Origin of the sequence: Streptomyces sp. ICBB 8177 (assembly GCF_003144095.1) — a bacterium.
In the GTDB taxonomy this organism is placed as follows: Bacteria; Actinomycetota; Actinomycetes; order Streptomycetales; family Streptomycetaceae; genus Streptantibioticus_D.
In genome coordinates, this window is sequence record NZ_NSKH01000023.1 from 57,229 (window position 1) to 114,899 (window position 57,671).

49 protein-coding genes and 1 pseudogene (2 of these 50 only partly in view) are annotated in these 57,671 nt (G+C 72.6%); 29 read left to right on the top strand and 21 right to left on the bottom strand.

The genetic code is table 11. From position 1 onward, the window contains the following. The 7 genes and pseudogenes from CK485_RS20750 to CK485_RS20780 form a co-directional block, all read left to right on the top strand. Positions 1–759 carry the 3' portion of an LLM class F420-dependent oxidoreductase gene (locus CK485_RS20750; RefSeq protein ID WP_109453386.1) on the top strand. The gene continues 165 nt to the left of window position 1, outside the view, so only the last 759 of its 924 coding nucleotides appear in the window; its start codon lies off the left edge, out of view; its stop codon occupies positions 757–759. Positions 760–865: 106 nt separating this feature from the next. Continuing rightward, positions 866–1,819, top strand: coding sequence for a homocysteine S-methyltransferase (gene mmuM, locus CK485_RS20755; RefSeq protein WP_109453387.1), 954 nt, complete (start codon positions 866–868; stop codon positions 1,817–1,819). Between the two features lie 43 nt (positions 1,820–1,862). After that, positions 1,863–2,210 (top strand): annotated as a pseudogene (locus CK485_RS20760) (3' terminal RNA ribose 2'-O-methyltransferase Hen1); the annotation flags it as partial. Between the two features lie 184 nt (positions 2,211–2,394). Next, positions 2,395–3,633, top strand: coding sequence for an arginine deiminase (locus tag CK485_RS20765; protein WP_109453388.1), 1,239 nt, complete (start codon positions 2,395–2,397; stop codon positions 3,631–3,633). 176 nt (positions 3,634–3,809) lie between these two features. Then, positions 3,810–4,814 carry an ornithine carbamoyltransferase gene (gene argF, locus CK485_RS20770; RefSeq protein ID WP_109453389.1) on the top strand — a complete coding sequence of 335 codons (1,005 nt, stop codon included), beginning with the start codon at positions 3,810–3,812 and terminating at the stop codon, positions 4,812–4,814. A gap of 135 nt (positions 4,815–4,949) precedes the next feature. Beyond that, positions 4,950–5,777, top strand: coding sequence for an enoyl-CoA hydratase family protein (locus tag CK485_RS20775; RefSeq protein WP_109453390.1), 828 nt, complete (start codon positions 4,950–4,952; stop codon positions 5,775–5,777). A 2-nt stretch (positions 5,778–5,779) separates the two neighbouring features. Then, positions 5,780–8,059: a bifunctional salicylyl-CoA 5-hydroxylase/oxidoreductase gene (locus CK485_RS20780; RefSeq protein ID WP_241968504.1), complete on the top strand. Its 2,280-nt coding sequence runs from the start codon at positions 5,780–5,782 to the stop codon at positions 8,057–8,059. A 7-nt stretch (positions 8,060–8,066) separates the two neighbouring features. Here CK485_RS20780 and CK485_RS20785 read toward each other — a convergent pair whose 3' ends face one another. The 3 genes from CK485_RS20785 to CK485_RS20795 form a co-directional block, all read right to left on the bottom strand. Further along, positions 8,067–8,618 (bottom strand): Uma2 family endonuclease, encoded by a 552-nt coding sequence (locus CK485_RS20785; protein ID WP_241968584.1) that lies wholly within the window; start codon positions 8,616–8,618, stop codon positions 8,067–8,069. 121 nt (positions 8,619–8,739) lie between these two features. Beyond that, positions 8,740–9,603 carry a PaaX family transcriptional regulator C-terminal domain-containing protein gene (locus tag CK485_RS20790; RefSeq protein ID WP_241968505.1) on the bottom strand — a complete coding sequence of 288 codons (864 nt, stop codon included), beginning with the start codon at positions 9,601–9,603 and terminating at the stop codon, positions 8,740–8,742. 47 nt (positions 9,604–9,650) lie between these two features. Beyond that, on the bottom strand, positions 9,651–11,330 hold the full coding sequence (locus tag CK485_RS20795) for an AMP-binding protein (protein WP_109453393.1): 1,680 nt from the start codon (positions 11,328–11,330) through the stop codon (positions 9,651–9,653). A gap of 251 nt (positions 11,331–11,581) precedes the next feature. Here CK485_RS20795 and CK485_RS20800 point away from each other — a divergent pair, with 251 nt between their 5' ends. Continuing rightward, positions 11,582–12,703 (top strand): acyl-CoA dehydrogenase, encoded by a 1,122-nt coding sequence (locus tag CK485_RS20800; RefSeq protein ID WP_199239457.1) that lies wholly within the window; start codon positions 11,582–11,584, stop codon positions 12,701–12,703. After that, positions 12,700–13,098: a RidA family protein gene (locus CK485_RS20805; RefSeq protein WP_109453394.1), complete on the top strand. Its 399-nt coding sequence runs from the start codon at positions 12,700–12,702 to the stop codon at positions 13,096–13,098. Before CK485_RS20800 ends, CK485_RS20805 begins: the two co-directional genes overlap by 4 nt. A gap of 78 nt (positions 13,099–13,176) precedes the next feature. On the opposite strand, the gene CK485_RS20810 is transcribed toward CK485_RS20805, so the two are convergent. Further along, positions 13,177–14,706, bottom strand: a complete 1,530-nt coding sequence (locus CK485_RS20810) for a UDP-N-acetylglucosamine 1-carboxyvinyltransferase (RefSeq protein ID WP_109453395.1) — start codon at positions 14,704–14,706, stop codon at positions 13,177–13,179. Between the two features lie 307 nt (positions 14,707–15,013). Here CK485_RS20810 and acnA point away from each other — a divergent pair, with 307 nt between their 5' ends. The 11 genes from acnA (at position 15,014) to CK485_RS20865 (ending at position 31,976) form a co-directional block, all read left to right on the top strand. After that, positions 15,014–17,734: an aconitate hydratase AcnA gene (gene acnA / locus CK485_RS20815; protein ID WP_109453396.1), complete on the top strand. Its 2,721-nt coding sequence runs from the start codon at positions 15,014–15,016 to the stop codon at positions 17,732–17,734. Between the two features lie 264 nt (positions 17,735–17,998). After that, entirely contained in the window at positions 17,999–19,402 is a 1,404-nt protein-coding gene (ngcE, locus tag CK485_RS20820) for an N-acetylglucosamine/diacetylchitobiose ABC transporter substrate-binding protein (protein ID WP_109453397.1), read from the top strand. An 83-nt stretch (positions 19,403–19,485) separates the two neighbouring features. Further along, positions 19,486–20,418, top strand: coding sequence for a sugar ABC transporter permease (locus tag CK485_RS20825; RefSeq protein ID WP_109453398.1), 933 nt, complete (start codon positions 19,486–19,488; stop codon positions 20,416–20,418). Positions 20,419–20,432: 14 nt separating this feature from the next. Then, positions 20,433–21,365, top strand: coding sequence for a carbohydrate ABC transporter permease (locus tag CK485_RS20830; RefSeq protein WP_109453399.1), 933 nt, complete (start codon positions 20,433–20,435; stop codon positions 21,363–21,365). Between the two features lie 265 nt (positions 21,366–21,630). After that, positions 21,631–22,833, top strand: a complete 1,203-nt coding sequence (locus CK485_RS20835; protein ID WP_109454297.1) for an ROK family transcriptional regulator — start codon at positions 21,631–21,633, stop codon at positions 22,831–22,833. A gap of 119 nt (positions 22,834–22,952) precedes the next feature. Then, positions 22,953–24,053 (top strand): substrate-binding domain-containing protein, encoded by a 1,101-nt coding sequence (locus CK485_RS20840; RefSeq protein WP_109453400.1) that lies wholly within the window; start codon positions 22,953–22,955, stop codon positions 24,051–24,053. Between the two features lie 227 nt (positions 24,054–24,280). After that, positions 24,281–25,069, top strand: a complete 789-nt coding sequence (locus CK485_RS20845; RefSeq protein WP_109453401.1) for an ATP-binding cassette domain-containing protein — start codon at positions 24,281–24,283, stop codon at positions 25,067–25,069. 86 nt (positions 25,070–25,155) lie between these two features. Beyond that, positions 25,156–26,376: a sugar ABC transporter permease gene (locus CK485_RS20850; protein ID WP_241968585.1), complete on the top strand. Its 1,221-nt coding sequence runs from the start codon at positions 25,156–25,158 to the stop codon at positions 26,374–26,376. Positions 26,377–26,597: 221 nt separating this feature from the next. Further along, the gene (gene dxs, locus CK485_RS20855; protein ID WP_109453403.1) at positions 26,598–28,523 is read left to right on the top strand and encodes a 1-deoxy-D-xylulose-5-phosphate synthase; all 1,926 of its coding nucleotides are present in this window, start codon (positions 26,598–26,600) and stop codon (positions 28,521–28,523) included. Between the two features lie 202 nt (positions 28,524–28,725). Next, positions 28,726–30,312 (top strand): amino acid permease, encoded by a 1,587-nt coding sequence (locus CK485_RS20860; protein ID WP_109453404.1) that lies wholly within the window; start codon positions 28,726–28,728, stop codon positions 30,310–30,312. Positions 30,313–30,431: 119 nt separating this feature from the next. Beyond that, positions 30,432–31,976, top strand: coding sequence for a glycosyltransferase family 39 protein (locus CK485_RS20865; RefSeq protein WP_109453405.1), 1,545 nt, complete (start codon positions 30,432–30,434; stop codon positions 31,974–31,976). Between the two features lie 16 nt (positions 31,977–31,992). On the opposite strand, the gene CK485_RS20870 is transcribed toward CK485_RS20865, so the two are convergent. Continuing rightward, a complete protein-coding gene (locus CK485_RS20870; protein ID WP_109453406.1) occupies positions 31,993–32,442 on the bottom strand; it encodes an NTP pyrophosphohydrolase in 450 nt (149 codons plus the stop codon). On the opposite strand from CK485_RS20870, the gene CK485_RS20875 reads away from it, so the two are divergent. Together CK485_RS20875 and CK485_RS29775 are read left to right on the top strand one after the other, a co-directional pair. Next, positions 32,441–33,352, top strand: coding sequence for a thioredoxin domain-containing protein (locus tag CK485_RS20875; protein WP_241968506.1), 912 nt, complete (start codon positions 32,441–32,443; stop codon positions 33,350–33,352). The two genes, CK485_RS20870 and CK485_RS20875, sit on opposite strands and share 2 nt — an antisense overlap. Before the next feature lie 288 nt (positions 33,353–33,640). Then, on the top strand, positions 33,641–34,954 hold the full coding sequence (locus tag CK485_RS29775) for an SPFH domain-containing protein (protein ID WP_241968507.1): 1,314 nt from the start codon (positions 33,641–33,643) through the stop codon (positions 34,952–34,954). A gap of 68 nt (positions 34,955–35,022) precedes the next feature. Here CK485_RS29775 and CK485_RS20885 read toward each other — a convergent pair whose 3' ends face one another. The 5 genes from CK485_RS20885 to CK485_RS20905 all read right to left on the bottom strand — a co-directional run bounded on the left by CK485_RS20885 (position 35,023) and on the right by CK485_RS20905 (position 41,612). Then, complete coding sequence (locus CK485_RS20885; protein WP_109453408.1) at positions 35,023–37,149, bottom strand: 3-hydroxyacyl-CoA dehydrogenase NAD-binding domain-containing protein; 2,127 nt, start codon at positions 37,147–37,149, stop codon at positions 35,023–35,025. Then, positions 37,146–38,366: an acetyl-CoA C-acyltransferase gene (locus tag CK485_RS20890; protein ID WP_109453409.1), complete on the bottom strand. Its 1,221-nt coding sequence runs from the start codon at positions 38,364–38,366 to the stop codon at positions 37,146–37,148. The genes CK485_RS20885 and CK485_RS20890 overlap by 4 nt, the downstream gene beginning before the upstream one ends. 207 nt (positions 38,367–38,573) lie before the next feature. Beyond that, positions 38,574–39,821: an HRDC domain-containing protein gene (locus tag CK485_RS20895; RefSeq protein ID WP_109453410.1), complete on the bottom strand. Its 1,248-nt coding sequence runs from the start codon at positions 39,819–39,821 to the stop codon at positions 38,574–38,576. Positions 39,822–39,957: 136 nt separating this feature from the next. Then, positions 39,958–40,620, bottom strand: coding sequence for a response regulator transcription factor (locus CK485_RS20900; RefSeq protein ID WP_109453411.1), 663 nt, complete (start codon positions 40,618–40,620; stop codon positions 39,958–39,960). A gap of 368 nt (positions 40,621–40,988) precedes the next feature. Beyond that, complete coding sequence (locus tag CK485_RS20905) at positions 40,989–41,612, bottom strand: DUF3000 domain-containing protein (protein ID WP_109453412.1); 624 nt, start codon at positions 41,610–41,612, stop codon at positions 40,989–40,991. 90 nt (positions 41,613–41,702) lie between these two features. Here CK485_RS20905 and hemE point away from each other — a divergent pair, with 90 nt between their 5' ends. Genes hemE through hemQ form a run of 3 tightly spaced genes read left to right on the top strand, consistent with a single transcriptional unit; the run spans position 41,703 to position 45,062 of the window. Continuing rightward, the gene (hemE, locus tag CK485_RS20910; RefSeq protein WP_109453413.1) at positions 41,703–42,776 is read left to right on the top strand and encodes a uroporphyrinogen decarboxylase; all 1,074 of its coding nucleotides are present in this window, start codon (positions 41,703–41,705) and stop codon (positions 42,774–42,776) included. A 23-nt stretch (positions 42,777–42,799) separates the two neighbouring features. Continuing rightward, positions 42,800–44,284, top strand: coding sequence for a protoporphyrinogen oxidase (gene hemG, locus CK485_RS20915; protein WP_109454299.1), 1,485 nt, complete (start codon positions 42,800–42,802; stop codon positions 44,282–44,284). A 55-nt stretch (positions 44,285–44,339) separates the two neighbouring features. Beyond that, a complete protein-coding gene (gene hemQ, locus CK485_RS20920; protein WP_109453414.1) occupies positions 44,340–45,062 on the top strand; it encodes a hydrogen peroxide-dependent heme synthase in 723 nt (240 codons plus the stop codon). A 99-nt stretch (positions 45,063–45,161) separates the two neighbouring features. Here hemQ and CK485_RS20925 read toward each other — a convergent pair whose 3' ends face one another. Then, the gene (locus CK485_RS20925) at positions 45,162–45,962 is read right to left on the bottom strand and encodes a TIGR04222 domain-containing membrane protein (RefSeq protein WP_109453415.1); all 801 of its coding nucleotides are present in this window, start codon (positions 45,960–45,962) and stop codon (positions 45,162–45,164) included. An 86-nt stretch (positions 45,963–46,048) separates the two neighbouring features. Beyond that, entirely contained in the window at positions 46,049–46,810 is a 762-nt protein-coding gene (locus CK485_RS20930; protein WP_109453416.1) for a DUF4142 domain-containing protein, read from the bottom strand. Between the two features lie 241 nt (positions 46,811–47,051). On the opposite strand from CK485_RS20930, the gene CK485_RS20935 reads away from it, so the two are divergent. Continuing rightward, positions 47,052–47,642 carry an AAA family ATPase gene (locus CK485_RS20935; protein ID WP_241968508.1) on the top strand — a complete coding sequence of 197 codons (591 nt, stop codon included), beginning with the start codon at positions 47,052–47,054 and terminating at the stop codon, positions 47,640–47,642. Here CK485_RS20935 and CK485_RS20940 read toward each other — a convergent pair. The 6 genes from CK485_RS20940 to CK485_RS20965 all read right to left on the bottom strand — a co-directional run bounded on the left by CK485_RS20940 (position 47,590) and on the right by CK485_RS20965 (position 52,837). Beyond that, complete coding sequence (locus CK485_RS20940; protein ID WP_241968586.1) at positions 47,590–48,300, bottom strand: aminoacyl-tRNA hydrolase; 711 nt, start codon at positions 48,298–48,300, stop codon at positions 47,590–47,592. The genes CK485_RS20935 and CK485_RS20940 overlap by 53 nt on opposite strands. A 157-nt stretch (positions 48,301–48,457) precedes the next feature. Beyond that, positions 48,458–48,913 carry a hypothetical protein gene (locus tag CK485_RS20945; RefSeq protein WP_199239459.1) on the bottom strand — a complete coding sequence of 152 codons (456 nt, stop codon included), beginning with the start codon at positions 48,911–48,913 and terminating at the stop codon, positions 48,458–48,460. A 202-nt stretch (positions 48,914–49,115) separates the two neighbouring features. Continuing rightward, positions 49,116–49,523 carry a peptide-methionine (R)-S-oxide reductase MsrB gene (msrB, locus tag CK485_RS20950; protein WP_109453417.1) on the bottom strand — a complete coding sequence of 136 codons (408 nt, stop codon included), beginning with the start codon at positions 49,521–49,523 and terminating at the stop codon, positions 49,116–49,118. 10 nt (positions 49,524–49,533) lie between these two features. Beyond that, a complete protein-coding gene (murC, locus tag CK485_RS20955) occupies positions 49,534–50,931 on the bottom strand; it encodes a UDP-N-acetylmuramate--L-alanine ligase (RefSeq protein WP_109453418.1) in 1,398 nt (465 codons plus the stop codon). A 74-nt stretch (positions 50,932–51,005) separates the two neighbouring features. Further along, positions 51,006–51,638, bottom strand: a complete 633-nt coding sequence (locus tag CK485_RS20960) for a response regulator transcription factor (RefSeq protein WP_109453419.1) — start codon at positions 51,636–51,638, stop codon at positions 51,006–51,008. Then, complete coding sequence (locus CK485_RS20965; protein WP_342673494.1) at positions 51,635–52,837, bottom strand: sensor histidine kinase; 1,203 nt, start codon at positions 52,835–52,837, stop codon at positions 51,635–51,637. The genes CK485_RS20960 and CK485_RS20965 overlap by 4 nt, the downstream gene beginning before the upstream one ends. A 171-nt stretch (positions 52,838–53,008) precedes the next feature. Between CK485_RS20965 and CK485_RS20970 the strand changes: the two genes are divergently transcribed. Together CK485_RS20970 and CK485_RS20975 are read left to right on the top strand one after the other, a co-directional pair. Continuing rightward, entirely contained in the window at positions 53,009–54,067 is a 1,059-nt protein-coding gene (locus CK485_RS20970; RefSeq protein ID WP_109453420.1) for an ABC transporter permease, read from the top strand. Between the two features lie 62 nt (positions 54,068–54,129). Next, positions 54,130–54,825: an ABC transporter ATP-binding protein gene (locus tag CK485_RS20975; RefSeq protein ID WP_109453421.1), complete on the top strand. Its 696-nt coding sequence runs from the start codon at positions 54,130–54,132 to the stop codon at positions 54,823–54,825. Between the two features lie 3 nt (positions 54,826–54,828). On the opposite strand, the gene CK485_RS20980 is transcribed toward CK485_RS20975, so the two are convergent. Further along, a complete protein-coding gene (locus CK485_RS20980) occupies positions 54,829–55,296 on the bottom strand; it encodes an indole-3-glycerol phosphate synthase (RefSeq protein ID WP_109453422.1) in 468 nt (155 codons plus the stop codon). A 223-nt stretch (positions 55,297–55,519) separates the two neighbouring features. Continuing rightward, positions 55,520–56,308 carry a pyrimidine reductase family protein gene (locus CK485_RS20985; RefSeq protein ID WP_109453423.1) on the bottom strand — a complete coding sequence of 263 codons (789 nt, stop codon included), beginning with the start codon at positions 56,306–56,308 and terminating at the stop codon, positions 55,520–55,522. On the opposite strand from CK485_RS20985, the gene zapE reads away from it, so the two are divergent. Then, positions 56,307–57,449: a cell division protein ZapE gene (gene zapE, locus CK485_RS20990; RefSeq protein WP_199239460.1), complete on the top strand. Its 1,143-nt coding sequence runs from the start codon at positions 56,307–56,309 to the stop codon at positions 57,447–57,449. The genes CK485_RS20985 and zapE overlap by 2 nt on opposite strands. Positions 57,450–57,502: 53 nt before the next feature. Here zapE and treZ read toward each other — a convergent pair whose 3' ends face one another. Continuing rightward, a protein-coding gene (gene treZ / locus CK485_RS20995; RefSeq protein WP_109453425.1) for a malto-oligosyltrehalose trehalohydrolase crosses the window boundary here: on the bottom strand, positions 57,503–57,671 show its end. It continues 1,577 nt past the right edge of the window; the window shows 169 of its 1,746 coding nt (coding positions 1,578–1,746); its start codon lies off the right edge, out of view; its stop codon occupies positions 57,503–57,505.

A 57,671-nucleotide genomic window follows, 5' to 3' on the forward strand; every position in this document is an offset into this window, starting at 1 on the left:
ATCACGCTGGCCGGGCTCGCCCGGGAGACCCGGCGCATCCGGCTGGGCACCCTGATGACCGCGGGCACCTTCCGGCTGCCCGGCGTGCTGGCCATCGAGGTCGCCCAGGTCGACCAGATGTCCGGCGGCCGGGTGGAGCTCGGGCTGGGTGCCGGGTGGTACGAGGAGGAGCACGCCGCGTACGGCATCCCGTTCCCCAAGGAGCGGTTCGCGCGGCTCGAGGAGCAGTTGGAGATCGTCACCGGGCTGTGGTCCACGCCGGCCGGGCAGACCTACGACCACCACGGCACGTTCTACCAGCTGACCGGCTCGCCCGCGCTGCCCAAGCCCGCGCAGCCCAAGGTCCCGGTGCTCATCGGCGGCCACGGCGCCAGGCGCACCCCGCGGCTCGCGGCCCGGTACGCGGACGAGTTCAACATCCCGTTCGCGTCCGTCGAGGACACCGAGCGGCAGTTCGGGCGGGTACGGGAGGCCGCCGAGGCGATCGGGCGCGCGCCGGACGAGCTGGTGTACTCCAACGCCATGGTCGCCTGCGTCGGCAAGGACGAGGCCGAGATCGCCCGTCGCGCCGCCGCCATCGGCCGCGAGCCCGACGAACTGCGGGCCAACGGGCTGAGCGGCACGCCCGCCGAGGTCGTCGACAAGATCGGCCGTTACGCGGAGGCCGGCTCCTCCCGGATGTACTTGCAGATCCTCGACCTGCACGACCTCGACCACCTGGAGCTGATCTCCTCCGCCGTGCTGCCGCAGCTCGGCTGACCGCCCGACCGCGGCACGGCCGCCCCCCTGTTCGTCCGACCGCGCCGCGGCCAACCGCCCCATCCGTACGACCACTCCGCCCCGACCGTCCGAAGGAGCCCCCGAGGTGTCCGCCCCGGCCACCGGCCTCGCCGCCGCGCTCGCCCGCGGGCCGGTCGTGCTCGACGGCGGGCTGTCCAACCAGCTCGCCGACGCGGGACACGACCTGTCCGACGCGCTGTGGTCCGCCCGGCTGCTCGCCGACGATCCCGCCGCGATCGAGGCCGCGCACGCCGCGTACGTCGCGGCGGGCGCCCGGGTGCTCATCACCGCCAGTTACCAGGCGACGTACGAGGGGTTCGCGCGGCGCGGCGTGGACCGCGCGGGCGCCTCCCGGCTGCTGCGCCGCAGCGTGGAGCTGGCACGAGAGGCGGCGGGTGGGCGGGACGAGGTGTGGGTCGCCGCCTCCGTCGGACCGTACGGCGCGATGCTCGCCGACGGCAGCGAGTACCGCGGCCGCTACGGCGTCGGCGTCGCGGAGCTGGCGCGCTTCCACCGCCCCCGGATCGAGACGCTCGCCGAGGCGGCGCCCGACGTGCTCGCGCTGGAGACCGTGCCGGACGCCGACGAGGCGGAGGCACTGCTGCGTGCCGTCGAGGGGGTCGGCGTGCCGGTGTGGCTGTCGTACAGCGTCGCGGGGGAGCGCACCCGGGCGGGCCAGCCACTGGAGCACGCCTTCGCCCTGGCCGCCGACGCCCCCGAGGTGATCGCGGTCGGCGTCAACTGCTCCACGGCGGCCGACGCCGAACGGGCGATCCCGATCGCGCGCGAGGTCACGGGCAAGCCCGTCGTGGTCTACCCCAACAGCGGCGAACGGTGGGACGCCGGGGCCCGCGCCTGGCGCGGCGAGGCGACCTACCACCCGGCGCGGACGGTCGCCCGCTGGCACGCGGCCGGGGCACGGCTGATCGGTGGCTGCTGCCGGGTCGGCCCCGCCGCGATCCGCGAGATCGCCGCCGCCCTCGGACCCCTCGCGCGGCCCGCTCGCGACGACCGCCCGGGGTCGGGCCACGCTCCGTGAAACCCGGTGGTCGGCGCGGTCGGCCACGGCAATACCCGGACGTGTGTCCCTGACGATCACCACCACCGGCACCCCGGCGGCACCCGCCAGTGACCTGGGCTTCCTTCCGCACGAACACCCGGACATGGCGCAGGAGTCAGCACGTCGTATGCCACCGCCCACGTCTTCCACCCGCAGGCGTCCGAGCGGTCGTGCACGGCCGCGTTGCTGCCGGAGGTGGACCCGGTCCCCCTGGTGCGGCGCGGCAAGGGCAGGGGGCGCGGCGGTGCGCCCGACAGCGCCCTCGCGCAGCACGTCAACGACCGCCCGTACGCGGCCAGTTCGCTGCTCGCGTCGCGCTGGGCGCGATCTTCGCGAGCGCGCTCAAGGGGGTTCCCAGGCGCGGCCCGAGCGTGCGGCGGCCCCGATGCCGTTGCCGGTCGAGGCGTACGTGCGCGGGCCGCGCGCGGCGCGGCCCTGCCTTGGCCGCCGCACCCCCGCCTCGCCCCTGCCCGTCGCTCCGCCGTCCGGCCGTGGCCGGAACCCGGCGGCGCGTGGCAGGGTACGACGGTGCCCGGCCGTGGCAAGGTCAAAGCATGGGCTTCCACGTGGACTCCGAGGCCGGGCGGCTGCGCCGCGTCATCCTGCACCGCCCGGACCTGGAGCTGAAACGACTCACCCCGTCGAACAAGGACGCGTTGCTCTTCGACGACGTGCTGTGGGTCCGCAGAGCACGGGCGGAGCACGACGCCTTCGCCGACATACTGCGCGACCGGGGCATCGAGGTGCACCTGTTCGGGGACCTGCTGCGCGAGGCGCTCCAGGTCCCCGAAGCGCTGCGGCTGGTGCTGGACCGGGTCTTCGACGAGAAGGAGTTCGGCCCGCTGGCCACCGACCACCTGCGCGCCGCCTGCGCCGGGCTGCCGCCCGCCGATCTGGCCGAGGCGCTGGTCGGCGGGCTGACCAAGCGGGAGTTCCTGGCCAGGTTCGCCGAACCCACCTCGGTGCGCTTCCACGTCATGGACATGGACGACTTCCTGCTCATGCCGCTGCCCAACCACCTGTTCACCCGCGACACCTCGGCCTGGGTCTACGACGGCGTGAGCATCAACGCGATGCGCTGGCCCGCCCGCTGGCGCGAGACGGTGCACTTCGAGGCGATCTACCGCTACCACCCGATGTTCGCGGGCGGTCTGTTCCACGTGTGGTCCGAGGGGCAGGCGGCCTACCCGTCCACCATCGAGGGCGGCGACGTGCTGGTGATCGGCAACGGCGCGGTGCTGATCGGGATGAGCGAGCGCACCACCCCGCAGGCCGTCGAGATGCTGGCGCGCGGGTTGTTCAACGCGGGCTCGGCGCGCACGATCGTGGCGCTGGACATGCCGAAGAAGCGGGCCTTCATGCACCTGGACACCGTGATGACGATGGTGGACGGCGACACCTTCACCAAGTACGCGGGCCTGGGCATGCTGCGCTCGTACACCATCGAACCGGGCGCGGAGGAAGGGGAGTTGAAGGTCACCGACCACGCCCCCGAGCACATGCACCGCGCCATCGCGGCCTCCCTGGGCCTGGACGGCATCCGGGTGCTCACCCCCACCCAGGACGTGCACGCGGCGGAACGCGAGCAGTGGGACGACGGCTGCAACGTGCTGGCCGTCGAGCCGGGCGTCGTCGTGGCCTACGAGCGCAACGTGACGACCAACACCCACCTGCGCAAGCAGGGCATCGAGGTGATCACCATCCCCGGCAGTGAACTCGGCCGGGGCCGCGGCGGCCCACGCTGCATGAGCTGCCCGGTCGAACGGGACGCGGTGGGGGCGGGGCGGGGGTGAGGCGGCCCACCGGGGAGTGAGCGGCCCACCGGGAGTGAGCGGCCCGGCTGGGGTGAGCGGCCCACCGCCGCCGTGCTCACGGCTCCCGGGGGCGGCGCCTCCGGGGTGCTGCATAAGGATGCCTATTGTCGTATAGACTTCCAGGGTCCTCGACCGTCGCGACCTAGGAGCCTGCCATGGCCATCGACCTCACGGGCCGCCACTTCCTCAAGGAGCTGGACTTCACCGCGGAGGAGTTCCGCCACCTGGTGGAGCTGGCCGGGTCCCTGAAGGCCGCCAAACGCGCCGGGACCGAGGAGCGCCGGCTGACCGGCCGCAACATCGCGCTGCTCTTCGAGAAGACCTCCACCAGGACCCGCTGCTCCTTCGAGGTGGCCGCCGCCGACCAGGGCGCGTCCACGACCTACCTCGACCCCTCCGGTTCCCAGATGGGGCACAAGGAGTCGGTGAAGGACACCGCCCGCGTCCTCGGCCGCCTCTTCGACGCCGTGGAGTACCGGGGCAACGGCCAGGAGATCGTCGAGGAGCTGGCCGCGTACGCCGGGGTGCCGGTCTACAACGGCCTGACCGACGAATGGCACCCCACCCAGATGCTCGCCGACGTCCTCACCATGACCGAGCACTCCGCCAAGCCGCTGGAGGCGATCTCCTACGCCTACCTCGGCGACGCCCGGTACAACATGGGCAACTCGCTGCTGGTCACCGGCGCCCTGCTGGGCATGGACGTGCGCATCGTGGCGCCCCGCGCGCTGTGGCCGTCGGACGCGGTGACCGCCGAGGCGCGGCGGCTGGCCGGGAGCAGCGGGGCGCGGATCAACGTCACCGAGGACGTGGCCGAGGGCGTGCGCGGCGCGGACTTCGTGCACACCGACATCTGGGTGTCGATGGGGGAGCCGCAGGAGGTCTGGGCCGAACGCATCGCCCTGCTGACCCCGTACGCGGTGACCGCCGAGGTGCTCGAGGCGACCGGCAACCCCGGCGTGCGGTTCATGCACTGCCTGCCGGCCTTCCACGACCTGGGCACGACGGTCGGCCGCCAGGTCCACGAGCGCTTCGGGCTCGACTCGCTCGAGGTCACCGACGAGGTCTTCGAGTCGGAGCGCTCGATCGTCTTCGACCAGGCGGAGAACCGCATGCACACGATCAAGGCGGTCCTGGTGGCGACGCTCGCCGGTCGGTGAGCGCTCGCGGCCGGGCGAGGGGCACCGTCCGGCGCGGCGAACCCGGATGTGTCGCCCTCGTGACGCCGGTCACGATGCGGTGATAACTTCGCAGGGCGGGCGACCGCCTCTCCGTCCTGCGAAGGAGGCCATGCCATGAGTCCGATGCGAGGCTCCGCGAGCACCACCGAGGAGTGGCGCCATCTGCGGCTGTCGCACGCGGACGGGGTCACCACGGTCACCCTCGACCGCCCGGACAAGCTCAACGCCCTCACCTTCGGCGCCTACGCCGACCTGCGCGACCTGCTCCCCGAGCTGGCCCGCGACGGCCGCACCCGGGCCCTGGTCCTCGGCGGCGAGGGCCGCGGCTTCTGCTCCGGCGGCGACGTCGACGAGATCATCGGCGCCACGCTGGACATGGGCGCCGGTGAGCTGCTGGAGTTCACCCGCATGACCGGGCAGGTGGTGCGCGCGCTGCGGGAGTGCCCGTTCCCGGTGGTGGCCGCCATCCACGGCATCGCGGCGGGCGCGGGCTCGGTGCTGGCGCTGGCCTGCGACTTCCGGGTGGTCGAGCGCTCCGCGCGGTTCGCGTTCCTGTTCACCCGCGTCGGGCTGTCCGGCGCCGACATGGGCGCCGCCTACCTGCTGCCGAGGGTCGTCGGCCTCGGCCACGCCACCCGGCTGCTCATGCTGGGCGAGCCGGTCGGTTCCGAGGAGGCCCAACGCATCGGCCTGGTCAGCGAGTTGACCGAGGACGGCCGGGCGGGGGAGGCCGCCGCCGCGCTCGCCGGACGGCTGGCGCAGGGCCCCGCACTCGCCTACGCGCAGACCAAGGCCCTGCTCACCGCCGAACTCGACATGCCGCTCGGCGCCGCCATCGAGATGGACGCGGCGACCCAGGCCCTGCTGATGACCAGCGCGGACTACGCCGAGTTCCACGCCGCGTTCACCGGGAAACGGCCGCCGAAGTGGGAGGGGCGGTAGCCGTGCCCGGGCCGCTGCGCGTCGCGGTCGTCGGCGCGGGCCCCGGCGGGCTGTACGCGGCGGCGCTGCTCAAACGGCTCGACCCGGCCCGTGAGATCACCGTGTGGGAACGCAACCCGCCCGACGAGACCTTCGGCTTCGGCGTCGTGCTGTCCGACGAGACCCTCGGCGGCATCGAGCACGCCGACCCGGTGGTGTACGAGGCGCTGCGCGGCGAGTTCGTGCGCTGGGACGCCATCGACGTGGCGCACGCGGGCAGTGTGGTGCGCTCCGGCGGCCACGGCTTCGCGGCGCTGAGCAGGCACCGGCTGCTGGCGATCCTCCAGGACCGCTGCCGGGCCCTGGGCGTGCGGCTGAACTTCCGCCAGGAGGCGCCACCGGTAGGCGAGTTGTCGAAGTCGTACGACCTCGTGATCGCCGCGGACGGGGTGCGCAGCACCACCCGCGACGCGTACGCCGACGTCTTCCGTCCCCACCTGACCACCCACCGCTGCCGCTACATCTGGCTCGCGGCCGACTTCGCGCTCGACTCCTTCCGCTTCGAGACGGCGCGGACCGGGGCGGGCCTGATGCTCGCGCACGGCTACCCCTTCGGGGCGTCGCACAGCACGTTCATCGTGGAGATGCGCGAGGAGGTGTGGCGGCGCGCCGGGCTCGACCTGATGGACGAGGACGCCTCGATCGCCGCCTGCGAGAAGTACTTCGCGCCGCTGCTCGACGGCCACCGGCTGTCCGGCAACCGCTCGCGCTGGACGGCGTTCACCACCGTCGTCAACGACACCTGGCGGGCCGGGAACGTCGTCCTGCTCGGCGACGCCGCCCACACCGCGCACTTCTCCATCGGCTCCGGCACCAAACTCGCCATGGAGGACGCCCTCGCGCTCGCCGCCACCGTGGCCGAACAGCAAGGCGTGGACGCCGCGTTGGCCGCGTACGAGCGGGAGCGCAGGCCGGTCGTCGCCAGCACGCAGCGCGCCGCCGCCGCGAGCCTGGAGTGGTTCGAGGAACTGGAGCAGTACGCGGGGCAGCCCAGGCGGCAGTTCGCCTTCAACCTCCTCACCCGCAGCCGCCGCGTCACCCACGACAACCTGCGCCTGCGCGATGCCGCCTTCACCGCCGCCGTGGAGGCCGACGCCGGTCTCCCGGAGGGCACCCCGCCGATGTTCACCCCCTTCACCCTGCGCGGCCTGACCCTGCGCAACCGCGTCGTGGTCTCCCCGATGGACATGTACTCGTCGGTGGACGGCACACCGGGCGACTTCCACCTCGTCCACCTCGGCGCCCGCGCGCTGGGCGGCGCGGGACTGGTGATGACCGAGATGGTCTGCGTCAGCGAACGCGGCCGGATCACTCCCGGCTGCGCGGGGCTGTACGCGGACGAGCACGAGCAGGCGTGGAAACGCGTCGTGGACTTCGTGCACGGCCGGTCGACCGCCGCGATCGGTCTGCAACTCGGCCACAGCGGACGCAAGGGCTCGACCCGCCTGATGTGGGAGGGCATCGACCAACCGCTGGCGGACGGCAACTGGCCGCTGGCCGCCGCCTCACCGCTGCCCTACCGGCCGGGCGTCAACCAGGTCCCGCACGAACTCGACGCGCCCGGACTCGCCGCGATCCGCGAGGAGTTCGTCCGCGCGGCGGAACGCGGCGCCCGCGCGGGCTTCGACCTGCTCGAACTCCACTGCGCGCACGGCTACCTGCTCAGCGGCTTCCTGTCCCCCCTGACCAACCGCCGCACCGACGCCTACGGCGGCGACCTCGCCGGCCGCCTGCGCTTCCCCCTCGAAGTCTTCGACGCCGTACGGGAGGTGTGGCCCGGGGAGCGCCCGATGACGGTGCGGATCTCGGCCACCGACTGGGCGGAGGGCGGCACCACGGCCGACGACGCGGTGGAGATCGCCCGCGCCTTCAGGGCCCACGGCGCGGACGCCATCGACGTCTCCACCGGCCAGGTCGTCCCCGACGAGCGCCCCGCGTTCGGCCGCTCCTACCAGACCCCGTACGCCGACCGCATCCGCAACCGCCTGGGCGTCCCGGTCATCGCGGTGGGCGCGATCTCCAGCTGGGACGACGTCAACTCCCTGATCCTGGCGGGCAGAGCCGACCTGTGCGCACTGGCCCGCCCCCACCTGTACGACCCGAACTGGACCCTCCACGCGGCAGCCGACCAGGGGTACGAGGGCCCAGGAGCCCCCTGGCCCCTCCCGTACCAGGCGGGCAGCCGCAAGCCGCCGACGGGCCGAACGGACGGACCCAAGCCACGGCTGACGCTGCCGAGTTGAAGGGCAGTTATTGGAAGACGGAGGTGTCCAGCGAGAAGTCGAACGGATCCGGCAGGTCCAGCGGCTTGCCGAAGGCGACGCGAACGTCCTCGATGTAGTCGCCGTCCTGCGGATCGCTGAACAGCGTGACGGTGCCCTTGCCACGGTCGACGAGCAAGTAAAACGGAATGCCGCAGGCGGCGTAGCCACGCCGCTTGGTGCTGCGATCTTCCTGTGCGCGGGTCGAGGTGACCTCGATGGTCATCACGACTCCTTCCGGTCCGGACCAGGACTCGCGCCCCCGCAGCGCCCCTCTCGGCGCCACCGTGGCGTCCGGGATGAACCGGCCGAGTGGCGTGATCAGGCCCTTGTTGCCGGGCGCGTAGAGGTCGGCGGCCGAATTCCTGGCGATCTGCCATTGCAGGTTGCCGATGGCGTCCTCGTGGTCACCGTCAGGCGGCGGAGTCACGATGATCTCCCCCTCGATCAGTTCGGCGCGGTAGCCAGGGGGCACCGTCAGATCGAGGAAGCCAGCCAGCACAGCATCCTCCGCAGGGTGCGGGCGCTCGGCCGAGGGCATCGCCATCACGCATACCTCCTCGATCGTCATCATTCCGCTCCGATGTGGTCAGGATAGGTCCCGGCCGTTGACCGGCGGGCGCACGTCCTGGAAACGATCACCCGGCGCGATGGTCACGCCATCACGCCATCCGATGAACGTCCCGGACGAAGTCCGCTCCCGCCTCGCGCAAGCGGGTGTGCAGGGCGGTGAAGACCCGGGACGCCTCCGCGCCGGGCCAGTCCGCCGGGAGGAGGCGGGGCGGAAGGCCCGGGTCCGCGTAGGGGAGGCGGCGCCAGGAGTCCAGGACGCGCAGGTAGTCGCCGAAGGCCTCGCGCGGTGGGGTGTCCCGGCGGCGCGACCACGCGGCCAGCAGCGGTTCGGCGCAGGACAGGAACGCGCGGTGCTGCCGCGCGATGCCGTCCAGGTCCCACCACCGCCGCACCGCCCCCACCGTCGGCTCGAAGCCCAGGTGCGCGCCGCGGAACAGGTCGACGTAGGGCGAAAGACCGAGGCGGTCCAGCGTGTGCCGGGCCTCCTCGTACAGGTGCGCCGGCGCGATCCACACCCCCGGCGCCGCCGTGCCGAAGCCGAGCCGGGCCAGGCGCGAGCGCAGCAGGTGCCGCTTGTGGCGTTCGGACTCCGGCACGGAGAAGACCACCAGCACCCACGCGTCCTCCGGCTCGGGATGCCCGTAGACGCGCCGGTCGCCGTCGGCCAGCAGTTCCGCCGCGTCGCGGGACAGCGCGTACGCCGCCGACCCCGCGACCTTCTCCGGCACCAGCAGCCCGCGCCGCTTCAGCCGCGAGACCGCCGACCGCACCGACGGCGCGCCCGCCCCCGCCGCGTCCATCAGCCGGATCAGCGAGGCGACCGCGATCCGCCCGCCCCCGCCGTCCCGCTCGCGGCCGTACGCGCCGAAGTAGGTCAGGATCAGCGACCCCGGGGTGTGCGCGGCCTCGGCGATACCCGCGCCCGCGACCCCGGTGTCTTCCCGTGCGTTCACGGCGTCTGCGTTCACGGCGTCCACGCGCTCACTCTAGGCAGTCCGCCTCACCCGCCCGCGCCCGGCTCCCGCAGGCGGAAGCGCTGCACCTTCCCCGTCGGGGTGCGCGGCAGCGCGTCGGTGAACACGATCTCGCGCGGGCACTTGTACGGCACGATCTCGCCCTTGGTGAACTCCCGCAGCGCCGCCGCCGTCGCCTCGCCGCCCGGCACGCCGTCGCGCAGGACCACGAACGCCCGGGCGATCTGGCCGCGTTCGGCGTCCGGCACGCCGACCACCGCCGCCTCCCGCACGTCCGGGTGGCGCAGCAGCGCCTCTTCCACCTCCGGGGCCGCGATGTTGTACCCGGCGGAGATGATCATGTCGTCGGCCCGGGCGACGTAGGTGAAGTAGCCGTCCGCGTCGCGCACATACGTGTCGCCGGTGAGGTTCCAGCCGTCGCGCACGTAGTCGCGCTGGCGCTCGTCGGCCAGGTAGCGGCAGCCGGTCGGGCCGCGCACCGCCAGCAGCCCCGGCTCGCCGTCCGGCACCGGCTCCATGGTCGCGCCGTCGACGACCCGCGCCTCGTAGCCGGGGACGGCGACGCCGGTCGTGCCCGGGCGTATCGCGTCGTCGGCCGCCGAGATGAAGATGTGCAGCATCTCGGTGGCGCCGATGCCGTTGACGATGCTCAGCCCGGTCCGCTGGCGCCAGGCGTGCCAGGTGGCGGCGGGCAGGTTCTCCCCGGCCGACACGCAGCGCCGCAGCGAGGCGACGTCGTACGCGCCCGGCTCGGCCTCCAGCTTCGCCAGCATCGCCCGGTACGCGGTCGGTGCGGTGAACACCACGCTCACCCGGTGTCGCCCGATCGCCGCCAGGAGTTGCTCGGGGTGGGCGTCCTCCAGCAGCAGCGAGGAGGCGCCGGCGCGCAGCGGGAAGACCACGAGCCCGCCCAGGCCGAAGGTGAAGCCCAGCGGCGGGGTCCCGGCGAAGACGTCGTCGGCCCGCGGGCGCAGCACCCGCGCCGAGAAGGTGTCGGCGATCACCAGCAGATCGCGGTGGAAGTGCGTGCAGCCCTTCGGCCGGCCGGTCGTGCCCGAGGTGAAGGCGATCAGCGCGACGTCGTCCGCCGAGGTCTCCACCGCCTCGTAGCGGTCCGGCCGCCCGGCCGCGAGGCTGAGCAGGTCCGTCGCCGACTCGCCCCCGTACGCGGTCACCCGCAGCCCGGGCACCCGCGCCTTCACCAGGTCGTCGAGCGCCCGCACGTCGCACAGCGCGTGCCGCACCCGCGCGATGTCGCAGATCACCGCCAGTTCGTGCGGACGCTGCGCCGCCAGCACGGTCACCGCGACCGCGCCCGCCTTCAGCACCGCGAACCAGCAGGCCACCAGCCACGGCGTGGTCGGCCCGCGCAGCAGCACCCGGTTGCCCGGCACCACCCCGAGGTCGTCGGTGAGCACGTGCGCGATGCGGTCGGAGGCGGCCCGCAGTTCGTCGTACGACCACACCTCGCCGCCCGGCATCCGCAGGCACGGGCGGTCGGGCCCGAGCCGCCGCGCGGTGGCGTCCAGCAGCTCGACGGCGCAGTTGAGCCGGTCCGGGTAGCGCAGCCCGGCCGCTTCCAGGGGCAGGTCGGGCCACTGGTCGCGGGGCGGCAGGTGGTCGCGGGGAAAGGTGTCCAGGTGCGCGGAGGGCAGCAGCGGCGGACAGCGAGGCGGACTGTGCGGCGGGTCAGGCAACAGGTCCATGGCGGGTGCGCCCCTTTGCGCCGGGCCGAGAGGGTGGCGGTGAGCGGTTTTTCCGGCCGTGCGAATGCGAAATCAGCGTAACGTGATGGTGACGACAGTCAACAGGCCGCGATACGGAGGATGGCGCGCGGACGCCCGGGGAAGTAAGGCAACCGGGCCCCAGGGCCGACCGACCGCCCTCGGCCGGGAACCTCCCCAGCGGCCGGGAAGCCCCCGGGCGGCCGGGGAACCGCCAAGCGAAGGAGACCGCAGTGCCGGGATTCGCGCTCGATCCGGAGCAGCAGATGTGGTGCGAACGCGTGCGCGGTCAGGCCGCGCACCGGCTGCGCCCGATCGCGGAGAAGGGCGAGCCGGGCCGGGTCAATCGGCCGCTGCTGGCCGAGCTCGGCCGCCTCGGCCTGCTGGACCGCCTCTTCCCGCACCAGGGCAGGCCGTCCGCCACCGAACTGTGCCTGCTGCGCGAGTCGCTGGCCCGCGAGTGCACCGAGGCCGAGACCGCGCTCGCGTTGCAGGGTCTGGGCGGCCATCCGCTGCTGCGCTCGCCGAAGCTCGCCGCTCGCTGGCTGCCCGGGATCACGACGGGCGGCGTCGTGGCCGCGTTCGCGCTCACCGAGCCGGACGCCGGATCGGACGCGGCGGCGCTCTCCCTGCGGGCCGAACCCGCCCCGGACGGCGACGGCTGGCGGCTGACCGGCACCAAGTGCTGGATCTCCAACGCTCCCGAGGCCGACCTCTACACCGTCTTCGCCCGCACCACCCCGGGCGCGGGCTCGCGCGGCGTCACCGCCTTCGCCGTCCCCGCCGACCGCCCGGGCCTGACCGGCGAGCGCCTGGAGATGCTCTCCCCGCACCCCATCGGCCGCCTCGACTTCGACGCCGTGCCGGTCGGCCGCGAGGACGTGCTGGGGGAGGTCGACCACGGCTTCCGCGTCGCGATGAGCACGCTCAACCTCTTCCGCCCCAGCGTCGGCGCGTTCGCCGTCGGGATGGCGCAGGCCGCGCTGGAGGCGGCCGTCGCCCACGCGGGCAGCCGCAGCGCCTTCGGCGGACCGCTCAAGGACCTCCAGTCGGTCGGCCACACGCTCGCCGAGATGGCCACCCGCACCGAGGCGGCCCGGCTTCTGGTGCTGGCCGCGGCGCGGGCGTACGACACCGGCGCGCCGGACATCGCCAAGCGCTCCGCCATGGCCAAGCTGTTCGCCACCGAGACCGCGCAGTACGTCGTCGACGCCGCCGTCCAACTGCACGGCGCCCGCGCGCTGGAACGCGGTCACCTGCTGGAACACCTCTACCGCGAGGTGCGCGCACCGCGCGTCTACGAGGGCGCGACCGAGGTCCAGCGCAGCATCATCGCGAAGGAGTTGTACCGGTGAGCCTGGAACGCCTCAACCCGCCCGCGCTGTCCCCGGCGACCGGCTTCAGCCACGCGGTCACCGCGACGGGAGGCCGCCTGGTCTTCCTCGCCGGCCAGACCGCGCTGGACAGCGCGGGCCGCGTCGTCGGCACCACGCTCCCCGAGCAGTTCGAACGCGCCCTGCGCAACCTCCTGGACGCCCTGACCGCGGCAGGCGGCACCCCCGCCGACCTGGCCCGCGTCACCGTCTACGCGAAGGACGTAGCCGCCTACCGAGCCGGTGCCCGCGAACTCGGCGCCGTCTGGCGGAAGTTGGCAGGCCGCGACTACCCGGCGATGGCGGTGGTGGGAGTGGTGCGGTTGTGGGACGAGGAGGCACTGGTCGAACTGGACGGGATCGCGGTGGTGGAGTGAACCGGACACGCGGCAGGGGAGCGGTGCGGGCAGGCTCCCGCGCCGACTCCCCTGACATGATGAGGATCTGTCGGCGCCTCAGATGTCCCGGAACGTCTCGATCTGGGCTCCGATCGAGTTGAGGCGTTCCGCCAGCTCCTCGTAACCGCGGTTGATGACGTAGACGTTGCGCAGGACCGACGTGCCCTCGGCGGCCAGCATGGCCAGCAGGACGACGACCGCGGGGCGCAGGGCCGGCGGGCACATCATCTCCGCGGAGCGCCAGCGGGTCGGGCCCTCGACCAGCACCCGGTGCGGGTCGAGCAGCTTGACGCCCGCGCCGAGGCGGGTCAGTTCGGTCAGGTAGATCGCGCGGTTGTCGTAGACCCAGTCGTGGATCAGCGTCGAGCCCTGCGCGGTCGCCGCGATGGCCGCGAAGAACGGCACGTTGTCGATGTTCAGGCCGGGGAACGGCATCGGGTGGATCTTGTCCAGCGGCGCGCGCAGTTTCGACGGGCGCACCGTCAGGTCGATCAGCCGGGTGCGGCCGTTGTCGGCCGGGTACTCCGCGCTGCGCTCGTGGTCGAGGCCCATCTCCTCCAGCACCGCGAGCTCGATCTCCAGGAACTCGATCGGCACCCGGCGCACCGTCAGCTCCGAGGAGGTCACCACCGCGGCGGCGATCAGGCTCATCGCCTCCACCGGGTCCTCGGACGGCGAGTAGTCCACGTCGCAGTCGATGCTCGCCAGGCCGTGCACGGTCAGCGTCGTGGTGCCGATGCCGTCGACCCGCACGCCCAACTGCTCAAGGAAGAAGCACAGGTCCTGCACCATGTAGTTGGAGCTGGCGTTGCGGATCACGCTCACCCCGGGGTGGCGGGCGGCGGCCAGCAGCGCGTTCTCGGTCACCGTGTCGCCGCGCTCGGTCAGCACGATCGGGCGGCGCGGGGCGAAGGAGCGGTCGACCTCGGCGTGGTACGAGCCGGTGGTGGCGGTGACTTCGAGCCCGAAGTGGCGCAGCGCCGCCATGTGCGGGTGCACGGTGCGGGTGCCCAGGTCGCAGCCGCCCGCGTAGGGGATGCGGAAGCGGTTGGTGCGGTGCATCAACGGGCCGAGGAACATGATGACGCTGCGGGTGCGGCGCGCCGCCTCGGTGTCCATCGCGTCCAGGTCCAGCTGGGCGGGCGGCACGATCTCCAGGTCGTTGCCGTCGTTGATCCAACGGGTGCGCACGCCGATGGAGTTGAGGACCTCCAGGATGCGGAAGACCTCTTCGATGCGGGCGACCCGGCGCAGCGTGGTGCGCCCGGCGTTGAGCAGCGACGCGCACAGCAGGGCCACGCAGGCGTTCTTGCTCGTCTTGACGTCGATCGAACCGGACAGGCTGCGGCCGCCGACGACGCGCAGGTGCATGGGGCCGGCGTAGCCGAGGGAGACGATCTCGCTGTCGAGGGCTTCCCCGATGCGGGCGATCATCTCAAGGCTGATGTTCTGGTTGCCCCGCTCGATGCGGTTGACGGCACTCTGGCTGGTCCCCAGAGCCTCTGCGAGCTGCGACTGCGTCCAACCACGGTGTTGCCGGGCGTCACGGATGAGCTTGCCGATGCGTACGAGGTAGTCGTCTGCCATGGCGACAGGCTATCTCAGATATGAGATGTGTCCGACTTGGGGCGCGTTCAGTACGGCCATTCCGGTGAGAGGGGTGCGCCTCACGCCGGCCCCGCCGCATCGGCGTGAGGCAGCCCACCGGGGACGAGGCATGACCGACCGGCGGTGATGTACTAGAGTTATCTCGACATCGAGATATCTACTCAGGGGCGTACCGCTGTCGCGCCAGTAAGGTGACCCTAACTTAGGTACACCTTAGCGGATCGGCGGGGACCTGCGGCGGCAGGATTGCTGTGGTACGCGCTGGATCATGCATAAGGAGACTGTCGTGTCGGCGAACAGCTTCGACGCCCGCAGCACGCTGCGCGTGGGCGACGAGTCGTACGAGATCTTCCGGCTGGACAAGGTCAAGGGCTCCGCCCGCCTGCCGTACAGCCTGAAGGTGCTGCTGGAGAACCTGCTGCGCACCGAGGACGGCGCCAACATCACCGCCGACCACATCCGCGCGCTGGGCGAGTGGGACTCGCAGGCCCAGCCCAGCCAGGAGATCCAGTTCACCCCCGCCCGTGTGATCATGCAGGACTTCACCGGCGTGCCCTGCGTGGTGGACCTCGCCACCATGCGGGAGGCGGTCAAGGAGCTGGGCGGCGACCCGGCGAAGATCAACCCGCTGGCCCCGGCCGAGCTGGTCATCGACCACTCCGTCATCGCCGACCGCTTCGGCACCCCGGACTCCTTCGCGCAGAACGTGGAGCTGGAGTACGGCCGCAACAAGGAGCGCTACCAGTTCCTGCGCTGGGGCCAGACCGCGTTCGACGAGTTCAAGGTCGTCCCGCCCGGCACCGGCATCGTCCACCAGGTCAACATCGAGCACCTGGCCCGCACGGTCATGGTCCGCGGCGGCCAGGCCTACCCGGACACCCTGGTCGGCACCGACTCGCACACCACCATGGTCAACGGCCTCGGCGTGCTCGGCTGGGGCGTCGGCGGCATCGAGGCCGAGGCCGCGATGCTCGGCCAGCCGGTCTCGATGCTCATCCCGCGCGTCGTCGGCTTCAAGCTCACCGGCAACCTGCCGACCGGCACCACCGCCACCGACCTGGTCCTGACCATCACCGAGATGCTGCGCAAGCACGGTGTGGTCGGCAAGTTCGTGGAGTTCTACGGCGAGGGCGTCTCGTCCGTCCCGCTCGCGAACCGCGCCACCATCGGCAACATGTCGCCGGAGTTCGGCTCGACCGCCGCGATCTTCCCGATCGACGTCGAGACCATCAACTACCTCAAGCTCACCGGCCGCCCCGAGCAGCAGGTCGCGCTCGTCGAGGCGTACGCCAAGGAGCAGGGCCTGTGGCTCGACCCGGCCGCCGAGCCGGACTTCTCCGAGAAGCTGGAGCTCGACCTGTCCACGGTCGTCCCCTCCATCGCCGGCCCCAAGCGCCCGCAGGACCGCATTGTCCTGGCCGAGGCCGCCCAGCAGTTCGCCCAGGACGTGAAGGCGTACGTCTCGGACTCCGACCTCGACGAGGCGGGCAAGGAGTCCTTCCCGGCCTCCGACGCCCCGGCGGTCTCCAACGGCGTGCCGACGAAGCCGACCCAGGTCACCGCCCCCGACGGCTCGGCGTACGAGATCGACCACGGCGCCGTCACCGTCGCCGCGATCACCTCGTGCACCAACACCTCCAACCCGTACGTCATGGTCGCCGCCGCGCTGGTGGCCAAGAAGGCGGTGGAGAAGGGCCTGACCCGCAAGCCGTGGGTGAAGACCACGCTGGCCCCGGGCTCCAAGGTCGTCATGGACTACTACGACCGCGCCGGCCTCACCCCGTACCTGGACAAGCTGGGCTTCAACCTGGTGGGCTACGGCTGCACCACCTGCATCGGCAACTCCGGCCCGCTGCCGGAGGAGGTCTCCAAGGCGGTCAACGACGCCGACTTGGCGGTCACTTCGGTGCTCTCCGGCAACCGCAACTTCGAGGGCCGGATCAACCCCGACGTCAAGATGAACTACCTGGCCTCCCCGCCGCTGGTCGTCGCGTACGCCATCGCGGGCTCCATGAAGGTGGACATCACCAAGGACGCGCTGGGCACCGACACCGAGGGCAACCCGGTGCACCTGGCCGACATCTGGCCGTCCGAGCAGGAGGTCAACGAGGTCGTCGCCTCCGCGATCGGCCAGGACATGTTCGCCACCTCCTACAGCGACGTGTTCGCCGGCGACGCCCAGTGGCAGTCGCTGCCGATCCCGACCGGCAACACCTTCGAGTGGGACCCGCAGTCCACCTACGTGCGCAAGCCCCCGTACTTCGAGGGCATGTCGATGGACCCGTCCCCGGTCGAGGACATCGCCGGCGCCCGGGTGCTGGCCAAGCTCGGCGACTCGGTCACCACCGACCACATCTCCCCGGCCGGTGCCATCAAGGCCGACACCCCGGCCGGCAAGTACCTCACCGAGCACGGTGTGGAGCGCCGCGACTTCAACTCCTACGGCTCGCGGCGCGGCAACCACGAGGTGATGATCCGCGGCACCTTCGCCAACATCCGCCTGCGCAACCAGGTCGCGCCGGGCACCGAGGGCGGCTACACCCGCGACTTCACCGTCGAGGGCGGCCCGGTCTCGTTCATCTACGACGCGTCGCAGAACTACCAGGCGGCCGGTGTCCCGCTGGTCATCCTGGCCGGCAAGGAGTACGGCTCCGGCTCGTCCCGCGACTGGGCGGCCAAGGGCACCGCGCTGCTGGGCGTCAAGGCCGTCATCGCCGAGTCCTACGAGCGCATCCACCGCTCGAACCTCATCGGCATGGGCGTGCTGCCGCTGCAGTTCCCCGAGGGCGCCTCGGCGCAGTCGCTGGGCCTGACCGGCGAGGAGACCTTCTCCATCACCGGTGTCACCCAGCTCAACGACGGCACCACCCCGCGCACCGTGAAGGTGTCCACCGACACCGGTGTCGAGTTCGACGCGGTGGTGCGCATCGACACGCCGGGTGAGGCGGACTACTACCGCAACGGCGGCATCATGCAGTACGTCCTGCGGTCGCTGATCCGCAAGTAACGCGTCCACCAGCAGGAAAAAGAGCGGAAAGGCCGCATCCCGCGTAGTGCGGGGTGCGGCCTTTTCCGTATCTTCTGACCGAAGGAGGTCACAACCCGGGAAAGCTTCCCGTGCGAGGCCGCATTCGATCTTGCCCTGTACATGAAGAGTGGACTATACCTGTCCGCGTTCAACGGCCGTCGTTCCACCAGCTTCAGCCAACAGCGGTAACCGGCGCCGGATCCGGTGCACCGCCTGAGTCCTGGAGAAAGCGAGGACTTGAGCATGGGATCGACCAGTGAGCCCAACCGGCTCAGCCGCCGTGACCTCATCCAGCGCGCCGCAGCGCTGGGCATCGTCGCGGTGCCGGCCGCGGGTCTGCTGAGCGGCTGCGCTTCGAGCGGCGGCGGCACCAAGCAGGAGAACGGCACCAAGACCGCCACCAACCCGTTCGGCGTCGTGGACACGGCACCGCTGGACGTGGTGATCTTCAACGGCGGATTCGGCGACGACTACGCCAAGCGCTTCGAGGCGATGTACCGCACCGAGCACCCCAAGGCCAAGGTCTCCCACACGGCCACCCAGAACATCACCGGTCTGGTGCAGCCCCGCCTCAACGCGGGCGACCCGCCGGACATCATCGACGACTCCGGCAACCAGCAGATCAAGCTGGACGTGCTGGAGAAGGCCGGCCAGCTGACCGACCTCACCCCACTGCTCCAGGCGCCCTCGGTGGACGACCCGAGCAAGAAGGTGAGCGACATCCTGATGCCGGGCACCGTCGACCTCGGCACGGTCAACGGCAAGTTCGTCACCCTCCAGTACGTCTACACGGTCTTCGGCCTGTGGTACTCCGGCAAGCTGTTCAAGCAGCACGGCTGGAGCGAGCCGAAGACGTGGGACGACTTCATCTCGCTGGGCGCCGAGATCAAGAAGGCCGGCATCGCGCCCTTCGCCCACCAGGGCAAGTACCCGTACTACATCGACGTGGCCATAACGGACCTGGCCATCAAGAACGGCGGCACCGACTTCCTGACCCGGCTCGACAAGATGGACCCGACGATCTGGGACGAGGACCCGGCGCGCAACGCCATCGAGGCGATCTACGAGATCGTGCAGAAGGACTACCTGCTGCCGGGCACCAACGGCATGACGCACATCGAGTCGCAGACCGCCTGGAACCAGTACAAGGCCGCGTTCATCCCGTGCGGCGCCTGGCTGGAGAACGAGCAACTGAAGGCGACGCCGTCGGACTTCGAGATGACGTTCATGCCGATGCCGTCGTTGTCGGGCGACAAGATGCCCTTCCAGGCCATCCGCGGCGGCGCCAACGAGCCGTACATCGTGCCCCGGCAGGCGAAGAACGCGGCCGGCGGCATGGAGTTCATGCGGCTGATGCTCAGCAAGAAGGGCGCCACCGCCTTCGCCCAGGCCGCCAACTCGCTCACCGTCGTCAAGGACGGCGTGGACCCCAGCGTCAAGCTGCGCCCCGGCACCCAGTCCACGGTCACCGCGCTGAAGGCGGCCGGCGCCAACGTCTTCAACCCGACCTACGTCACCGACTACAGCGCGTTCGCCACCGACATGGACAACGCCAGCGCCGAGCTGATGGCCAACCGCATGAAGCCCGACCAGTGGCTGAAGACGGTCAAGGCCTCCGCCCAGAAGGCGGCCAAGGGCGGGTCCTGACCCGTCCCCGCCGCACACACCGTCACCGGTGGCGGCACGCGCCGACCGCGTGCCGCCACCGCCGCCGAGACCGGGCAGGAGCCATGCGACACCGCAAGTACCCGTTCATCGTGGGATTCCTCTTCGTGCCCGTGGTGCTCTACACGGTCCTGATGGTGTGGCCGTACGTCCAGACCTTCGGCTACTCGCTCACCGACTGGTCGGGCGAGTCGCAGACCATGCACTTCGTCGGGCTGAGGAACTACACTACGCTCTTCGGCGACACGGTCTTCCGCGAGGCGCTGCTGCACAACGTGCTGCTGCTGGTCTTCCTGCCGGTGATCACCATTCTGCTCGCGCTGTTCTTCGCGTTCATGCTGAACGTCGGCGGACGCGGAACGACCGGGGGGGTACAGGGAGTTCGCGGCTCCGGCTTCTACCGGGTGGTCTTCTTCTTCCCGCAGGTGCTGTCGGTGGCCATCCTCGCGGTGCTCTTCGAGGCGGTCTACCGCAGCGACAGCGGCGGCCTGCTCAACGGCATCCTGGTGAAGGTCGGCCTGGAGAACCCGCAGAACCCCATCGAATGGCTCAACGACCCCGGCACCGTGCTGTGGTGCCTGCTGGCCATCGTGGTGTGGCAGGGCGTCGGCTTCTACCTGGTGCTGTTCTCCGCCGCCATGCAGTCCATCCCCCGCGAGGTCTTCGAGGCCGCGCTGCTGGACGGCGCGGGCCGGGGGCAGACCTTCTTCCGGGTCACGATGCCCCTGCTGTGGGACAGCGTGCAGACCGCCTGGGTCTATCTCGCCATCGCCGCCATGGACTTCTTCGCCCTGGTCTCCACCCTCACCCCGGGCACCGCGTACGGCGGCGGCCCCGATTACCACAGCGAGGTGCTGTCCACCTACCTGATGCGCAACTTCCTGTTCTACGGAAAGAGCGGATACGCCTGCGCCATGGGCGTCGTGATCCTGCTCGTCACCCTCGTCGTGTCGGTCTTCGCGCTGCGGGTCACCCGCCGAGAGCGCATCGAGTTCTGAGCGGGGCTGGAGCCATGAGTACGCCGATCAAGGACCCCATCGAGGGCGTGGACGGCCCCCGTCCGTCCGACCGCCCGCGCCGCGCGTCGGACCAGGAGCGGTTCGCCGACTCCGGCCGGGTGCTCAACGTCTTCTCGCACGGCTTCCTCGCGCTGTGGGCGGTGCTGATCGTGCTGCCCATCGCCTGGGTGGTGCTGGGGTCGTTCAAGACCGACGCGCAGATCGGCGGCAGCGCCTGGACCTGGCCCGCCGACTGGTCGTTCGGCGCCTTCCAGCGCGCGTGGGACAAGGGGGTGGGCGGCTTCCTGCTGCACACCGCGATCGTGCTGGTCTTCTCGGTCTCCCTCACCATGCTCTTCGGCTCGATGGCCGCCTACGTGCTGGCCCGCTACGAGTTCCGGGGCAACCGGGCGCTGTACTTCTTCTTCGTCGCCGGCGCGATGTTCCCGCCGTACCTGGCGCTGGTGCCGCTGTTCTTCATGCTGAAGAACTTCGGCATGCTCAACACCTACCAGGGGCTGATCCTGGTCTACGTCGCGTACTCGATGCCGTTCACGGTCTTCTTCATGTACGCGTTCTTCCGCACGCTGCCGACCGCGCTGCACGAGGCCGCGATGCTCGACGGCTGCTCGCACACCCGGGCGTTCTTCCAGGTCATGCTGCCCCTGGCGAAGCCCGGGCTGGTCAGCGTGGGGATCTTCAACGTGCTGGGGCAGTGGAACCAGTACATCCTGCCGCTGACCTTGATGCAGAAGCAGTCCGGCACCGACCCGGACCGCTCGGTGCTCACCCAGGGCCTGGTCAACCTGATGTTCCAGTCCGGGTACAAGAACGACATGCCCGCCCTCTTCGCCGGGATGACCATCGCCATGGTGCCGGTGCTGGTGGTCTACCTGTCCTTCCAGCGCCAGGTCCAGGCGGGCCTGACCGCCGGCACGCTGAAGTAGGACGTAACGGCGTCAAGCCGTTCAGGCTTCGTCCACTTCTTCAACGGGCACTTTCCCGACATATCGCCCGGATGGGCGAGTCGGTCCCGTACTGCGTACGATGTGTGATCATCCGGGGTTGGTGCCGGTCTATCCCTTGACGGGACACAACCCCTGCGGCTCTGCTTAGAGTTCACATGTTGTAGACGACGGGGTCTCACAGTCGCGGCCCCGTCCCGTCGGGCGGTCGTCGTGCTGCCTGCCGAGGCAGGAGTGGATGTACGTGATGCACGCGCAGACTCCGGGATCGCAGTCGTCCCTGCACCGGGCCAACCTGGAGCGCGTGGTCCGCGCGGTCCGGCTCGCGGGCTCGCTCACCCAGGCGGAGATCGCCCGCACCACCGGGCTGTCCGCGGCCACCGTCTCCAACATCGTCCGCGAGCTGCGCGACAACGGGACGGTGCAGGTCACCCCCACCTCCTCGGGCGGCAGGCGGGCCCGCAGCGTCTCGCTCTCCGGCGACGCGGGCATCGTGGTCGGCGTCGACTTCGGCCACTCCCACCTGCGCGTCGCGGTCGGCAACCTGGCCCACCAGGTGCTGGCCGAGCAGACCGAGCCGATCGACGTGGACGCCTCCGCCGCTCAGGGCTTCGACCGCGCCGAGGAACTGGTCGGCCGCCTGATCGCGGCGACCGGCATCGGCGTCGACAAGGTCATCGGCGTCGGCCTCGGCGTGCCCGGCCCGATAGACGTCGCCACCGGGGTGCTCGGCTCCACCGCGATCCTGCCCGGGTGGGGCGGCATCAACCCGCGCGAGGAGCTGTCCGGCCGCCTGGGCATGCCGGTCCACGTCGACAACGACGCCAACCTCGGCGCGCTGGGCGAACTGGTCTGGGGCGGCGGGCGCGGCGTGAAGGACCTCGCGTACATCAAGGTCGCCAGCGGCGTGGGCGCCGGCCTGGTGATCAACGGCCGCATCTACCGCGGCCCGGGCGGCACGGCGGGCGAGATCGGGCACATCACGCTGGACGAGTCGGGACCGGTCTGCCGCTGCGGCAACCGCGGCTGCCTGGAGACCTTCACCGCCGCCCGCTACGTGCTGGAGCTGCTGCGCGGCAGCCACGGCCCCGACCTGACGGTGCCGCGCATGGTGCAGCTGGCCCGCGAGGGAGACCCGGGCTGCCGCCGGGTCGTCGCCGATGTCGGCCGCCACGTCGGCATGGGCGTGGCGAACCTGTGCAACGTGCTCAACCCCAGCCGGGTGGTGCTCGGCGGCGACCTCGCGGAGGCAGGTGAGCTGGTGCTCGGACCGATCCGCGAGTCCGTCTCGCGTTACGCGATCCCGAGCGCCGCGCGCCAGCTCGCGGTGGTGCCCGGCGCGCTGGGCGGCCGCGCCGAGGTGCTGGGCGCGCTGGCGCTGGTGCTCAGCGAGATGGGGGATTCGACACTTTTGACGGCGTCTGCTCCGGCGACGCTCGCGTTCAGATAGATAACAAGGCGTGTCGTTGTCATCTCGTTAATAATTTACTTCTTGACGGCATCATGAGGTGAGAGTTGACTCACGTTCACCTCGGCCGCAACGTTGCGGCCCTGTCAGGGAGGTACCCCGTGAACACCACTCTGCGTCGTGTCGTCATCGCCGCGGCCACGGTCTCGATGGCCGCCACCATGGCCGCGTGCGGCAAGGCGGGCAGCAGCAACTCCGGCTCCGCCAGCGTCAGCAAGGGCTTCCGGATCGGCATCGCGCTTCCGGAGAACCAGACCGCGCGCTACGAGGCGTACGACAAGCCGATGCTCGAAGCGAAGATCAAGCAGCTGTGCCCGAAGTGCCAGGTCGACTACGAGAACGCCGCTCAGAACGCCAACACCCAGCAGCAGCAGGTCGACACGCTGATCAACGACGGCGACAAGGTCATCATCCTTGACGCGGTGGACTACAAGGCGATCCAGCCCTCGGTCCAGAAGGCCCACGACAAGGGCGTCAAGATCGTCGCCTACGACCGCCTGGCCCAGGGCCCGGTGGACGCGTACACCTCCTTCGACAACGAGAAGGTCGGCGAGCAGCAGGGCCAGGCCCTCCTCGCCGCGATGGGCTCCAAGGCCACCCCGAGCAGCCAGATCGTCATGGTCGACGGTGACAAGGGCGACCCGAACGCCGCCCAGTTCAAGGCCGGCGCCCACAAGGTGCTGGACGGCAAGGTGAAGATCGCCGCCGAGTACGACACCAACGGCTGGCTCGCCAACAACGCCAACAGCGAGGTCTCCGGCGCGATCGCCCGCCTCGGCGCCAAGAACATCGCGGCCGTCTACTCGGCCAACGACGGCATGGCCGCCGGTGTCATCTCGGCCCTGCAGTCCGCGCACATCAGCCCGCTGCCCCCGGTCAGCGGCCAGGACTCCCAGCTGGACGGCGTCCAGCGGGTGGTGGCCGGCACCCAGGCCTTCACCATCTACAAGCCGTACCGCGACGAGGCCAACACCGCCGCCGAGATGGCGGTCGACCTGGCCACCGGCAAGTCCATCTCCGGTGTCGCCCCCGACAGCCAGAGCAGCGCCACCAACAAGGACATCCCGTCCAAGCTGATCCCGACCCAGGTGCTGACCCAGAAGAACGTCAAGCAGACCGTCATCGACGGCGGGCTCTACACCGTCTCGCAGATCTGCACCTCCCAGTTCGCCTCGGCCTGCTCCAAGATCGGCCTGTCGTAACCCCGTCCCGGCGTGGGCCCGGTCGCTGACCGGCCCCCGGCCGTCCGAAAAGACCCCTCCGGCGTCCCGTTCCCACCCGACACCCCGCTGCCGGGAACGGGCGCCGGACGGATGATGGACGTGGCCCACGCCACGCGACCGCGGGGCGCGACCCCTGCCCTTGTCTCGCACAACCCCACCGTGCCGCCACACCCGGCGCGGTACCCGCCGGTCAGGCGGCGAAGGAGATGGTTCACGTGTCCGCTACGCCCGTGCTGGCGTTGCGCGGGGTCTCCAAGCGGTTCGGCGCCGTACAGGCGCTGACCGATGTCGAACTGGAGATCCACGCCGGTGAGGTGGTCGCCCTGGTGGGCGACAACGGCGCCGGAAAGTCCACCCTGGTCAAGACGATCGCGGGAGTCCACCCGATCGACGAGGGCGCGATCGAGTGGGAGGGCAAGCGGGTCAGCATCGGCCGGCCGCACGACGCCCAGGCCCTCGGCATCGCCACCGTCTACCAGGACCTCGCCCTGTGCGACAACCTCGACGTGGTGCAGAACCTCTTCCTCGGCCGGGAGATCCGCCGGGTCGGGGTGCTGGACGAGGTCGAGATGGAGAAGCGGTCCCGCGAACTGCTGCACACCCTCTCCATCCGCATCCCCAGCGTGCGCATCCCGATCGCCTCCCTGTCCGGCGGCCAGCGCCAGACCGTGGCCATCGCCCGCTCGCTCATCGGCGAGCCCAAGCTCGTCATCCTCGACGAGCCGACCGCCGCGCTGGGCGTGGAGCAGACCGCCCAGGTCCTCGACCTCGTCGAACGGCTGCGCGAACGCGGCCTCGCGGTCATCCTCATCAGCCACAACATGGTGGACGTCGAGGCGGTCGCCGACCGCGTCGCGGTGCTGCGGCTGGGCCGCAACAACGGCGTCTTCGACGTGAAGTCGACCACCCAGGAACAGATCATCTCCGCCATCACCGGCGCCACGGACAACGCCGTGACCCGCCGTCAGGCGCGCTCCGCGGAGGCAGACAAGTGAGCACTGACAACCCGGACCTCACCAAGGCCGCTCCGCCGACCACCGGCGAGGAGGCGGTCGCCGCGCCACCGCCGGCCGCCGACGCCATCGTGGCGGTCGACCCGCGGCTGCTGGTCAGGGAGCAGGGGCTGGCCGGCTACCTGACCGAGTTCCGCCGCCGGGTGCGCAGCGGTGACCTCGGCTCGATGCCGGTGATCGCCGCCCTGATCATCATCTGGGGCATCTTCCAGGGCCTGAACTCCACGTTCCTGTCGGCGAACAACCTGTCCACCATCGCGTTCAACGTGGTGGGCGTCGGCATGATCGCCGTCGGCATCGTCTTCGTGCTGCTGCTCGGCGAGATCGACCTGTCGGTCTCCTACGTCAGCGGCCTGGCCGGCGCCGTCTTCGCGGTGCTCAGCGTCAACCACGGCATGTCGCAGGGGCTCGCGCTGGTGCTGGGCATCCTCACCGGCACCGCGATCGGCGCGCTGCAGGGCTTCTTCTTCGCCAAGGTCGGCGTGCCCGCGTTCGTCGTCACCCTGGCCGGCTTCCTGGCCTGGAACGGCGCCATGCTCTGGGTGCTGGGCAAGAACGGCACCATCAACCTCCAAAGCGGCGGCCTGCTGTACAACCTCTACAACTACACGTTCGCCGACGTGGCGTTCGCGTACGGGCTTGCCCTGATCGCCGTGCTGCTCTACCTGGGCTCCTCGCTGTGGGAGGCCAGCCGCCGCCGCAAGGCCGGGGTGCCGTTCCGCCCGCTGCTGGACATCGGCATCAAGACCGCAGCCCTCGCGATCGTCGCGTTCGTCGCCGCGTGGGTGCTCAACCAGGCCGAGGGCCTGCCGCTGTGCCTGCTGCTCTTCCTGATCGTCGTCGTGGGCTTCGACCTGATGCTGCGCCGCACCACCTACGGCCGGCAGATCTTCGCGGTCGGCGGCGGCATCGAGGCGGCCCGCCGGGCCGGCATCAACGTGGCGTGGATCCGCATCTCGGTCTTCAGCCTCGCGGGCACCATGGCCGCGGTCGGCGGCATGTTCCTGGCCGGCCAGGTCAACTCCGCGCAGTCCACCCAGGGCGGCGGCAACACCCTGATGAACGCGATCGCGGCGGCCGTCATCGGCGGCACCAGCCTCTTCGGCGGTCGCGGCAAGACCTGGTCGGCGCTGCTGGGCGCGCTGGTCATCGTCTCCATCCAGCAGGGCATGTACATCCTCAACCTCAACACCGCGATCCAGTACATGATCACCGGTGCGGTGCTGCTGGCGGCGGTCGTGGTCGACTCGCTCTCCCGCAGGACCCAGAAGAACGCCGGGCGCGCCTGACCCGCGTCGAAGGCGGGCCGCTCGTGCCCGTGACAGCCCTGTGCCCGGCCGCCGGACCCGACCCCGGCGGCCGGGCGCAGTCGTGAGCACCGTCACTCGGGTGACGTACATCGCCCATCCCGGACGGCGGCGGCGGTAGCGGAACATTAGACTCGGCTGATCGACTCGTTCGACATGATCGACCCGTTCGGCATGAAGGACCACCGACCTAGGAGGCACGGGTGCCGTTGCTGACCCGTATCAAGGGACCGCGCGACCTCGACCGGTTCACCCCGGAGCAGCTGGTGGAACTGGCTGCCGAGATCCGCACGTTCCTGGTCGACGCGGTCTCCAAGACCGGCGGCCACCTCGGGCCCAACCTCGGTGTGGTGGAGCTGACCATCGCCCTGCACCGGGTCTTCGACTCGCCGAAGGACAAGGTGCTGTGGGACACCGGCCACCAGTCCTACGTGCACAAGCTGCTCACCGGCCGCCAGGACTTCTCCCGGCTGAAGATGAAGGGCGGCCTGTCCGGCTACCCCTCGCGCGCCGAGTCCGAGCACGACGTCATCGAGAACAGCCACGCCTCCACGGTGCTCGGCTGGGCGGACGGCTTCGCCAAGGCCAACGAGGTGCTCGGCCGCGGCGACCACGTCGTCGCGGTCATCGGTGACGGCGCGCTGACCGGCGGCATGGCCTGGGAGGCGCTCAACAACATCGCCGCCGCCAAGGACCGCCCGCTGGTCATCGTCGTCAACGACAACGAGCGCTCCTACGCGCCCACCATCGGCGGCCTCGCCAACCACCTGGCGACCCTGCGCACCACCGACGGCTACGAGCGCTTCCTGGCCCGCGGCAAGGACCTGCTGGAGCGCACCCCGGTCCTCGGCAAGCCGCTGTACGAGACGCTGCACGGCGCCAAGAAGGGCCTGAAGGACTTCATCGCCCCGCAGGGCATGTTCGAGGACCTGGGCCTGAAGTACGTCGGCCCGATCGACGGCCACGACGTGGTGGCGCTGGAGTCCGCCCTCCAGCGGGCCAAGCGCTTCGGCGGCCCGGTCATCGTGCACTGCCTGACCGAGAAGGGCCGCGGCTACCAGCCCGCCGAGCAGGACGAGGCCGACCGCTTCCACGGCATCGGCCCGATCCACCCCGACACCGGCCTGCCCATCTCCACCGGAGGCCTGGACTGGACCGCTGTCTTCGGCGAGGAGATGGTCAAGCTCGGCCGCGAGCGCGAGGACGTGGTGGCCATCACGGCGGCCATGCTCCAGCCGGTCGGCCTGGAGAAGTTCGCCAAGGAGTTCCCCGACCGGGTCTACGACGTCGGCATCGCCGAGCAGCACGCCGCCGTCTCCGCGGCGGGCCTGGCCTCCGGCGGGCTGCACCCGGTGGTGGCGCTGTACGCGACGTTCCTCAACCGCGCCTTCGACCAGGTGCTGATGGACGTGGCGCTGCACCGCTGCGGTGTGACGTTCGTGCTGGACCGCGCCGGGGTGACCGGCAGCGACGGCGCCAGCCACAACGGCATGTGGGACATGTCGATCCTCCAGGTCGTCCCCGGCCTGCGGATCGCCGCGCCGCGCGACGCAGACCAGGTCCGCGCCCAGTTGCGCGAGGCGGTGGCGGTCGACGACGCGCCGACCGTGGTCCGCTACTCCAAGGGCGCGGTGGGCCCCGCCGTCGAGGCGGTCGGCCGGGTCGGCGGCATGGACGTGCTGCGCGAGCCGACCGGCGGCGCCGAGCGCCCCGACGTGCTGCTGGTGTCGGTCGGCGCGCTGGCCCCCATGTGCCTGGAGACCGCCGAACTGCTGGACGCCCAGGGCATCTCGTCCACCGTGGTCGACCCGCGCTGGGTCAAGCCGGTCGACGAGGCGCTGCCGGGCCTCGCCGCCCGCCACCGGGTCGTGGTCACCGTCGAGGACAACGGCCGCGCCGGCGGCGTCGGTTCGGCGATCGCCCAGGCACTGCGCGACGCGGACGTCGACGTGCCGCTGCGCGACTTCGGCATCCCGCAGCGCTTCCTCGACCACGCCTCCCGCAAGGAGGTGCTGGCGGAGGCCGGGCTGACCGCGCCCGACATCGCCCGCCAGGTCACCGGGCTGGTCGCCAAGCTCGACGGCCGCTACGGCGAGGACCAGGTGGAGGCCAAGGTCGTCGGCGACTGACGCACGGCTCCGCCGCACCACGCGTGAGGGCGGGGCGGAACGCCGCACGTGACGGGCGGGGCGGATCACCCGAAAAGGTGGTCCGCCCCGCCCATCGGCGTATCCGCAGGCGTGCCCTTTCGGGTGACCCGCCCCGCCGGGTGCTGAGATGGCCGCTCGACGGCCACGACGTGGTGGGCGGGACGACCGTGGAGGTGCGCCGATGGATTCCGAGACGCCACAGCCCCCGACCGGCACCCGGGGCGGCGCCCGCGGCGGCGTGCTGCGGACGAAGACGGTCGAGCAGTCCATCCGGGACACCGAGGAGCCCGAGCACGCGCTGCGCAAGTCGCTGTCCGCGTGGGACCTGACCGTCTTCGGCGTCGGCGTGGTCATCGGCACCGGCATCTTCGTGCTGACCGGACAGGTCGCCAAGGCCAACGCGGGCCCCGCGGTCGCGCTGTCCTTCGTGGTCTCCGGGGTGGTGTGCGCGCTGGCCGCGCTGTGCTACGCGGAGTTCGCCTCGACGGTGCCGGTCGCCGGATCCGCGTACACCTTCTCGTACGCCTCGATCGGGGAGCTGCCCGCCTGGATCATCGGCTGGGACCTGATCCTCGAACTCGCCCTGGGCTGCGCGGTGGTGGCGGTCGGCTGGTCCGGCTACATCCGGTCGCTGCTGGACACCGCGGGGGCGAGCCTGCCCGCCTCGCTGTCCGGGACCAGCGGCTCCGGCGGCTTCGGGTTCGACCTGCTGGCCTTCCTGCTGGTCCTGGCGCTCACCGGGCTGCTGGTGGTCGGCATGAAGCTGTCGGCGCGGGTCACCTCGATCGTGGTCGTGGTCAAGGTGACGGTGGTGCTGATCGTGATCGTCGCCGGCGCCTTCTACCTCAAGGCTGCCAACTACCAGCCCTTCGTGCCCCCGGCGCAGGGCGCGACCGGCTCGCAGGGCGGACTGGGGGCGCCGCTGGTGCAGCTGCTCTTCGGCTACCGGCCGACCACCTTCGGCGTGTGGGGGATCTTCACCGCCGCGGCCGTGGTGTTCTTCGCGTACATCGGCTTCGACATCGTGGCCACCGCCGCCGAGGAGACCCGCGACCCGCAACGCGACGTGCCGCGCGGCATCCTGGGCTCGCTGGCCATCTGCACGGTGCTGTACGTGGCGGTCTCCATCGTCGTCACCGGCATGCAGAAGTACACCGACCTGTCGACCGAGGCCCCGCTCGCCGACGCCTTCAAGGCCAACCACTCGCCGTTCTTCGCCGGAGTGATCAGCTTCGGCGCCGCGGTCGGGCTCACCGCCGTCTGCATGATCCTGCTGCTCGGGCAGACCCGGGTGTTCTTCGCGATGAGCCGCGACGGCCTGCTGCCGAGGATGTTCTCCCGGGTGCACCCCGGCTTCGGCACGCCGTACCGCTCCACACTGCTGCTGGGCCTGGTGGTCGCGGTGGTCGCCGGGTTCACCAGCATCTCGGAGCTGTCGGAGCTGGTGAACATCGGCACGCTGTTCGCCTTCGTGGTGGTCGCCGTCGGCGTCGTGGTCCTGCGCCGCACCCGGCCCGACCTGCCGCGAGCGTTCCGCACCCCGCTGGTGCCGCTGGTGCCCGCGCTGTCGGTGTGCGCCTCGGTCTGGCTGATGATCAACCTGCCCGGCGAGACCTGGGTGCGGTTCGGGATCTGGATGGCGATCGGCTTCGTGATCTATTTCCTGTACGGCAGGAGCCACAGCAGGCTGAACGTGGGCGTCCCGGGCCGCCCCGGCGCAGGCGGGAGGGCCCCCGGTCCGCGGCGCGGGCCGGGCGCCGGGGCCTGAACGGCGCCACACCGCGGTGAACAAGGGCCGGAGCCGCTGCACCAGAACCCCCGCGCGCCCCCGCGAGTACCCCTGGTCCCGCCTTCCCGGGTGATCGCGGCCCGGGTACGTTGGAACACATGCCCGCAGCCTCCGAGACCGCCGGTGCCCGCAGGGGGAACGCCTCCGTGCCCCGGCAGCGCGGACGGCTCGCGGGACCGCTGACGTCGTGGTCCCAGGGGCCCACCGCCTGGCGCGGGCGGTACTGGAGCGTGCTGCTGCCGCTGCTCGCGGCCGTCGCCGCCATCACCCACCTGCCGTCCTTCCTGCGCCCCGTCTGGAACCCCGACGAGGGCTTCCTCGCCACCCAGGCGGGCGTGCTGGCGCACGGCGGGGCGCTCTACCAGACCGTGGTGGACCGCAAGCCACCGCTGGTCCCCTGGCTCTACGAGGGCCTGTTCGGGCTGTTCGGCGCGGGATCGCTGTGGCCGGTGCGGACGCTGGCCGTCGTCGCCCACCTGGCCACCGCCGCACTGCTGGCCTCGGTCGCCCGGCGCCGCTGGGGGGGCCGGGCCGGGGCGGTCGCGGGGATCGGCTACCTGCTGGTGTCGATAGGGCTCGCCCCCGAGGACACCCAGGCCGCCACCTTCGAGGTCTTCATGCTGCCGTGGACGGCGGCCGCGTTCTGGTGCGCCGACCGCCGCCGCTGGACGCTCGCCGGACTCGCGGTCGCCGGTGCCGCGCTTTCCAAGCAGACCGGCGGTGCGGTGCTCGTGCCGGTGGTGTGGATGCTGTGGCGGTCGGGCGGCGGCGACGCGCGGGGGCGGGCGCGCCGGAAGGGCGCGCTGGGGCTGGCCGCGGGCTTCGCGGTGCCACTGGCCGCGGTGGCCGTGGCGCTCGGGCCCGGCCGGTTCCTGTTCTGGACGGTGACCGGCTCCGGCTCGTACGCGACCGTCAGCGGCTCCGCCTGGCTGACCGCCGCCGGCCGGGGCCTGGGCAACGCCGGGATACTGCTGGTGGCCTGCGGCGGCCTCGCGGTGCCGGTGGCGCTGCTGCTGCGCGGGCGCGGCGGGCGGCGGTTCGCCGACGCCGACCTGTGGATATGGCTGGCCGCCTCGCTGGCCGCCGTCGTCACCGGCTTCCAGTTCTACGGGCACTACTACCTGCAACTGCTGCCGCCCCTCGTCCTGCTCGGCACCGCCGCGCTGCGCCGGCGGCCGCGCTGGCGGCGCCCCGCTCTCGCCTGGACCGCGCTGGCCGCCTGCGGCTTCCTGGTGTGGGGCCTGACCGCGCCGCGCACCGACCTCGACCACGCGCACACCGTCGCCGCCGCCGTGCGCCGCGACACCCCGCCGGGGGCGCGGGTGCTGGTGTGGGGCATGCACCCGGAGGAGTACTGGCTGGCCGGCCGCGCCCCCGCGAGCCGCTTCCTGACCGCCGGGTTCCTCACCAACTTCAGCGGTGGGCGGGGCGGCGCGCAGGTGGGGGAGCGGTACGCCGTCCCCGGCGCGTGGAGCACCTTCCGGCGCGAGATGGCCGGCCATCCGCCCGCCCTGATCGTCGACGACTCGCGCGGCCAGCCCTACGGCCCGGCCCGCATCCCAGGCTTCCGCGACCTGCTGCGCTCCCGCTACCGCCCGGTCGGCACGACGGACGGCGCGGTGCTGTACGCGCTGCGGCACTGAGCCACCGCGGCCCGCGTCACGCCCGCGGCATCCCGTCGCGCACCGCGCGCGGTCCCACGCAGTGCGCGCCGCTCTCCCGGACCCGCTCCCGCAGCTCCCGGTCGGCGGTGACCAGCAGCAGCGGACGCCCGGGGTCATCGCGGGCGGCGTCCTCAAGCAGCCGTACCATCAGATCGTCACCGCTGCCCTCGGCCGCCTCGACCCGCACTCCGGGAACCGGGCCCACCCCGCGCGCGGCGCCCTCGACGACCAGCAGGACGTCCAGCGGGCCGTGTCGCGCCCAGCCGGGCACGTCGGCGCGTTCCGGCAGCCCGGTGGCCGCCAGGGCCGCCAGCGCGTCACGGAGCCGTTCCGTCGCCCCGTGCCGGTCGCGCCACCAGCCGTCCGGTACCGAGCCGACGGTGTTGGCGGCGTCCACGACGAGCAGCGGCGGCAGATGAGGCGGCGCCGGGTGCGAGGCGGTCATGGGACCACCCTGCCACCTCGCGTTCATCGGCAACGGTGGTATACAGGCGCGGTACGGCATACGGCTGGTCGCAGGAGTGATGGGACGCGTGATGGCGAAGTCCAAGGGGACCGAGGTCCCCAAGGCGCAGGGTGAGCCGAAGGCTTCGGGCGCGGGGATGGCCCAGCGTCGTGGCTGGCAGCGGTGGCGGACCACCATCGTGGCGGTCATCGCCGTCGGCGCCGTCTTCGGCGTCTCCGGGGTGATCGGGGCGTACGTCCGCAGCGGCGACAAGACCAAGGTCAGCAAGCCCAGCGGCATCGCCTCCGGCGCGCCCAGCATCTACGGCATCCCGGTCCACCCGACCGTCCCGGTCACCATGACGGTCTACGAGGACCTGCGCAGCCCGGTGTCCAAGGAGTTCGCCAAGTCGTACGCCAAGACGCTGACCTCGCTGCTCGACTCCGGCCAGGTCGAGATCGCCTACCACATGGTGACCTCCTCCGACAGCACCTACGGCGGCGACGGCTCGGCGATGGCGGCCAACGCCGCGGCCTGCGCCGACGACCAGGGCAAGGACTACTTCAGCAAGTTCGTCGACGAGCTGTGGGCGCACCAGCCGTCCGACCCTTCCAAGGACCGCTTCGGCAGCACTGACTACCTGGTCAAGCTGGGGCGCAAGGTCAAGGGCATGGCGGCGGCGACCTTCGAGCCGTGCGTGCAGACCAAAATGCACCAGGGCTGGGTGACCGCCTCGCAGAAGGACTACGTCAAGTCCGGCTACGGCGATCTGCCCGTCATCGTGATCAACGGCACGACGTACACGCCGTCCAAGGACAAGCTGACGCCGCAGAAGCTGACCGAGCTGGTCAGGAAGGCCGCCGACTACGCCGTGGCGCACCCCTCGGCCTCGCCCTCCGCCTCGTCCTGACCGGCTCATTCTGCTCGTCCTGCTCGTCCTGAGCACGCTGTCCTGACCGCCTCGTCCTGACCGGCCGACGGCCGTCCGCCACCGCTTCTCCCGTGTCCGAATCGTTAAATCGGACGATCCGACTCGCCTACTGACATTCCATCCTTTTTGTTCCCTTTCTGGGCAGGATGGGGTAGTGAAGGTCAGAGGGCTGGGTTACGGGAGGAGCGGTGTCGTGTTCATACCGTTGATCGAGCGTGTCCCCGGTGCGGGGCTGACCGGACGTCAGGGCCGTCGCGGAGCTGCGGCGTGAAGGCGTCGTCGGCGGCCGGGACCGCCACCGCGACCGCGTTCACCGCGACCGGCAACCCGGCGCTGCCCTTCTCCGGGGGCCGCAGGGCCGGTTTTACGGGCGCGCCGGCGCCGGTGGGCCCCGGCGGACTGGTCACCCCGCCGGGGGCGGACACCGGCGGTCCAGCGGCGGGGCTGTCCCGAGCCGTCGCGGCCGCGCTGGAGGACACCGCGGAACTCGCCGCCGTCCGCGAGCCGGACGAGCCGCGGGCTGCCCAGGACTCGCGGGAGCCTGCCGACCCGAACGCCCCGGACGACCCGCACGATCCCGACGGCCCGCACGAGGCGCCGCCGGAGTCCCGCTCCCGCACGCCGCGGGAGTCGGGGGCCGTCGCCGGGGCGCCGGGGGAGCGGCAGGGATACAGCAGGCCCGGCGGTCCCGCCGTGGTGGCCGGGTGCGCCGCCGTCGCGGGGGCGTTGTGGACGGTGTGGCGGCTCGGGGTGCTGCCCGCGCACATGGCGGGCTTCACCGTGCTGCCCGCGCCCCCGGCGACGCCTGGCGCGGGGCACGCCGCCGGAATGTGGGGCGCGGCGATGCTGCTGGCCGCGTTCGCCGCGTACTGCGTCGGCGGGCTGACCCGCGGCAGGCCCGGCACCGTCTGGCTGCTGACCCGCTGCGGCGCCTATCGGGGCACCGTCCGCCGCACCGGGCTGCTGTGGATCAACCCGCTGCTCGGCCGTCGCCGGGTCGACGTGCGGCTGCGGCACTGGCGCAGCCGTCCGCTGGAGGCCGCCGACGCGGGCGGCGCCCGGCTGCACGTCACCGTGCTGCTGGTCTGGCGGGTGCGCGACACCGCGAAGGCCTGCTTCGCGGTGGACGACTGCGAGCGCTACCTGCGCGAGCAGGTGGAGGGCACGGTGACCCGGGTGCTATCCCGTCTACCCGCCGACGACTTCCGGGGCACCGGGCGCACCCTGCGCGACACCGAGTACGTGGGCGACGCGCTGACCCGGGCGCTGGCCCGGGAGATGCGGCCGGTGGGCATCGAGGTCTTCTCCGCCCGCCCGGTGCGGATCGCGTACGCGCCGGAGGTCGCCGAGGTGATGCGCCGCCGCCACCTGGCGGTCCTGGACGCGCGGCGCCGCAGGGCGGTCCTGGACGACGTGGTCGCCTCGGTCGCCGAGACGGTGCGCGGCCTGACCGAACGCGGTCTGGTCGAGTTGGACGACGGGGAGCGCAAGGCCTTGGTCAAGGACCTCACCGTGGCCTTCTGCACGGCGAGCGCCACCAGCATGACCAGGACCCCCGGCACCGCCCGCCGCACCCCGTAGCCGGCGACGCGCGGGGCCCGTACGGCAGTCGACCGTACGGGCCCCGACGCGTCGGAGTGCGAGGCGCCTTACGCCGGGACGCTCGCCACGCCCGGGGCGAGGAACGGCTTGCCGTTCACCCGCTGCGAGACGCCCTCGCGGTCCAGGTACGGGGTGATGCCGCCCAGGTGGAACGGCCAGCCCGCACCGGTGATCAGGCACAGGTCGATGTCCTGCGCCTCGGCGACCACGCCCTCGTCCAGCATGATGCCGATCTCCTGCGCCACCGCGTCGAGCACGCGCTCGCGCACCTGCTCCTCGGTGAGCTTGACGTCGCCCTGCTCCAGCAGCGCGGCGACCTCCGGGTCCAGCTCCGGCTTGCCGGAATCGTAGACGTAGAACCCGCGCTTGCCCGCCTCCACGACCGCCTTGAGGTTCGGGGAGACCGTGAAGCGGTCGGGGAACGCGCCGTGCAGCGTCTCGGAGACGTGCAGACCGATCGCCGGGCCGACCAGCTCCAGCAGCACCAGCGGCGACATCGGCAGACCCAGCGGCTCGATCGCCCGCTCGGCGACGGCGACCTCGGTGCCCTCGTCGATGACGTTCTGGATCTCGCCCATGAAGCGGGTCAGGATGCGGTTGACCACGAACGCCGGGGCGTCCTTGACCAGCACCGCGGTCTTCTTCAGCTTCTTCGCCACGGCGAACGCGGTGGCCAGCGACGCGTCGTCGGTCTTCTCGCCGCGCACGATCTCCAGCAGCGGCAGGATCGCGACCGGGTTGAAGAAGTGGAAGCCCACGACCCGCTCGGGGTGCTTGAGCTTCGAGGCCATCTCGGAGACCGACAGCGACGAGGTGTTGGTGGCCAGGATGGTCTCCGGCTTCACCACCGCCTCGACCTCGGCGAACACCTGCTGCTTGACGCCGATCTCCTCGAAGACCGCCTCGATGACGAAGTCCGCGTCACCGAACGCCTCGGCCTTGTCCAGCGAACCGGTCACCAGCGCCTTGAGGCGGTTGGCCTTGTCGCCGTTGACGCGCCCCTTGGCCAGCAGCTTGTCGATCTCGCCGTGGACGTAGCCGACGCCCTTGTCGATCCGCGCCTGGTCGATGTCGGTCAGCACGACCGGCACCTCCAGGCGGCGGGCGAACAGCAGCGCCAGCTGCGAGGCCATCAGGCCCGCGCCGACCACGCCGACCTTGGTCACCGGGCGCGCGAGGTTCTTGTCCGGCGCTCCGGCCGGGCGCTTGCCGCGCTTTTGGACCAGGTTGAACGCGTAGATGCCGCTGCGCAGTTCGCCGCCCATGATCAGGTCGGCCAGCGCGGTGTCCTCCGCGTCGAAGCCCTGACCCAGATCGCCGTTCTTCGCCGCCGCGATGATGTCCAGCGCCCGGTAGGCGGCCGGAGCCGCGCCGTGCACCTTGCCGTCCGCGATGAACCGGCCGCGCGCGACCGCCTGGTCCCAGGCGTCGCCACGGTCGATCTCGGGACGGACGACCTGGATCTCGCCCTTGAGCACCGAGGCCGTCCAGGCCAGCGACTGCTCCAGGAAGTCCGCGCCGTCGAACAGCGCGTCGGCGATGCCGAGTTCGAAGACCTGCTCGCCCTTGAGCTGCTTGTTCTGGTTGAGCGAGTTCTCGATGATGACGGAGACCGCGCGGTCCGCGCCGATCAGGTTCGGCAGCAGCGTGCAGCCGCCCCAGCCGGGCACCAGGCCGAGGAAGACCTCGGGCAGTGAGAACGCGGGCAGCGCGCGGGAGACCGTGCGGTACTGGCAGTGCAGGCCGACCTCGACGCCGCCGCCCATCGCCGCGCCGTTGTAGTACGCGAAGGTGGGCACGGCGAGCGTGGCGAGGCGCTTGAAGACGTCGTGGCCGCCCTTGCCGATGGCCAGCGCGTCCTCGTGCCGCTTCAGCAGCTCGACGCCCTTGAGGTCCGCGCCGACCGCGAAGATGAACGGCTTGCCGGTGACGCCGACACCGACGATCTCGCCCGCGGCGGCCTCCTTCTCCACCTGGTCGATGGCCGCGTTCAGGTTGCCCAGCGACTGCGGGCCGAAGGTGGTCGGCTTGGTGTGGTCGAAGCCGTTGTCCAGCGTGATCAGCGCGAAGCGGCCCGCGCCGGACGGCAGGTCGAGGTGGCGTACGTGCGCCGACGTGACGACCTCGTCGGGGAACAGCTCGGCCGCGCCCTTCAACAGCTCAGCGGTGCTCACTTGCTTCCTCCGTCGAAGTGCGGGTTCTCCCAGATCACGGTGCCGCCCATGCCGAAGCCGACGCACATGGTGGTCAGGCCGTAGCGGACGTGCGGCTGCTCCTCGAACTGGCGGGCCAGCTGCGTCATCAGCCGCACGCCGGAGGAGGCCAGCGGGTGGCCGAACGCGATCGCGCCGCCGTACTGGTTGACGCGCGGGTCGTCGTCGGCGATGCCGTAGTGGTCGAGCAGCGCGAGCACCTGGACGGCGAACGCCTCGTTGACCTCGAACAGGCCGATGTCGTCGATGGTCAGGCCCGCTTTGGCGAGTGCCTTCTCGGTCGACGGGATCGGGCCGAAGCCCATCACCTCGGGCTCGACGCCGGCGAAGGAGTAGGAGACCAGCCGCATCCGGACCGGCAGTTCCAGCTCGCGGGCGACGTCCTCGGCGGCCAGCAGCGAGGCGGTGGCGCCGTCGTTGAGACCGGCGGCGTTGCCCGCCGTGACCCGTCCGTGCGCGCGGAACGGGGTCTTGAGGCCCGCCAGGTTCTCCAGCGTGGTGCCCGGGCGCATCGGCTCGTCGGCGGTGGCCAGACCCCAGCCGGTCTCCCCGGCCTCCGGGGAGGTGCGGCGGATGGCGATCGGCACCAGGTCCTGCTGGATCTTGCCGTTGGCGTAGGCCTTCGCGGCCTTCTCCTGGCTGCGCACGGCGTACTCGTCGGCACGCAGCTTGGTGATGTGCGGGAAGCGGTCGTGCAGGTTCTCCGCCGTCATGCCCATGAACATGGCGGACTCGTCGACCAGCTTCTCGGAGACGAAGCGCGGGTTGGGGTCGACGCCCTCGCCCATCGGGTGGCGGCCCATGTGCTCCACGCCACCGGCGACCACGACGTCGTACGCGCCGAAGGCGATGCCGCCCGCGGTGGTGGTCACCGCGGTCATCGCGCCCGCGCACATGCGGTCGATGGCGAAGCCGGGCACGGTCGTCGGCAGCCCGGCGAGGATGCCGGCCGTGCGGCCGATGGTCAGGCCCTGGTCGCCGATCTGCGTGGTGGCGGCGATCGCGACCTCGTCGATGCGGGCGGGGTCCAGGTCCGGGTTGCGCCGCAGCAGCTCCCGGATGCACTTGATCACCAGATCGTCGGCGCGGGTCTCGTGGTAGATGCCCTTCGGGCCCGCCTTGCCGAACGGGGTGCGGACGCCGTCGACGAAGACGACGTCCCTAGCGGTACGAGGCACGTTGGCTCTCCTCCAGATGCGGGGGCGCTGCGGGAGCCGCCACGAGTACGACGGCGGCTCACCCCCATCATGCTACTTGCGAGTAACCAACGTGCCCAGTCCCCCCACCGCAAGCGGTGAAGGTCACACCCGCGGGAGGATTGGCGCCACGCCTCCTTGACCCGCCGCCGCGCTTCGGGGCCTGCGCTACGGCTCCAGGGCCTGGCGCTACGCCTCCGGGGCCGGGGTGCGCAGCGCCTTCGCGATCACGTCCGCGACCAGGCCGACCTGCCACGGCCGGGCGCCGCGCTCGCGCAGCCGCTCGGCGACCGCTTCCGGCGTCGGGTCGGCGGGCGGCTCCCAGCACAGTCGGCGCACGATGTCCGGCGCGATCAGGTTCTCCTGCGGCAGGCCCAGTCGCTCGGCCTCGGCGGTCACGGCGGCGCGGGCGGCGGCGAGCCGGGCGGCGGCGGCCGGATCGCGGTCGGCCCAGGAACGCGGCGGCGGCGGTCCGGACGGCGCGGGCCCCGGCTGCGGCAGGTCGCGCTCCGGCATGGCCTTCACCCGTTCCACGGCGTCCTGCCAGACCTCCAGCTGGCGGCGGCCGACCCGGTTGCCGAAACCGGGCAGCGCCGCCAGGGCGTGCACGTTGGCCGGCACGGCCAGGGCGGCGGCCACGATGGCCGCGTCGGTCAGGACCCGGCCGGGGGAGACGTCCCGCTCCCGGGCGATCCGGTCGCGCAGCGTCCACAACTCCCGTACGACGCCCAGCTGCCGGCGGCGCCTGACCTTGTGCATCCCCGAGGTGCGGCGCCACGGGTCGGTGCGCGGGGCGGGCGGCGGGGCGGCGGCGATCGCGGCGAACTCCTGCAACGCCCACTCCAGCTTGCCCTGTTCGCGCAGTTCCGCCTCCAGCGCGTCGCGCAGGTCCACCAGCAGCTCGACGTCGAGCGCGGCGTAGCGCAGCCAGGGCTCGGGCAGCGGCCGGGTCGACCAGTCGACCGCCGAGTGCCCCTTCTCCAGCGCGTACCCGAGCACGCTCTCGACCATCGCGCCGAGGCCGACCCGGGGGAACCCGGCCAGCCGTCCGGCCAGTTCGGTGTCGAAGAGCCGGCGCGGGCGCATCCCGATCTCGGCCAGGCACGGCAGGTCCTGGGTCGCCGCGTGCAGGATCCATTCGGCGTCGGCGACGGCGTCGCCCAGCGCGGTCAGGTCACCGCAGGCGATGGGGTCGATCAGCGCGGTCCCAGCTCCGGCCCGGCGCAGCTGGACCAGGTAGGCCCGCTGCCCGTAGCGGTAACCGGATGCGCGCTCGGCGTCGACGGCGACAGGTCCGGAGCCGGCGGCGAACGCCGCCACCACCTCGGCGAGGGCTTCCGGGCTGGCGGTCACCGGCGGGATGCCCTCGCGCGGATCCAGCAGCGGGACCGGCGCCGGGATGTCTTCGCTTGCTGCGGTCTCTCGGGCGTCGGTCACCCGTCAAGGGTAGCCGGGCCCGCCGGGGGCGGACCCGGCGCGATGTTCCGTCCCGTGGAAACCCGGGGCGTCCCGGCGCAGCGGAACGCCTGCCGCCGGAACGTTCCGTCGGCAGGCGTTCGAATCCGCTGGGGCGTCAGTGGATGATGCCGGTGCGCAGAGCCACCGCCACCATCCCGGCGCGGTCACCGGTGCCCAGCTTGCGGGCGATGCGGGCGAGGTGGCTCTTGACGGTGAGCGCGGACAGGCCCATCGAGACGCCGATCGCCTTGTTGGACTGGCCCTCGGCGACCAGCCGCAGCACCTCCACCTCGCGGCCGGACAGCTCGCGGTAGCCGCCGGGGTGGCCCGGGGCGCCCGGGGGGCGGCGCTGCATGCGGGCGCCGGGCGCGCCGATCGGGGCGGCGCCGGGGCGCTGGGCGAGGCCGATGTTGGTCCGGGTGCCGGTGACCACGTAGCCCTTGACGCCGCCGGCCAGCGCGTTGCGCACCGCGCCGATGTCGTCGGCGGCCGACAGCGCCAGGCCGTTGGGCCAGCCCGCCGCCCGGGTCTCCGCGAGGAGGGTCAGCCCGGAACCGTCGGGCAGGTGGACGTCGGCGACGCAGATGTCGCGTGGCGTGCCGACCCGGGGGCGGGCCTCCGCGATGGACGACGCTTCGATCACGTCACGGACGCCGAGCGCCCACAGATGCCGGGTGACAGTGCTGCGGACGCGGGGGTCGGCGACGACGACCATGGCCGTCGGCTTGATCGGGCGGTAGGCGACCAGGCTTGTGGGGTGGTCGAGAAGAACCGACACCGGGCCTCCTGTGCAGTGGCGGACCGCGTCCGGCGAGGGGAGGGCCGGCGGGTACCGCGAGGATTAGTGGTCACAGTCCTCTTCGGCAGTATGTGAACCCGGCTTTAGAGAAAGATCACGATTTATTCGGTAATGTTCCGGGCAAGAAGGACCGCCAAGCGATCGTTTTCGAGCGGAAGTGCGACAGCTGCGGTCATCTGACGGGCTGTCGTGGCGGCTCCAGGCCGATCGTCGCACCGAGCCGGGCGAAGATCGCGGCGGGCCGGGCGAAGGGCGGCGAAGCGCGGGCGAAGACCCCGCGATCCGGGCCCGGCGGCGCTCGTGCCGGACTCGGGGCGGGATCCGGCCGGATGGCCGGATTCAGTCCATCACCTCGGCCCGCGGCGGTTCGGCAGCGACACGACCCCGCCGCCCTGCTCGGCGCCCGCCGACGGCGGCAGCCCCGCACCCGCGCACAGCAGCTCGCACCACGCCGTCAGGTGCGCCGCGGCGTCCGGCCCGCCCGCCGCGGTGTCCTGCGGCGTCCACGAGGCGCGCACCTCGATCTGGGTGCTGTCCGGGCGCTCCGCGAGCGCGCCGAAGTAGTGCGAGGAACTGCGCGAGACCGTGCCGCTCGGCTCGCAGTACGCCGCGCCGCGCGCCGCCAGCGCGCCGGTCAGCCACGACCAGCACACCTCCGGCAGCAACGGGTCCGCCGCCATCTCCGGCTCCAGGTCCGCCCGGGCCAGCGTCACCACCCGGAACGTGCCGTTCCAGGCCTCCTGCCCGGCCGGGTCGTGCAGCAGCACCAGCCGTCCGTCCGCCAGTTCCTCCCCCTCCACGAGCACCGACGCCTCCACCGCGCAGGCGTACGGAGCGAGCTTGCGGGGCGCCGGCATCGGCGCCAGTTCCACCTCCGGCCGCACCCGAGCCGCCCGCAGCGTGCCGACCGCCCGCTGGAACACCAGTGGTGCCCCGTCCCCGTCATCGGAGTGCCCCTGTGCCGCTGCCATGCCCGGAAGACTAGGCCGCCCGCACCGCCGCGTACGGGAAGACCGTGGGTGCGGCGGGTCGCTCCATCGGCCCATGCGAAGATTCACCCCGTGAGTGCTGACGAGCGAGCCACCGCCGACCACCGCCCCGCCTCCGCGACCGCGGGGTCCGCGTTCATCCGCGCCTGCCGGCGCGAGCCGGTCCCGCACACCCCGGTGTGGTTCATGCGGCAGGCCGGGCGCTCCCTGCCGGAGTACCACAAGGTCCGCGAGGGCGTCGGGATGCTCGAGTCCTGCGCGCGCCCCGACCTCGTCACCGAGATCACCCTCCAGCCGGTGCGCCGGCACAAGGTCGACGCCGCCATCTACTTCAGCGACATCGTCGTGCCGCTCAAGGCCATCGGGCTCGACCTCGACATCAAACCGGGCGTCGGCCCGGTCGTCGCCGAGCCGGTCCGCACCCGCGCCGACCTCGACCGGCTGCGGCCGCTGGAGCCGGACGACGTGCCGTACGTGACCGAGGCGATCGGCATGCTCACCGCCGAACTGGGCGCCACCCCGCTGATCGGCTTCGCGGGCGCGCCGTTCACCCTCGCGAGCTACCTCGTCGAGGGCGGCCCGTCACGCAACCACGAGCGCACCAAGGCCATGATGTACGGCGACCCGCAGCTGTGGGCCGAACTGCTGGACCGGCTCGCCGCCATCACCTCAGCGTTCCTGAAGGTCCAGATCGAGGCCGGCGCCTCGGCCGTGCAGCTGTTCGACTCCTGGGTCGGCGCGCTGGCCCCCGACGACTACCGCCGCTCCGTCATGCCCGCCTCCGCCAAGGTCTTCGACGCGGTCGCCGGGTACGACGTGCCGCGCATCCACTTCGGGGTCGGCAGCGGCGAACTGCTCGGGCTGATGGGCGAGGCCGGCGCCGACGTGGTGGGCGTCGACTGGCGGGTGCCGCTGAACGAGGCGACCCGGCGGGTCGGCCCCGGCAAGGCGCTTCAGGGCAACCTCGACCCGGCCGTCCTGTTCGCGCCGCGGACCGCCGTGGAGACCAAGGCGCGCGAGGTGCTGCACGCCGCGCAGGCCGCGCCCGGCCACGTGTTCAACCTGGGTCACGGCGTGCTGCCGACCACCGACCCCGACGCGCTGACCGCGCTCGTGGACTTCGTCCACACCACGACCGAGCGCTGAGAGCCGGTGGCACAGTGGACGGCATGAACGCAGCCACCCCGGCCCCGCGTTCCGCCCCGGGCGGCCGCCACGTCGTCGTGGTGGGCGGCGGGATCTCCGGACTCGCCGCCGCCCACCGGCTGCTGGCGGGCGGCGCGCGGGTGACGCTGCTGGAGGCCGACGGCCGGCTCGGCGGCAAGCTGTACGCGGACGAGATCGCGGGCGTGCCGGTGGACCTGGGCGCCGAGTCCATGCTCGCCCGCCGTCCCGAGGCGGTCGGCCTGGCCCGCGAGGTCGGTCTCGCCGCCGACCTCCAGCCGCCCGCCACCGCCTCCGCCGCCCTGTGGACCCGGGGCAGGCTGCGCCCGATGCCGCGCGGCCACATCATGGGCGTGCCCGGCGACCTCGGGCCGCTGTCCGCCTCCGGGGTCCTGTCACCCGCCGCCCTCGCCCGCATCCCGCTCGACCACGTGCTGCCGCGCACCCGCGTCGGTCAGGACGTCGCGGTCGGCGCGTTCGTCGCCGCCCGGCTCGGCCGCGAGGTCGTCGACCGCCTCGTCGAACCACTGCTCGGCGGCGTCTACGCGGGCGACGCCTACCGCATCTCGATGCGCGCCGCCGTCCCGCAGCTGTTCGAGGCGATCCGCGGCAGGAGGTCGCTGATCGAGGGCGTGCGGGCCGCGCAGCGCAAGGCGGCCGCCGCGCAGCAGGCCTCCGGGCGCGCGGTGGCCGGTGAGCCGTCGGTCTTCATGGGCATCCGCGGTGGCGTCGGCAGGCTGCCGCTCGCCGTCGCCGACGCCTGCCGCGCCGCCGGGGGCGACCTGCGCACCGGGACCGAGGTGTCCGCGCTGCGCAGGACCGCGACCGGGTGGACGCTCGACGTGCGCGGTCCCGAAGGGCCCGGCCGACTGGCCGCCGACGCGGTGCTGCTGGCGGTGCCCGCCCCGGTCGCGGCGCGGCTGCTGGCCTCGGAGGCGCCCGTCGCCGCCGCGGAACTGGAGAGCGTCGAGTACGCGAGCATGGCACTGGTGACGATGGCGTTCCGCCGCCGCGACCTGCTGGGCCTGCCGGGCGGCAGCGGCTTCCTGGTGCCGCCGGTGGACGGACGCACCATCAAGGCGTCCACCTTCTCCAGCCGCAAGTGGGGCTGGGTGGACGAGGCCGGCCCCGACACCTTCGTGCTGCGCACCTCCGTCGGCCGCCACGGGGACGAGGCCGACCTCGCCTGGGACGACACCGACCTCGTACGGCTCTCGCGCGAGGACCTCGGACGCGCGGTGGGCATCACCGCGGCCCCGGTCGCCGCCCGCGTCACCCGCTGGAACGGCGGCCTGCCGCAGTACCCGGTCGGCCACCTGGAACGGGTCGCCCGCATCCGCGAGCACGTCGACAAGCTGCCCGGGGTCGCGGTGTGTGGGGCGCTCTACGACGGGGTCGGCATCCCCGCCTGCGTCGGCGGTGCCCGCGCGGCGGCGGACCGCCTGCTGGGCGAACTGCTGGGCGAAGCGGACGGCGCCGCCCGGCCCTGAGCGGTCCCGGCCCCCCTGCGGCGGGGCGTCCGGCGGGGCGCGGGAGAATGTCCGTATGACCGAGAACGCTGCACCCGCCAAGGCCCCGAACGCGGGCAAGAAGGCCCGCGACCTCAACGACGTGATCCGCTACACGCTCTGGTCGGTCTTCCGGCTGCGCGACGCGCTGCCCGAGGACCGCTCCGGTTTCGCGGACGAGGTGGACGAGCTGTTCGGGCAGCTCGACGCCAAGGACGTCACCGTGCGCGGCACGTACGACGTCTCGGGGCTGCGGGCCGACGCCGACGTCATGATCTGGTGGCACGCGGAGACCTCCGACGCGCTCCAGGACGCCTACAACCGCTTCCGCCGCACGAAGCTGGGCCGCTCGCTGGAGCCGGTGTGGTCCAACATGGCGCTGCACCGCCCGGCGGAGTTCAACAAGTCGCACATCCCCGCGTTCCTCGCCGACGAGACGCCGCGCGACTACGTGAGCGTCTACCCGTTCGTGCGCTCCTACGACTGGTACCTGCTGCCCGACGAGGACCGCCGCCGGATGCTCGCCGACCACGGCAAGATGGCGCGCGGCTACCCGGACGTGCGGGCCAACACCGTCGCCTCCTTCTCGCTCGGCGACTACGAGTGGATCCTCGCCTTCGAGGCCGACGAACTGCACCGCATCGTCGACCTGATGCGCCACCTGCGCGGCTCCGAGGCGCGCCGCCACGTGCGCGAGGAGGTCCCGTTCTACACCGGCCGCCGCCGCTCGGTCGCGGAACTGGTCGAGGGCCTGGCGTAGACCGCGGACGGCGAGCCGCCGTTCGACCCCGCCCGCCCGGCGCGCACCGCGCCCGGGCGGGCGCTCGTGTCCGCGCGGCTTACGCGCCTTCGGGCCGCTCTAGGCGGCCAGTTCCGCGCGCTTGAGGCGGCCGTGGCCGAGGGCGGCGCGCAGCGCGGGATCGGGCAGCGCCTTCGGCCCGCGCAGCGCAAGCGCGGTCAGCAGCGCGCGGTCGCCCGCGGCGGCGTGGTGCCGGGATATGGGGATCGCGCGCAGCACCGCCTCACCGGCCGGCGAGGCCCAGCGGGTGTAGGGCACGATCTCCAACCGGGCTATCAGCAGGCAGCCCAGCGTCAGCACCAGCGGCAGGCCGAACCACAGCGGCGCCGAGTCGTGCGAGCCGCGGATCCCCAGCCCGGCCGTGACCGCGAGCAGCGCGACGATCAGCCCGGCCGACGCCATCACCAGCCGCATCCCCGACGCCACCCGGTCGCGCGCGGAGGCGGGCACCGCGAGCCCGTCGGAGACCAGCCGCTCGCCCAGCACCCGCACCGCGGCCGCCGTCGCGTGCCTCTTGCGTACCACCGGTATCCGCGACTGGCCCTCGGGCCCGATCATCGCCAGCAGCGAGCGCTCCACCTCGTCCCGCCCCACCGGGTCGACGACGGTGGCCCACCCGGTGTGCGCCAGCAGCATGCGGCGCTCACGGCACATCGCGACCAGCGTGAGATCGGTGACCCGGTGCGGCCCGCCGGCCAGGAACGCGGTCTCGTACAGCCCCAGTTGCCCGGGGCCGGTCAGCACGAACCCCGGGCCGTCCGGCACCGGGTGCCGGTCGGCGACGACGACCGCCGCCCGGCACAGTCGTGCGCAGGAGAGGATCGCCGCTGCCCAGGCGAGGAGAAGCAGTGAAACCCACATACGGGTTTTCTACTGGACGGCACTGACATTCCGCTCCCCCTTTTGGGGACGGATGTGCGAATAGTCCGTAACGGGAGCGGTGAGATTCATCTCGGCACCTCGCTGGCCGAGATGGTGTACGTGATCGTGGGCGGCGCGGGCGCAGGGGACGAGGGCGCCGAGGTCGCGGGTGGAGTGGGTGTCGCCGCGGTGGTGGGGCCGCCACCGGCGGTGAAGTCGACCAGGCCGGTGCGCTCCAGCGCGGCGATCTGCTGGAGCATGATGCCGTTGGTCTGGGTCGCCAGCCGCCGGACCACCGAGTTCTGGGTGTCCGCCCGGATCTGCGCGGCGAACTGGAAGAGCGCGTCGTCCGAACCGTGCAGGGTGTTGGCGAACAGCTTGTCGTACGCGGTGCCCTGGGCGTCGCTCAGTCGCGTCAGCGAGGCCCGTTGCCCGGCGTCCGGTTGGGTCGGCAGGTCCACGCCGACCGCCACGGCGGCCGACTGCACGTCCCCGTCCAGCCGGGTGTGGCCGGTGACCAGGTCGCCGCCCGCGGAGCGCACGGCCGCGGTGGTGCCCTGCGCCTGCGCCTGCTGCCCGGCCGGGAGCTCCCACAGGTCGCTGAGCCTGACCTGGACGACGAACTCGCGGTCGGCGGCGGTCAGCGGCCCGGAGACCGTGGTCTCGGTCGGCCCGCTCGGGGTCGGGAAGCCCGCGACCACGGGGGCCTGCGCACGCGTACCGGCCGCGGTGTCCTGGGTCTTGGTGAACTTGTAGACCGGGTACACCAGCGAGGCCAGGGTGCAGACCAGGGCTCCCGCCACGAGTCCACTGGCGGCGGTGGACCTGAGGGACGGATGGATGTGCATGGGCGCCTCCTGATGCGGGACGCGAAAGGGCGCGCCGCACTCGGCAGTACGAAGTGCGACCGTACGTTAGTACCTTCGCGGCGCCATCGTCTTCGTTTCGTTATCGGCCGGGCCACTTCACCTCACCCGCCCTGGGTCCTCGCTCCGCGTTCGGTTCACAGTCCACTCAAAGACACCGTTCAGAGCGGGATTTGAGCTTGGGATCTGGCGGTGCCGCCCACCTCGGACCACACTGCGAACGGTGACGGCGGTGAGCGGCGAGGGGCGTGGCGGCATCCGGGACACGGTGGACGCCCTCGTCATCTGCGGCGCGGCCGGGGTCGGCAAGACCTCGACCGCCCATGAGGTGTCCCGGCGACTGGCGGCGGGCGGACTCGCCCACGCGCTGGTGGACCGCGACGAACTCGACCGCGTCCACCCGTGGCCGCTGCCCGGGCTGCCGGAGTGGGAGGCCGCCCGCCGCAACCTCGCCGCGATGTGGGCCACCTACGCCGGACTGGGCCACCACCGCCTGGTGCTGTGCGGCGTCTTCGCCGACCTCAGGCAGGAACTGCGCTGGATCGCGGAGGCCGTGCCGGACGCGGCGGTCACCGTCGTCCGCCTCACCGCGCCCCGCGACGTCCTCGCCTTCCGGGTGCGGCGGCACGGCGTCGGCGGCGGCACGCGCGACCGGCTGCGGCGCAGCGAACGTCAGCAGGAGGAGATCGCGGCGACCGATCCGCCCGGCACGCTGGTCGTGGACACCGCGAACCTGCCGGTCGGCGCGGTCGCGGACCGGCTCATCGCGCTGTGGCCCGCGGTGCCCGGGGGCGCAGCGCCGGGTGGTCGGTGACCACCGTGCAGGAGCCGGGGGCGATCTCGGTGAAGCCCGCGTCCCGCACCACCGGAAGCCCGCTGTCCACCAACCCGGCCCACCGGTCCGCCTCGGCCGTGCGCACCGATAGCGCGAAGCCCGCCTCGCGCCAGGCCGCACGGGCCGGCTCCGGCAGCTCCCACCAGGCCAGCTGGGCCGCGTGGCCGGTCTGCGCCATGGTCTTGCCCGCCGACATCTCCAGCCCCGGGTTGAGCCACAGCACGGGCGACGCGGGGGCCGGGGCCTGAGGCGTGTCCCGGTCCTCCAACTCGGTCCCCGACACCTGGAGCCTGGCCAGGTCCTTCGGCCAGCCGTCCAGCGGCACCGGCGGGTAGACCCGCACCTCGGCCTCCCGCCCGGTCACGGTGATCCCCGGCAGCTTCTCGGCCCGCCGCCACTCCGCGCCGCGTGCCCGGCGCACCACCTTGCGGATGCGGGCGTCCTCCCAGTCCCGCCGCGCGCGGGCCCACTCGCCGTCACCGGTGGCGCGTTCGTCGGCCAGGAACGTCAGCACGGCCCGAGCCGAGGTCTCCAGCGCGTCGGTGCGCGCCGGGGGCGCGTCGCGTTCCATGCGCACGACGAGCGGAAGCACGAACTGCGGCGCGACGTCCCGGTCGTCGGCCTGCCCGGCCCGCACGGGACCGTCGCCGTCACCGGTCTGGGCGGGGCTGGTGGGGGCGCTGAACGGATCGGAGCTGGTCACCGGACCAGCATCCCACGCCACGAACGGGCGACGGCGGTGGGCGGGAACGGCTCACGGCCGTCCCGCCCACCGCCGTCGGCGGGCCGCTCCCTCAGGAGCGGCCGGTGGCCGGGCGCGGCCGGGGGAGGGACGGACGACGCCTGGCGGTGGCCAGGGCCGAGGTCAGCGCTTCCTCGATCAGCTCCACCTGATCGCGCATGGCGCTGGCCCACGCGTGCTCGCGGGCGTAGACGTCGCACGCGTCGGCCGGGCGGTGACCGAGCAGCGAGCCGCGCAGTCCGCGCAGACCCGCCTGCATGGCGGCGATGTCGGCCTCAAGACGCAGCCGCACCATGCGGGCCAGCTCCAGCGGATGCTTGTGCAGCAGTTCCTCATAGCGCCAGCGGGCGGGGGCGAGGTCGAACAGCCACGCTTTGGCGGACTGCTCGAAGCCCGGCGATCCCGGCAGGCGCACGGCGCCCGGCCAGCGGGCGGGCGGAGTGGGGGCCGGGCCCGGCTCGCGGTGCCCACCCACGATGGGGTCCGGTTCAGGTGTCGTTGGTGCCACGTGTGCTCCCTTGCCTGTTCCCGTCTGCCCGCAGGGGGTGTCCGGTGAGAGCCGAAGCGGCCGGTACACGCTGGCCGGGGCCCTTCGCGGCCGACCCGTGAGGGGGTCCTAATCGGGCAGACTGGCCGAACAGTACCTACTCACCGGTATGCGCACAAGGGGTTCGAACAAGGGGCCCGTACACCTGTTTCCGCCCCCGCCGTCACTCCCCGCTCGGGATCAGTCGCAGAGAGATGGAGTTGATGCAGTAGCGCTGGTCGGTGGGGGTCGGATACCCCTCGCCCTCGAAGACATGGCCCAGGTGCGAGCCGCAGCGGGCGCAGCGCACCTCGGTGCGGACCATGCCGTGCGACCGGTCCTCCAGCAGCTCGACCGCGTCGGTGTCCTTCGGGTCGTAGAACGACGGCCACCCGCAGTGCGACGCGAACTTGGTGTCCGACCGGAACAGCTCCGCCCCGCAGGCCCGGCAGGAGTAGACGCCCTCGGTCCTGGTGTCGGTGTACTCGCCCACGAACGCGGGCTCCGTGCCCGCCTCGCGCAGCACCGCGTACTCGGCGGGCGTCAGCTCGGCCCGCCACTGCTCCTCGGGCTTGTCGACCTCGTACGGCATGAACCGCTCCTCAGCTCTCCACGGTGGACAGACGGGCCAGGACGCGCGGACCCAGGTCGGTCACGTCTCCCGCCCCCATGGTGAGAACGAGATCGCCCGGCTTGGCCATTCCTGCGATCACCCCGGGAACGGCGTCCTTGTCGTGCTCGGCGGTGACGTCGGCACCGGCCGCGCGGGCGGCGTCCACGATCAGCGCGCTGGTGACACCCGGGATCGGGTCCTCGCGCGCCGGGTAGATGTCCAGCACCACGGACGCGTCGGCGAGCGCCAGCGCCTGGCCCATCTCGGCCGCCAACTGCTGGGTGCGGCTGAACAGATGGGGCTGGAAGACCACCAGCACCCGGCCCTCGCCCGCCCCGCCGCGGATCGCCTCCAGGTCGGCGGCGATCTCCGTCGGGTGGTGGGCGTAGGAGTCGACGACCTGCACCCCGGCGGCGGTGCCCTTCAGCTGGAGGCGCCGCTTGACCCCGGTGTACGAGCCGAGCGCCTCGGCGAGCGAGTCGGCCGGCAGCCCCATCGCGTGGCCAGCGGTCAGCGCGGCGACCGCGTTCAGCGCGTAGTGGCGACCGGGCACCGAGACCGTGAAGACCCACTCGGTGCCGTCGAGCACCACGGCGACCTCGCTGGTCAGGCCGTACGGCGTGATCCGCGTGACCCGCACGTCCGCGTCGGCCGCCTCGCCGTAGGTCACCACCCGCACCCGGTCACGCACCCGCGCCGTCAGCTCGCGCGCCCCCGCGTGGTCGGCGCAGCACACCAGCGTGCCGCCCTCGGTGAGCCGGTCGGCGAACGCCTCGAAGGAGTCGTGGATCTCGTCCATCGACGCGTAGTTGGCGTGGTGGTCCAGCTCGACGTTGAGAACGATCGCCACCTCGGGCGCGTACTTGTGGAAGCTGCGGTCCGACTCGTCCGCCTCGGCCACGAAGACCGTCCCGGCGCCGTGGCGGGCGTTCGACCCGGGCGCGTCCAGGTCGCCGCCGATCGCGTACGACGGGTCGAGCCCGAGCTTCGTCAGCGCGACCGCCAGCATCGAGGTCGTCGTGGTCTTGCCGTGCGTCCCGGCCACTGCCAGCGCCCGCGCGCCGTCCATCAGCGCCGCCAGCGCGTCGCTGCGGTGCACCACCGGCACCCCGCGCTCCCGGGCGGCCACCAGCTCCGGGTTGTCCTCGCGGATCGCGCTGGAGACGACCACGCAGCTCGCGTCGTCCGGCAGGTGCGCGGCGTCGTGCCCGACGTGCACGGTGACGCCCAGCTCGCGCAGGGCGGCGCAGGTCGCCGAGTCCTTCGCGTCGCTGCCGCTCACCGTGGCGCCGCGCGCCGCGAGGATCTTCGCGACGCCCGACATCCCGATGCCGCCGATGGCGATGAAGTGCGGTCGGTCCATGGCGGGGGGGAGGGCGTGGGCCATGCGCGGTTCTCCTCGGCTGAGCGGCGTGCGGGCTGGTGGGTCGCCCGGCACAACAGGTGCTCCGATTCTCGCACTCACCCCGCGCGGATCAGCCCACCCGCCAGGCCCGCGGCGATCGCGGCGGTACGGCTGTCGACGCCCAGCTTGTCGTAGATGTGCACCAGATGCGTCTTCACGGTGGCCTCGCTGATGAACAACCGCTTGGAGATCTGCCGGTTGGCCAGTCCTTCCGCCAGCAGCCCGAGGATCTCCGTCTCGCGCGGCGACAGCGCCGGACGGCCGGACCGCACCCGGCCCAGCAGCCGTGCCGCGACCGGCGGCGCCAGCACCGTCTCACCGCGCGCCGCCGCCCTGACCGCCTCCGCCACGTCTTCCGGCGGCGCGTCCTTGAGCAGGTAGCCGGTGGCGCCAGCCTCGACTGCCGCCAGGATGTCGGCGTCCGTGCTGTACGTGGTCAGGATGAGCACCGCGGGCGGATCGGGCAGCGCGGTGATCCGGCGGGTGGCCTCCACCCCGTGCATCCCCGCGCCCATCTGGAGGTCCATCAGCACGACGTCCGGCGCCGGACCGTCCTGCGCCACCAGCGCGAGCGCCGCCGCGCCGTCCGCCGCCTCGCCGACCGCGGTCAGCTCCGGCAGGTCGTCCACCATGGCCCGCAGCCCCCGCCGCACCACCGGGTGGTCGTCCACGATCAGCACCCGGATCACGCCGTCACCCCCGCCGCGCCGGCCGGGAGCGACGCGGCGACCGCCGTGCCCTCGCCAGGCGCCGACTCGACGGTCAGCGTGCCCCCGAGCGCGGCGATCCGCTCCCGCATCCCGTGCAGCCCGAAGCCGCCGCCCGCGCGCACCGCGTCCGGGTCGAAGCCCACGCCGTCGTCGTAGACGTCCAGCGTCACCTGCCCGTCGAGGAACCCCAGCGTCACCGCGACCCGGCCCGCCGAGGCGTGCCGGGCGGCGTTGGCCAGCGACTCCTGGGTCAGCCGCAGCAGCGCCACCTCCGCCTCCACCGCCAGCGGGAACGGCTGTCCGTCCACCCGGAACGTGGCCAGCTCCCCGTATCCGCCCGTCACCCGGCGCAGGGCCTCCGGCAGCGGCGCGTCCTGGAGCGCGGGCGGGGTGAGGGCGTGCACGAAGCGGCGCGCCTCGGCGAGGTTGTCGGCGGCGGTGCGTCCGGCCTCGCGGATGTGCTCGCGCGCGGTGCCGGTCGCCGCGCCGGACGGCAGCGCGCTGTCGGCGGCCCTGGCCAGCAGCACGATGCTGGACAGGCCCTGCGCGAGGGTGTCGTGGATCTCCCGGGCCAGCCGCTGCCGCTCGGCCAGCCGTCCCGCCTCGCGCTGGGCGGCGGCGAGTTCGTCGCGGGTGGTGACCAGGTCGTCGATGAGCCGCTGCCGGGCCCGGCTCTCCCGGTACAGCGCGGCGTAGCCGTACGCGGTCAGCACGGCGACGGCGGCGCCGGCCAGTGGGCCGATGACCTTCGCCGCGGTCAACCCGCCAGGACCGGCCGCCTGCGTGACCACCACCGCGGCGGTCACCGCCGCGACGCACGGCAACGACCAGCGCACCGGCACCAGATGCAGGTAGAGGAAGAAGAGCGGGAACGCCAGATAGCCGAAGTCCGGGTCACCGGCCAGCGCCGCCGCCCACAGCAGCGTGAGCGCCGCCAGCCACACCGCCGTCCCGCCGCGCCCGCGCCGCAGGCCCAGCGCCCCGGCCGGGTAGACCGCCGCGAGCAGCAGCCCCAAAACCAGCACCCACCGGTCCGCCGCGCCGCCGGCCGCCCGGCCCAGCGCGATCGCCAGCAGCACGTAGAACATGCCATGCAGCGCGGCGCGGGTCAGCCGCAGCGCACGGGTGTCGTCGGGCACGTGCCCCGGCGGGGCGGCGGTCGGGTCGGGGGCGTTCACGCTGTACGAGGGTACGGGCGCCGAACCGGCCGAAGACGGGCGCCGGCATCGATCGTTCGGTGGATGTCGCCCCGCTCCCAACGGACGACGCGGCGACCGACCGCCTGCCCGACGGCGCCGGGGCTCCGCCCGGGCAGGCTTGCCGGAGTCCGACTCCCCAGGAGGAACCCGGTGTTCGTCGCGCTGCGCGACATCCGCTTCGCCAAGGGCCGCTTCGCGCTCATGGGTGCGGTCGTCGCCCTCATCACCACTCTCGTCGTCTTCCTCTACGGCCTGACCGGCGGCCTGTCGCGGGCGTCGTCGTCCGCGGTCTCGCACCTGCCGGCCGACCTGATCGTCTTCGCCGGACCCGGGAGCGCCGCGCCGCCGGTGTCGTTCAGCGGCAGCACGGTCGCTCCCGGGCAGGCCGCCGCGTGGGCGTCGATGCCCGGCGTCACCCGCGCCGAACCGCTCGGCGTGGCCATGACGCGGATCGCCTCGGCCGGCGAGTCCGGCTCGGTGAGCGTCTTCGGCGGCCCGGCGGGCCTGCTGCCGGCGCTGCGTTCCGGTGCCGCCCCGCACGACGGGCAGGTGGTCCTGAGCGAGCAGGCCGCCGACACGTGTCACGCCCGGGTCGGCGCCATCGTGAGCCTCGGCGCGCAGCGGCTGACGGTCAGCGGCATCGGCCAGGACCTGTCGTACGCGCACGCCCCGGCGGTCTGGACGACGACGGCGACCTGGGAGCAGGTCAGCGGGCAGCGGCAGCCGACCGTCCTCGCGGTCGACGGCCACCCCACGGGCACGCCCGTGCCGGGCACCCGGGCGGTCGGCCGGGCCGCCGCGCTCGCCGGGATCGACGGCTACGGCGCCGAGCAGGGCAGCCTGCGCCTGATCCAGGCCTTCCTGTTCGCGGTGAGCGCGCTGGTCACCGGGGCGTTCTTCACCGTGTGGACGGTGCAGCGCGGGCCGGACGTCGCCGTGCTCAAGGCGGTCGGCGCCGGCACCGGCTACCTGGTGCGCGACGCGCTCGGGCAGGCGCTGGCCGTGCTGGCGGCCGGGGCGCTGGCCGGGGGAGCGGTCGGGGCGGCCGGAGGCGCGCTGGCGTCGTCGGCGGTGCCGTTCGCGGTGGGCGCCGGGACGGTCGCGGTGCCGGTCGCGGTCATGGTCGTGCTGGGCCTTTCGGGCTCGGCGCTCGCGGTGCGGCGGATCACCGCGGTCGACCCGCTGACGGCGCTGGGAGCGGCGCGATGAGACCGCCACCCGCGCCATCCCCGGCCACGGCCACCAGCCGACAGCGGACCGAAGGACCCCCGATGACCCCCACCGCGCCGACGCCGCCGCTCGTCCTCGACGACGTCCTGCTCACCTACCCCGACGGCGACCGCCGCCTCACCGCGCTCGACCGGGTCTCGCTCACCGTGCGGGCCGGGGAGTTCACCGCCGTCGCCGGCCCTTCCGGGTCCGGCAAGTCGAGCCTGCTGGCCGTCGCCGCCACGCTGCTGCGCCCGGACGCCGGACGCGTGATGGTCGCGGGGCGGGAGACGGCCGGGCTGAGCCCGCGGGCGCTGACCTCGTTGCGGCGCGAGTCGGTCGGCATCGTCTTCCAGCAGTCCAGCCTGCTGCCCTCGCTGACCGCCGTCGAGCAGCTGCTCGCGGTGGAGCACCTGCGCGGCGGCAGCCCCCGGGCGGCCCGGGCCCGCGCCGGGGAGCTGCTGGAACGCGTCGGCCTCGAGGCGGCCAAGTGGCGCCGCAGACCGCACCAGTTGTCCGGCGGAGAGCGTCAGCGCGTCAACATCGCCCGCGCGCTCTTCCCCGGCCCCGCCGTCCTGCTGGCCGACGAGCCGACCTCGGCCCTGGACCACGAACGCGGCGCGCGCGTTATGGACCTGCTGGCCTCGGTGACGCGCGAACACCGCACCGCGACCGTGCTGGTCACCCACGACCGCGCGCTGCTGGCCCGGGCCGACCGGGTGCTGCTGATGCGCGACGGCGTGCTGGCCGCCGCGTGAGCGTCACTCGTTGTGGGCGTAGAGCTTGAGCACCGGGACGCCCACGGTGTGCCGGGCACGGGAGGCCCAGTCGCGGTGGAAGAACTCCTCGACCAGGTGCGGCGTGGTCAGCACGATCACCTCGTCGGCGTGCGTCTGCTCCACCACCGACTTCAGCAGGTCCAGCGGGTGTTCGCCGACGATCTCGCCGACCGCCTGGGCACCGGTCGCCCGCAGGGCCCTGAGGCTGTGCTCCAGCGAGTGCATCGCGGGGGCGAGCGCGTTCTCGCCCTCCGGTTCCTCCTCCTCGCGGGCGGCCTCGCGCAGTTCGCCCAGGGCCACGTCGTCCAGGGCGCGCAGCAACCGCTCCTGGTCGCCGCGCGGCTGCATGAGAACGACGAAGGAGACGGTCTCGCCCGTGTGCAGGGTGGTGACCAGTTGCACGTCAACGGGGGCGAGCGGCTTCTCGATCATGAGTACGGTCGTGATCACGGATCTCGTCCTTCTTCCTCACGGGCCACTCGGCCCCCACGGAAACCATCCTGCCCCGCATCGGCCGGGGCAACGCGAGAGAAGCTTTCCCTCGCGACAATAAACGGAACGAGGCATTCCGGAGTGGTGAAACGAGGAGTGCGGACGGTTGTTCAAGGGGTGGTACGCACGAGTCGTGACCCGGTACTACGGCGCGAAGCGGGGCCCGGGACGGCCCACGCGACTATCGGCGCTCGCGCACGTAACGGGTGAAGAGGAATCCGTCCTCCTCCAGGACACTCGCCGGAGTGAAGCGTTCCGGAACCTCCACCACCGGTCCGTTCATGATCCGCGGCGCCAGGCCCGAGGTGATCAGCGGTGCGATGGTCAGACACATCTCGTCCACCACCCCGGCCGCCGCGAACTGACCCAGCAGACGCGGCCCGCCCTCGGCCAGCAGCCGCCGCAGCCCCAGCCCCGCCAGCGCGCGCACCGCCGCCGCCGGGTCCACGCGGTCGCCCGCCCCCGCGATCACGACCCGGGCACCTGCGGCCTCGGCGGCCCGCATCCGCCCCGGGTCGGCCTCGGCGCCGGTCAGCAGGACCGTCGGCACCACCGGAGAGGTGAACAGCGGCGCCGAGAAGTCCAGGTCCAGCCCCGCGCTGACCACGGCGATCACCGGCGCCGGGGTCTGCCCCAGGGCGGCACGGCGTTCCGCGAACGCCTCGCGGGCCTTCGCGGGCCGGTAACCCTCCTGGCGCACCGTCTCCGCGCCGACCACCACCGCGTCCGCGAGCGCCCGCAGCACCCCGAAGATCCGCATGTCCGCGTCGGAGGACAGCGGCTGCGAGCGGCCGTCGTGCCGGGCCGCGCCGTCCAGCGAGGCGACCATGTTGGCCCGCATCCACGCCGTCCCCTCCGGCAGCGGAGCCGGGTAGGCGTAGGCGTCGGCGAGCGCGTCGAGGGTGTCGAACGGACCGGCGGGCGTGGCGAACGTCTCATCGCCTTCCGGCGTGGGGAACAAGCGGCGCATGGAACGCAGTGTGACACGGCCCGTAGGCTTGGTGACTGTGTCATCGACGTCATCGCCCTCGTCCCCGCGGCCGCGCCCGATAGCCGAAGCGGCGGACGCCGAGCCCGTCTCGCTGTGCGACCGCGAACCGCACGTGCCCGCCGACCGGCTGGTCGCCGAGATGGTGCCGCCGCCGCGCTTCGACGCCGTACGGTTCGACACCTACCTGCCGGACCCGGGGCAGCCCAGCCAGGCGGAGGCGGTCACCGTGCTGAGCGGCTTCGCGGCCGGCCTGGGCGGCGGCGCGACGGCCGCGGCGGGCGGCAGGCGCCGGTGGTTCCGCAAGGAGGCGCCCGCGGCGGCTGCCGGGCCCAGCGGGGTCTACCTCGACGGCGGCTACGGCGTCGGCAAGACCCACCTGCTGGCCTCGCTGTGGCACGCCGCGCCCGCGCCGCGCGAACAGAAGGCGTTCGGCACGTTCGTGGAGCTGACCAACCTGGTCGGCGCGCTCGGCTTCCAGCAGGCGGTCACCGCGCTCAGCGGCCACCGGCTGCTGTGCATCGACGAGTTCGAACTCGACGACCCCGGCGACACCGTGCTGGTCTCCACGCTGCTGGGCAAGCTCGCCGACGCCGGGGTCAAGCTCGCGGCGACCTCCAACACCCTGCCCGGCAAGCTGGGCGAGGGCCGGTTCGCCGCCGCCGACTTCATGCGGGAGATCCAGGGCCTGTCCGCCCGGTTCCGCTCGCTGCGCATCGACGGCGAGGACTACCGCCACCGCGGCCTGCCCGAGGCGCCGCCGCCGTACGCCGACGAGGAGGTCACCGAGGCCGCGTACCGCACGCCCGGCGCCTCGCTCGACGACTTCGGGCCGCTGCTGGGGCACCTGTCCCGGGTCCACCCCAGCCGCTACGGCGCGCTGTGCGACGGGGTGGACGCGGTCTTCCTGCGCGGTGTGGAACCGGTCGGCGACCAGGCGACCGCGCTGCGCCTGGTGGTGCTCGCCGACCGGCTCTACGACCGCGAGGTGCCGGTGATGGCGTCGGGCACCGCGTTCGACCGGATCTTCAGCGACGAGATGCTGGCGGGCGGCTACCGCAAGAAGTACTTCCGCGCCATCTCCCGGCTCACCGCCCTGGCCCGCGACGCCAAGCGGACCTGAGCGCTCCGAAGGCCGCCCGAGGCGGCGGCCCGGCGTCACGCGGCGGCCCGTCGTCAGGCCGTCTCGGCGCTGTCGTCGCGCAGCACCGCCGCCGTGCCGGCCGGCAGCAGCAGCTCCCCGCCCGCGTGGTCCAGCCGGGACGACGCGGCCAGCACCGCCGGGTCGGCCAGCGGCACCTTCCAGGCGGCCCGGCCGAAGTTGACGGCGACGTGCAGGCCGCCC

What these genes read in the sequence shown, in the direction of transcription:
- CK485_RS20765 (WP_109453388.1), top strand. Translation starts at nt 2,395, where the DNA reads ATGGGCTTCCACGTGGACTCCGAGGCCGGGCGGCTGCGCCGCGTCATC.
- CK485_RS20830 (WP_109453399.1), top strand. Translation starts at nt 20,433, where the DNA reads ATGAGTACGCCGATCAAGGACCCCATCGAGGGCGTGGACGGCCCCCGT.
- CK485_RS20825 (WP_109453398.1), top strand. Translation starts at nt 19,486, where the DNA reads ATGCGACACCGCAAGTACCCGTTCATCGTGGGATTCCTCTTCGTGCCC.
- CK485_RS20810 (WP_109453395.1), bottom strand. Translation starts at nt 14,706, where the DNA reads ATGGCAGACGACTACCTCGTACGCATCGGCAAGCTCATCCGTGACGCC.
- hemG (WP_109454299.1), top strand. Translation starts at nt 42,800, where the DNA reads ATGAACGCAGCCACCCCGGCCCCGCGTTCCGCCCCGGGCGGCCGCCAC.
- CK485_RS20905 (WP_109453412.1), bottom strand. Translation starts at nt 41,612, where the DNA reads ATGGCAGCGGCACAGGGGCACTCCGATGACGGGGACGGGGCACCACTG.
- CK485_RS20835 (WP_109454297.1), top strand. Translation starts at nt 21,631, where the DNA reads ATGCACGCGCAGACTCCGGGATCGCAGTCGTCCCTGCACCGGGCCAAC.
- CK485_RS20795 (WP_109453393.1), bottom strand. Translation starts at nt 11,330, where the DNA reads ATGGACCTGTTGCCTGACCCGCCGCACAGTCCGCCTCGCTGTCCGCCG.
- hemQ (WP_109453414.1), top strand. Translation starts at nt 44,340, where the DNA reads ATGACCGAGAACGCTGCACCCGCCAAGGCCCCGAACGCGGGCAAGAAG.
- CK485_RS20775 (WP_109453390.1), top strand. Translation starts at nt 4,950, where the DNA reads ATGAGTCCGATGCGAGGCTCCGCGAGCACCACCGAGGAGTGGCGCCAT.
- CK485_RS20870 (WP_109453406.1), bottom strand. Translation starts at nt 32,442, where the DNA reads ATGACCGCCTCGCACCCGGCGCCGCCTCATCTGCCGCCGCTGCTCGTC.
- CK485_RS20785 (WP_241968584.1), bottom strand. Translation starts at nt 8,618, where the DNA reads ATGCCCTCGGCCGAGCGCCCGCACCCTGCGGAGGATGCTGTGCTGGCT.
- CK485_RS20985 (WP_109453423.1), bottom strand. Translation starts at nt 56,308, where the DNA reads ATGCGCCGCTTGTTCCCCACGCCGGAAGGCGATGAGACGTTCGCCACG.
- ngcE (WP_109453397.1), top strand. Translation starts at nt 17,999, where the DNA reads ATGGGATCGACCAGTGAGCCCAACCGGCTCAGCCGCCGTGACCTCATC.
- CK485_RS20875 (WP_241968506.1), top strand. Translation starts at nt 32,441, where the DNA reads ATGGGACCACCCTGCCACCTCGCGTTCATCGGCAACGGTGGTATACAG.
- murC (WP_109453418.1), bottom strand. Translation starts at nt 50,931, where the DNA reads ATGGCCCACGCCCTCCCCCCCGCCATGGACCGACCGCACTTCATCGCC.
- CK485_RS20860 (WP_109453404.1), top strand. Translation starts at nt 28,726, where the DNA reads ATGGATTCCGAGACGCCACAGCCCCCGACCGGCACCCGGGGCGGCGCC.
- CK485_RS20845 (WP_109453401.1), top strand. Translation starts at nt 24,281, where the DNA reads ATGGTTCACGTGTCCGCTACGCCCGTGCTGGCGTTGCGCGGGGTCTCC.
- CK485_RS20865 (WP_109453405.1), top strand. Translation starts at nt 30,432, where the DNA reads ATGCCCGCAGCCTCCGAGACCGCCGGTGCCCGCAGGGGGAACGCCTCC.
- CK485_RS20975 (WP_109453421.1), top strand. Translation starts at nt 54,130, where the DNA reads ATGACCCCCACCGCGCCGACGCCGCCGCTCGTCCTCGACGACGTCCTG.
- msrB (WP_109453417.1), bottom strand. Translation starts at nt 49,523, where the DNA reads ATGCCGTACGAGGTCGACAAGCCCGAGGAGCAGTGGCGGGCCGAGCTG.
- argF (WP_109453389.1), top strand. Translation starts at nt 3,810, where the DNA reads ATGGCCATCGACCTCACGGGCCGCCACTTCCTCAAGGAGCTGGACTTC.
- CK485_RS20930 (WP_109453416.1), bottom strand. Translation starts at nt 46,810, where the DNA reads ATGCACATCCATCCGTCCCTCAGGTCCACCGCCGCCAGTGGACTCGTG.
- zapE (WP_199239460.1), top strand. Translation starts at nt 56,307, where the DNA reads ATGGAACGCAGTGTGACACGGCCCGTAGGCTTGGTGACTGTGTCATCG.
- CK485_RS20925 (WP_109453415.1), bottom strand. Translation starts at nt 45,962, where the DNA reads ATGTGGGTTTCACTGCTTCTCCTCGCCTGGGCAGCGGCGATCCTCTCC.